This window comes from Chitinispirillales bacterium ANBcel5, from assembly GCA_029688955.1.
Classification (GTDB): Bacteria; Fibrobacterota; Chitinivibrionia; order Chitinivibrionales; family Chitinispirillaceae; genus Cellulosispirillum; species Cellulosispirillum alkaliphilum.
The window spans coordinates 1-57,671 of record JARUKZ010000011.1 but is presented as its reverse complement, the minus strand read 5'-3'; the positions used below and the strand labels follow the sequence as shown (position 1 = coordinate 57,671).

At 41.6% G+C, this 57,671-nt stretch carries 45 protein-coding genes (1 of these 45 running past the window's edge); 21 read left to right on the top strand and 24 right to left on the bottom strand.

The window, feature by feature from the left end:
• The 4 genes in view from QA601_07985 to QA601_07970 are tightly spaced (at most 32 nt apart) and all read left to right on the top strand, a layout consistent with a single transcriptional unit that may run on beyond the window.
• Positions 1-841: the 3' portion of an oligosaccharide flippase family protein gene (locus QA601_07985; GenBank protein MDG5815012.1), read on the top strand. The gene continues 662 nt to the left of window position 1, outside the view; the window shows 841 of its 1,503 coding nt (coding positions 663-1,503); its start codon lies beyond the left edge, outside the window; the stop codon is at positions 839-841.
• Positions 838-1,926 (top strand): glycosyltransferase family 4 protein, encoded by a 1,089-nt coding sequence (locus tag QA601_07980; protein MDG5815011.1) that lies wholly within the window; start codon positions 838-840, stop codon positions 1,924-1,926. The genes QA601_07985 and QA601_07980 overlap by 4 nt, the downstream gene beginning before the upstream one ends.
• Before the next feature lie 20 nt (positions 1,927-1,946).
• On the top strand, positions 1,947-2,816 hold the full coding sequence (locus QA601_07975) for a glycosyltransferase family 2 protein (GenBank protein MDG5815010.1): 870 nt from the start codon (positions 1,947-1,949) through the stop codon (positions 2,814-2,816).
• 32 nt (positions 2,817-2,848) lie between these two features.
• Positions 2,849-3,847 carry a glycosyltransferase family 2 protein gene (locus tag QA601_07970; protein MDG5815009.1) on the top strand — a complete coding sequence of 333 codons (999 nt, stop codon included), beginning with the start codon at positions 2,849-2,851 and terminating at the stop codon, positions 3,845-3,847.
• Positions 3,848-3,855: 8 nt separating this feature from the next.
• Here QA601_07970 and QA601_07965 read toward each other — a convergent pair whose 3' ends face one another.
• From QA601_07965 to QA601_07950, 4 genes are all read right to left on the bottom strand, one after another.
• Positions 3,856-4,947 (bottom strand): glycosyltransferase family 1 protein, encoded by a 1,092-nt coding sequence (locus QA601_07965; protein ID MDG5815008.1) that lies wholly within the window; start codon positions 4,945-4,947, stop codon positions 3,856-3,858.
• A 3-nt stretch (positions 4,948-4,950) separates the two neighbouring features.
• The gene (locus QA601_07960; GenBank protein ID MDG5815007.1) at positions 4,951-6,057 is read right to left on the bottom strand and encodes a glycosyltransferase family 1 protein; all 1,107 of its coding nucleotides are present in this window, start codon (positions 6,055-6,057) and stop codon (positions 4,951-4,953) included.
• A 146-nt stretch (positions 6,058-6,203) separates the two neighbouring features.
• Positions 6,204-6,920 carry an orotidine-5'-phosphate decarboxylase gene (gene pyrF, locus QA601_07955; GenBank protein MDG5815006.1) on the bottom strand — a complete coding sequence of 239 codons (717 nt, stop codon included), beginning with the start codon at positions 6,918-6,920 and terminating at the stop codon, positions 6,204-6,206.
• 263 nt (positions 6,921-7,183) lie between these two features.
• Entirely contained in the window at positions 7,184-10,924 is a 3,741-nt protein-coding gene (locus tag QA601_07950; protein ID MDG5815005.1) for a CotH kinase family protein, read from the bottom strand.
• 294 nt (positions 10,925-11,218) lie between these two features.
• Here QA601_07950 and QA601_07945 point away from each other — a divergent pair, with 294 nt between their 5' ends.
• On the top strand, positions 11,219-11,983 hold the full coding sequence (locus tag QA601_07945) for a dihydroorotate dehydrogenase electron transfer subunit (protein ID MDG5815004.1): 765 nt from the start codon (positions 11,219-11,221) through the stop codon (positions 11,981-11,983).
• Positions 11,974-12,891: a dihydroorotate dehydrogenase gene (locus tag QA601_07940; protein ID MDG5815003.1), complete on the top strand. Its 918-nt coding sequence runs from the start codon at positions 11,974-11,976 to the stop codon at positions 12,889-12,891. Before QA601_07945 ends, QA601_07940 begins: the two co-directional genes overlap by 10 nt.
• 161 nt (positions 12,892-13,052) lie before the next feature.
• Here the strand turns inward: QA601_07940 and QA601_07935 are convergent, their stop codons facing one another.
• Complete coding sequence (locus QA601_07935; protein ID MDG5815002.1) at positions 13,053-13,196, bottom strand: hypothetical protein; 144 nt, start codon at positions 13,194-13,196, stop codon at positions 13,053-13,055.
• A 66-nt stretch (positions 13,197-13,262) separates the two neighbouring features.
• Between QA601_07935 and QA601_07930 the strand changes: the two genes are divergently transcribed.
• A complete protein-coding gene (locus tag QA601_07930; GenBank protein MDG5815001.1) occupies positions 13,263-13,469 on the top strand; it encodes a hypothetical protein in 207 nt (68 codons plus the stop codon).
• 327 nt (positions 13,470-13,796) lie between these two features.
• On the opposite strand, the gene QA601_07925 is transcribed toward QA601_07930, so the two are convergent.
• From QA601_07925 to QA601_07915, 3 genes are all read right to left on the bottom strand, one after another.
• On the bottom strand, positions 13,797-16,112 hold the full coding sequence (locus QA601_07925) for a Tex family protein (protein MDG5815000.1): 2,316 nt from the start codon (positions 16,110-16,112) through the stop codon (positions 13,797-13,799).
• A gap of 61 nt (positions 16,113-16,173) precedes the next feature.
• The gene (locus QA601_07920; GenBank protein MDG5814999.1) at positions 16,174-17,796 is read right to left on the bottom strand and encodes a glycosyltransferase; all 1,623 of its coding nucleotides are present in this window, start codon (positions 17,794-17,796) and stop codon (positions 16,174-16,176) included.
• The gene (locus tag QA601_07915) at positions 17,783-18,523 is read right to left on the bottom strand and encodes a polyprenol monophosphomannose synthase (GenBank protein MDG5814998.1); all 741 of its coding nucleotides are present in this window, start codon (positions 18,521-18,523) and stop codon (positions 17,783-17,785) included. Before QA601_07915 ends, QA601_07920 begins: the two co-directional genes overlap by 14 nt.
• 251 nt (positions 18,524-18,774) lie before the next feature.
• Here QA601_07915 and QA601_07910 point away from each other — a divergent pair, with 251 nt between their 5' ends.
• The 7 genes from QA601_07910 (at position 18,775) to QA601_07880 (ending at position 31,182) form a co-directional block, all read left to right on the top strand.
• The gene (locus QA601_07910; GenBank protein ID MDG5814997.1) at positions 18,775-21,078 is read left to right on the top strand and encodes a PAS domain-containing protein; all 2,304 of its coding nucleotides are present in this window, start codon (positions 18,775-18,777) and stop codon (positions 21,076-21,078) included.
• Between the two features lie 337 nt (positions 21,079-21,415).
• A complete protein-coding gene (locus QA601_07905) occupies positions 21,416-22,000 on the top strand; it encodes a hypothetical protein (protein MDG5814996.1) in 585 nt (194 codons plus the stop codon).
• A 178-nt stretch (positions 22,001-22,178) separates the two neighbouring features.
• On the top strand, positions 22,179-23,597 hold the full coding sequence (locus QA601_07900) for an MBL fold metallo-hydrolase (protein MDG5814995.1): 1,419 nt from the start codon (positions 22,179-22,181) through the stop codon (positions 23,595-23,597).
• Positions 23,598-23,599: 2 nt separating this feature from the next.
• Positions 23,600-24,010 (top strand): (deoxy)nucleoside triphosphate pyrophosphohydrolase, encoded by a 411-nt coding sequence (locus tag QA601_07895; GenBank protein ID MDG5814994.1) that lies wholly within the window; start codon positions 23,600-23,602, stop codon positions 24,008-24,010.
• Positions 24,011-24,115: 105 nt separating this feature from the next.
• On the top strand, positions 24,116-25,606 hold the full coding sequence (gene rmuC / locus QA601_07890) for a DNA recombination protein RmuC (protein MDG5814993.1): 1,491 nt from the start codon (positions 24,116-24,118) through the stop codon (positions 25,604-25,606).
• Positions 25,607-25,752: 146 nt separating this feature from the next.
• Complete coding sequence (gene lpdA, locus QA601_07885) at positions 25,753-27,144, top strand: dihydrolipoyl dehydrogenase (GenBank protein ID MDG5814992.1); 1,392 nt, start codon at positions 25,753-25,755, stop codon at positions 27,142-27,144.
• A gap of 249 nt (positions 27,145-27,393) precedes the next feature.
• Positions 27,394-31,182 (top strand): PAS domain S-box protein, encoded by a 3,789-nt coding sequence (locus tag QA601_07880; protein ID MDG5814991.1) that lies wholly within the window; start codon positions 27,394-27,396, stop codon positions 31,180-31,182.
• 20 nt (positions 31,183-31,202) lie between these two features.
• Here the strand turns inward: QA601_07880 and QA601_07875 are convergent, their stop codons facing one another.
• The 5 genes from QA601_07875 to QA601_07855 form a co-directional block, all read right to left on the bottom strand.
• Positions 31,203-32,483 (bottom strand): ABC transporter permease, encoded by a 1,281-nt coding sequence (locus QA601_07875; protein MDG5814990.1) that lies wholly within the window; start codon positions 32,481-32,483, stop codon positions 31,203-31,205.
• Between the two features lie 4 nt (positions 32,484-32,487).
• Positions 32,488-33,708: an ABC transporter permease gene (locus tag QA601_07870; protein MDG5814989.1), complete on the bottom strand. Its 1,221-nt coding sequence runs from the start codon at positions 33,706-33,708 to the stop codon at positions 32,488-32,490.
• A complete protein-coding gene (locus QA601_07865; protein ID MDG5814988.1) occupies positions 33,705-34,376 on the bottom strand; it encodes an ABC transporter ATP-binding protein in 672 nt (223 codons plus the stop codon). The genes QA601_07870 and QA601_07865 overlap by 4 nt, the downstream gene beginning before the upstream one ends.
• 80 nt (positions 34,377-34,456) lie before the next feature.
• Complete coding sequence (locus QA601_07860; GenBank protein MDG5814987.1) at positions 34,457-35,539, bottom strand: efflux RND transporter periplasmic adaptor subunit; 1,083 nt, start codon at positions 35,537-35,539, stop codon at positions 34,457-34,459.
• On the bottom strand, positions 35,529-36,917 hold the full coding sequence (locus tag QA601_07855; GenBank protein MDG5814986.1) for a TolC family protein: 1,389 nt from the start codon (positions 36,915-36,917) through the stop codon (positions 35,529-35,531). Before QA601_07855 ends, QA601_07860 begins: the two co-directional genes overlap by 11 nt.
• A 295-nt stretch (positions 36,918-37,212) precedes the next feature.
• Here QA601_07855 and QA601_07850 point away from each other — a divergent pair, with 295 nt between their 5' ends.
• Entirely contained in the window at positions 37,213-37,653 is a 441-nt protein-coding gene (locus QA601_07850; protein MDG5814985.1) for a hypothetical protein, read from the top strand.
• A 632-nt stretch (positions 37,654-38,285) separates the two neighbouring features.
• Positions 38,286-38,918, top strand: a complete 633-nt coding sequence (pncA, locus tag QA601_07845; protein MDG5814984.1) for a bifunctional nicotinamidase/pyrazinamidase — start codon at positions 38,286-38,288, stop codon at positions 38,916-38,918.
• 166 nt (positions 38,919-39,084) lie between these two features.
• Here pncA and QA601_07840 read toward each other — a convergent pair whose 3' ends face one another.
• The 3 genes from QA601_07840 to QA601_07830 form a co-directional block, all read right to left on the bottom strand.
• On the bottom strand, positions 39,085-40,182 hold the full coding sequence (locus QA601_07840) for a hypothetical protein (protein MDG5814983.1): 1,098 nt from the start codon (positions 40,180-40,182) through the stop codon (positions 39,085-39,087).
• A gap of 159 nt (positions 40,183-40,341) precedes the next feature.
• On the bottom strand, positions 40,342-40,689 hold the full coding sequence (locus QA601_07835) for a hypothetical protein (protein MDG5814982.1): 348 nt from the start codon (positions 40,687-40,689) through the stop codon (positions 40,342-40,344).
• Between the two features lie 94 nt (positions 40,690-40,783).
• Entirely contained in the window at positions 40,784-40,951 is a 168-nt protein-coding gene (locus tag QA601_07830) for a hypothetical protein (protein ID MDG5814981.1), read from the bottom strand.
• 970 nt (positions 40,952-41,921) lie between these two features.
• On the opposite strand from QA601_07830, the gene QA601_07825 reads away from it, so the two are divergent.
• A complete protein-coding gene (locus QA601_07825; protein MDG5814980.1) occupies positions 41,922-42,329 on the top strand; it encodes a hypothetical protein in 408 nt (135 codons plus the stop codon).
• 195 nt (positions 42,330-42,524) lie between these two features.
• Complete coding sequence (locus tag QA601_07820) at positions 42,525-42,995, top strand: hypothetical protein (GenBank protein MDG5814979.1); 471 nt, start codon at positions 42,525-42,527, stop codon at positions 42,993-42,995.
• A 156-nt stretch (positions 42,996-43,151) separates the two neighbouring features.
• Here the strand turns inward: QA601_07820 and QA601_07815 are convergent, their stop codons facing one another.
• The 6 genes from QA601_07815 to QA601_07790 form a co-directional block, all read right to left on the bottom strand.
• Positions 43,152-43,376: an SHOCT domain-containing protein gene (locus QA601_07815; protein MDG5814978.1), complete on the bottom strand. Its 225-nt coding sequence runs from the start codon at positions 43,374-43,376 to the stop codon at positions 43,152-43,154.
• Positions 43,377-43,541: 165 nt separating this feature from the next.
• On the bottom strand, positions 43,542-45,359 hold the full coding sequence (locus QA601_07810; GenBank protein MDG5814977.1) for a right-handed parallel beta-helix repeat-containing protein: 1,818 nt from the start codon (positions 45,357-45,359) through the stop codon (positions 43,542-43,544).
• 174 nt (positions 45,360-45,533) lie between these two features.
• The gene (locus tag QA601_07805) at positions 45,534-45,746 is read right to left on the bottom strand and encodes a hypothetical protein (GenBank protein ID MDG5814976.1); all 213 of its coding nucleotides are present in this window, start codon (positions 45,744-45,746) and stop codon (positions 45,534-45,536) included.
• A gap of 149 nt (positions 45,747-45,895) precedes the next feature.
• Entirely contained in the window at positions 45,896-46,186 is a 291-nt protein-coding gene (locus QA601_07800) for a hypothetical protein (GenBank protein MDG5814975.1), read from the bottom strand.
• A gap of 38 nt (positions 46,187-46,224) precedes the next feature.
• Positions 46,225-47,667, bottom strand: a complete 1,443-nt coding sequence (locus QA601_07795; GenBank protein MDG5814974.1) for a FecR family protein — start codon at positions 47,665-47,667, stop codon at positions 46,225-46,227.
• Positions 47,661-48,209 carry a sigma-70 family RNA polymerase sigma factor gene (locus QA601_07790; protein MDG5814973.1) on the bottom strand — a complete coding sequence of 183 codons (549 nt, stop codon included), beginning with the start codon at positions 48,207-48,209 and terminating at the stop codon, positions 47,661-47,663. Before QA601_07790 ends, QA601_07795 begins: the two co-directional genes overlap by 7 nt.
• 118 nt (positions 48,210-48,327) lie before the next feature.
• On the opposite strand from QA601_07790, the gene QA601_07785 reads away from it, so the two are divergent.
• Positions 48,328-48,903, top strand: a complete 576-nt coding sequence (locus tag QA601_07785) for a hypothetical protein (GenBank protein ID MDG5814972.1) — start codon at positions 48,328-48,330, stop codon at positions 48,901-48,903.
• A gap of 154 nt (positions 48,904-49,057) precedes the next feature.
• On the opposite strand, the gene QA601_07780 is transcribed toward QA601_07785, so the two are convergent.
• Complete coding sequence (locus QA601_07780) at positions 49,058-50,293, bottom strand: hypothetical protein (protein ID MDG5814971.1); 1,236 nt, start codon at positions 50,291-50,293, stop codon at positions 49,058-49,060.
• 257 nt (positions 50,294-50,550) lie between these two features.
• Here QA601_07780 and QA601_07775 point away from each other — a divergent pair, with 257 nt between their 5' ends.
• Together QA601_07775 and QA601_07770 are read left to right on the top strand one after the other, a co-directional pair.
• On the top strand, positions 50,551-53,526 hold the full coding sequence (locus tag QA601_07775) for a hypothetical protein (GenBank protein MDG5814970.1): 2,976 nt from the start codon (positions 50,551-50,553) through the stop codon (positions 53,524-53,526).
• Positions 53,527-53,583: 57 nt separating this feature from the next.
• Entirely contained in the window at positions 53,584-56,565 is a 2,982-nt protein-coding gene (locus QA601_07770; GenBank protein MDG5814969.1) for a right-handed parallel beta-helix repeat-containing protein, read from the top strand.
• A gap of 265 nt (positions 56,566-56,830) precedes the next feature.
• On the opposite strand, the gene QA601_07765 is transcribed toward QA601_07770, so the two are convergent.
• Positions 56,831-57,671: reverse transcriptase domain-containing protein (locus tag QA601_07765; protein ID MDG5814968.1), on the bottom strand; the 841-nt coding region annotated here is incomplete at its 5' end.

The following is a 57,671-nucleotide window of genomic DNA, read 5'->3' as shown; positions in this document are numbered from 1 at the left end:
AAAACACCTGAAATTTGGCCTGCCATACCAGTTAGCTGTTTTTGTTAATATGTTAAAAGATTCTTTCTCACCGGTTATAATCGGCCTTATCCTGGGGATAAACAAAACTGGCATTGTCAATATGGCCTCAACTGTAGCTGGCATTCCCATAATGTTGCTCTTTATTCTTAACCGACTCTTTTTTCCTGCTTTTTCAAGAGCGATTAACAATAAACGTTTATTACATCAATTAATTAAGTTGTCAATTCGAAGCAGCAATATTATTGTAGCTGTGTTATCTATTTTTATATTAATTAATGTAAATGATTTTATTGTATTGGTTTTCGGAGATAAATGGCTGGTTAGTAAAGAACTGTTTTACTTCTTATGGTCTGCAAATTTGTTTTTACCAACATCTTCAGTTTGTATGTGTATTAATAATGCAGCAGGTCAACCAAAAATTAATCTCAAAATCAGTATCCTTTGGATGATAATCACTATAGGATTAGGTGTACCATTACTGCTAAAATATGGCATATTTGGCTTTGGTATTGCCAATATAGTTGCCAACATTTCAAGTGTAGTGCTATTTTATACATCTATTAAAATTACCTCTTACAATTTTGTATCCGATATATTCATTGGATGGCTTCCTGCGATTATTCTTTCCCCTGCTGTTATATTTATTTCCAGGCACACGTATGAAATGAACATTTTAACCTTTGCAGCTATTTTCGCAGGGTATCTCGTAGGCAGTATTTTTCTCTTTAGCCTTCTGTCGATAAACGAAATCACTGAGTTTTGGAAAAATGGAAATAAATTTTTCTTTAACCCTAAAAGTTATGAGCACTGTGAACCATGAGAAAGAAACTGAATATTGCTTTTGTACTCCCTTTCATTGATAATTGTGGAGGAGTTGCTGTAGTATTAGAATATTGCCGCGGACTCCAAAAACTTGGATACACTGTTGAAGTATATTATCCACTGATACCCTACAAAGAACTATCAAATATAAAGGGGCTGAGTAGTACATTGTGGCAAATAAAAGTATTTATAAAAAATATCATCCGATATAAAACTCAAATTAACTGGTTCACCTCTCCATTTAAGGTCAAACCAGTAATTCTTATCAGAAAATTGTTCCTGAGCAAATGTGATATTCTAGTAGCAACAGCATGGCCAACATCTTACGATGTTGCCCGCATAAATAGTAACAGCAATATGATTAAAGCGTACTTTATTCAGGGCTATGAAACCTGGTATGGTTTCGTAGACAAAATTAAAGAGAGTTATTCACTCCCTCTTAATTTGATTACTATATCTCCCTGGCTCACAAAAAAAGTCGAATCTATCTCAAAAAGGAATGTTAGTCTGGAAATACACAACGGAGTAGATTTAAAATTCTTTAAACCTCCTGCTGCAAAAAGATATGATCCTCCATCTATTCTTTTAATGTATCAAGATCTTGACGTTAAAGGATGTGCTGAAGCACTTCAAGCCCTGAGCAAAATTAAAGCATCATTCCCACACGTAGTTATTACGCTTTTTGGTTTTTGTGATCCTCCAAAGAGTACTTTTTCTTTTAATTACTATAAAAATCCCCCCAAAAAAACAGTGCTTAAATTGTATCAGGATGCCAATATATTCCTCTTCCCCAGCAGAGGAGAAGGATGGGGTTTAACCGCACCTGAAGCTATGGCTTGTCAGTGTGCTTTGGTAGCTACCAATGTGGGGTGTATGGAAATAATTGGTAATGGAAAAAATGTAGTCCACGCAGAAATTAACTCAGCTGAAAGCATCTATAGATCTCTTGAGATTTTAGTTACGAATAAAGAAAAAAGAGTCCTCTACTCAAAAGAAGCTTACAGAAGCATACAAAACTTCAGTTGGGAACTATCAATAAAAAAATTTGATGCCTATCTGCAAAACCTTACTGATCACCATTAAAAAAAGATTCTTTGGACATAATGATTGAAGACCCTGTAGACATTTTGCTTTCAACTTATAATGGACAGCTTTACCTGTCCGATTTGCTATGTTCAATTGAACGGCAATCGTATAAAAACTGGAGGCTTTTTATACGAGACGACCAATCATCTGATAAAACAGTTAGGATAATCAAAGAATTTAAATCGAAGCACAATAAAAAAGTTATTATTATACCAACCAACAATCAGCGTTTGGGTGTCATATCCAGTTTTTCACGTTTGCTTGAAAACAGTACTTCTGATTTAATTATGCTTTGTGATCAGGATGATATTTGGAATGAAAACAAAATACTGTCAATGGTTGAATCACTTCATTTTCACATCAGGGCTCATAACCTTAAAAGAACTACACCCATACTACTTTTTTCTGACCTGCAAATAATAGATTCAAATGAAAAGGTCATTTATAATTCTTTCTGGGAAAAAGAAAACATAAAAATTACCTGCATTTCAGATCTCTATATAAATTTTTTCAGAAACTTTTCTCCTGGGTGTAACATGTTATTTAACCGTGCCCTTTTAACTAAAACATTACCCTTTCCACCTGAAGCAGTAGTACATGACTGGTGGATATCGCTGAATGCAGCTTACAGCGGTAAAATTTTTGGGATTAATAAAAAACTTATGAAATACAGAGTACATTCTCACAATGTAATTGGAATATCTACTGAGTCAGAATCACCATCATGGTTTTTATTCAGGGTAAGAAATATCCCCAGATTTCTTTCTACTCATCAAAAACTTATAAAACAAGCCAAACGTTTTTGCTCTCTTAATAATCTTAGGTTCAGCTATTTTTTTTACTTTTTTAAACTATTGTTATGGTTCAAATTTCATCGTAATAAATAAATGTTTCTGCTGCTTTGTAGAGGGGTAAATTAATGACCTCATATCCAAAAAATTCTACCAATAACCTTCCGCTTGTTTCTTTGCTTATCCTAAACTGGAATGGCGAAGATCTGTTGGAAGAGTGTATTGACTCTTTACGGAAAACAGAATATTGTGCTATCGAAATTATTATCGTTGATAATGCCTCAACAGATAAATCCGTAGAGATCATTTCTCAATATAAAGACATACGCCTTGTGGTTAACTCAACCAATCTTGGCTATTCGGCTGGAAACAATGTAGGTTTTCAGCATGCCAGAGGCAAGTATGTAGTAACCTTAAATAATGACATGATAGTAGAACCAAACTGGCTCAATTCCCCTATAAAATTTTTAGAGAAAAATCCAGGTATTGGAGTTATCAGTTGCCGTCAAATGAATTATTATTGCCGGGAAAAAATCGATGGATTGTACCATACAATTAAAGCCGATCTAAGCTTAATGCCGTACGGTTTTAAAACCACCTTTAATAGCAATATGACTTTAACATCCAAGCCGGGTTACGTTATCAGTGCTAATGGCGGATCCGCAATAATCAGAAAGAGCCTTATAGATCAACTTGGTGGTTTTGATCCTGATTTTTTCGCTTACATGGAAGAAACTGACTTTTGCCTTCGAGCTTTTTTACATGGCTGGAAGTGCCTTTATGATCCTGAAGCTGTTGTTTACCACCGTGAGGGCTACAGTTTCAAAAAAATCAATGCTTTGAGATATTATTACAGAGAAAGAAACAGAATATGGTTATTGTACAAAAATTATCCAACCCAATTACTGTTAAAACGTTCATTGTTTATTCTTCTAATGGAGCTAAGGGTCATTAGAGTGTTTCTTCTAAAGCTGGGTAAACCCGGATTATATCTTAAGGCACGCATTGATGCCTTTAGAGGTTTAAAACGTTACAAAGAGATCAGAAATGAAAATGTTTCTTTATTTAAAATACACAAAAAAGAGTTCTTGAACTTTCAACAGAGAAAAAAAATCGAGATCTCTTAAGATCGAATTCACCTACTTAAACAAGACTTGAATAGTAGTAAAAGCTTTTCAGCAGAATTATCCCACGAATATTCTTTCAGCAATTTATTGGACCTTTTTAGGTACTTTGTCCGATCAAAGCGATCTTCATAGATTTTCCAAATGGCATTTGCTATGTCAAGGGGATCTTTAGGATCAAAATAGAGAGCATGCTCTTTTGCTACTTCTTGCATAACAGTGTCTTTTGATGTTAATACCAAGCAATCCAGACTAATGGCTTCAAGAACAGGAAGTCCAAAGCCTTCGTAAATACTTGGAAAAATGAAAGCCTTACAGTTGAGATACTCTGCTTTCAACTGTGATTCAGTCAGATATCCTTTTAAAATAAGTGTATCCCTGCAGCTACTATGCATTATTTTTTCTTTAACACTTGAATTTTTCCACCCCCTGAGGCCAATAATATGCAATGGTACAATCAGCCCCCTGGATTTCAAATTCTCCATCGCTTCTATAAGCTTAACTATATTCTTTCTTGGTTCAATGCTACCCACAAAAAGCAAGTGATTGGATCTTTTTTCAGGTCTGTAATCTCCCGGTTTACTCCAGTATGGAGAGCCGCACGGAACAGTCCTAACAGGGGGAAGTATCACTTGGTTGTATAAAGAAAAGAGCTCTCTTTTGGTGAAATTGGAGTTGGTAGTGATCATATCGGAAATAGAAAACGTTCTTCTGGAGAATAATTTTAACATTAAAAAAGACCACTTACGCATTGTATGTGGATAGTGAATAAAGGTAAAATCATGAATACTTGTAATTATTTTACATCCCTTAATTTTTCTTAAAGGAGAAATCCCTTCAGGACACCATAAAACATCCACATTATCCTTTTTTACCCTGCGTGGAAGCCTAAATTGCATCCACAGAGTTCCAGGTAAACGTGATCGAATCAGAACCCGCTTCCATTTTCTGTTTTTTATTGTATAATCTGTTTTACTGGGTTCGTATAAGATGTAATTATTCTGTGTATCTATACTCTGAAGTTTATCTAGCAGCTCAATTACATAGTTCTGAATCCCTGCCCTTTTGTTGCGCAGTGTCTTAATGTCTATTCCAATTTGCATATTTTACCTATTCTTCAGTACTTCAAAATAATGATTCAAAAGAACACTGGCACTATGCTCCCATGAAAACCGTTTTACATTAAGATAACCTTTTTTCTTTAAATCTTTTCTAACTACAGGATCCAAAACGGTTTTCATCTTTTCGTTTATATCCGAAGGTTTCAATGGATCGAAATACAAAGCAGCATTTCCAGCTGTTTCTGGTAAGCATGAAGTGTCTGAACAGCATACCGGGCACCCCCGGGACATTGCTTCTATAACAGGAAGTCCAAAACCCTCATAAATTGAGGGAAATACTAACGCTTTAGCATTATCATAAAGCCATGTAAGATTGGAATCAGAGATATACCCGGTGAAAATAATGGCGTCCTTCACTGAGACTTCATTGGCTGCAGTTATAATAACCTCATACTTCCAACCAAATTTCCCCGCAATAATCAACTGATATTGCGATTGAAACGATTTAAATGCTTTAATCAGGTTGACCAGGTTTTTCCCTGGTTCTATAGTACCAACAAAAAGGAAAAATGGTTTTGAGATGATCGAATTGTTAAAAACCGGCTTTATAGCAGTCGATGTAGTTGATCCAACAGAGTATCCCTGAGCAATAACCGTTATCTTACTTTGATCCACTTTGTAGTATTTCAGAATTTCTAAATAAGTATATCTGGATACACAGATAACAGAACGACAGAACCGAACTGTTAAGGGAGTGAACAGATACAGATAGACCTTTTTAAATAATGTAAACCGATTTTTGTCGTGACGAAAATAGATATCGTGTATAGTGACAATATTTTTCTTGAATAACAGTATTGGCGAAATATTACCGGGTGAATGAAGTAGGTCTAATTTAAAACGATAAAAAAGGATAGGAAGAAACAACTGCTCCAGTAAGATTCTGAAAAGAATGTTTTTGGCAGGAAGAAAAACCATCTTGCAATTGTCAAATTTTACATAATCTTTTTTTGCAGATTGGGGAAGAAAAACTGTAAATTGAACATTGTGTGACTGCTTCGATAGTTGCTGTAACAAATTGTAGATATAATTACTTATACCTGCACGGTTTGTTGAATAACAAAGAGCATTGATTCCTACCTTATAATCCATGATAATGATTTTACTCTTAACGCCTCAAAACAAAGTGAATACAAACAATCATCGTTTATTAAAAATAATACCCTTGCTACCATTTGCTGTTTAACTATACCTTATTGGTATACAGCCGGAAAGTGCACCACTTAGTTGGTCGCCTGTTATTTAAGAGCCTCCCCAATTTCCAGATTTATTTTCGCTGCTGCATCGGCTCTGTTTTCAGCCCCGGTTATAGGTCTTCCTACAACAAGAAGAGTCGAACCATTTTTTATAGCCCAGGCTGGGGTAGCAACTCTTTTCTGATCATCTTTTGCTGCACCTGTTGGTCGTATTCCGGGGGTAACAACTTCAAATCCTTCTTTCAAAACCGGTTTAATGGTCTCCAGGTCATTTGCAGAGCAGACCAGGCCATCCAGACCGGAGTTTACTGCATTTGAGGCAAGATGAAGGACATATTTTTCTGTAGTAGAAGCTACACCAAGATCATTATTGAGTGCGTTCTGATTAATACTCGTTAAAAGAGTAACCCCAAGAATTTTCGGCCTGTGGTCTGCTTGTTTTGCAACATCCATCGCTGCTCTCATCATCTCAATCCCACCCTGTGTGTGAATGGTAAGATAATCAATTTTAAGATCACAAGCCGATGCAACAGCCTTAGCTACCGTATTTGGTATATCATGGAACTTCAGATCGAGAAATATTTTTCGATCAGCTTCTCTGACCAAATCCAAAACACCTGGTCCAAACCTGGTAAACTGTTCAAGGCCAAGTTTATAAACACCTACATGCTTTGAAGTTTCAGCAATAAGAGCTCTAAGCTCTTCGAAACCCGAGATGTTATCCAAAGCTAAAGCTAGATATTGTGCGGGAGTTTTCATAGTTCCAATCCTTGTAGTTGTACCCTTATTAAACAGAGATAGTAAAAATAATTAAAGAAAAGATCTAAATCTTGTTTTACCTTGCCGGTGTACTTTTTTTTGCCTGTTTATAAGAGCGGGATCAAAAACACGGACAATTGTTACCGCTTAAGTGATAAGCTCACTCAGAGCAAAAAGAGATAACTACAAAACAGGAAAAAGCGGTTATACAAGCAATATAAACCATGAAATCTGTTTGGATCACCGGCCCCAATATGGTACTTCTATCTGCTCAGGATCATCTTTTTTACAGCCGATTTACCATTATAGACAAGTCGATATATGTAAACTCCTGAAGCACTATTTCTACTATTCCAAACGACCTCATGAGTGCCCTCGTCAAGTGATTCGTTTAGTAATCTTGCAACAACTCTGCCTCTAAGATCATATATTATAAGACGAGCAGTTGAAGGCTCCGGCAGAAAAAATCGAATTGTGGTTGAATTGGAAAATGGGTTGGGGTAGTTTTGATACAATGTAAGACCAGTTGGTTCGTCTGGCAAAACAGGCTCACTTACCGAGACCCCTTCAAGTGTGATATTGTCAAATCGATTATTTCCTGATGAACCCATAGATTGTTCATCAAAGGTAATCTTTAACCGGAAATAAGGATTATCACTAACTCCTTCTACTGAACTAAAATCAAAACTATTCACGGTAAACTCTTCAGATATCTCGATATTAGACTCAAACAGTATCCATGAAGAAGTATCCTTTTGAGTAGAGTAGTAAAGAGATTGCTTTGTTGCACCATTGGTGGTTCTTCGTACAGCATAACTAAAAAGAATGTCGTCGTATCCGGTTGTTGGCATATTAAACACCAGTGATCGACCAGCTGATGGATTTCTCACCCGCAGGGCGCTTCCGGAACTATCATTTCTTCGACTATTAACATATGTACCCTCAACTTCATCCATATATCCAATACCTTCACCTGCATAGGTAATTGATGATTCTCCATTCAGACTGAAATCTGAAGAAACCACACGAACTCTTCCGTTTGGATCAAGGTTTTCTGAAAGAGTGTTAAAGTTATAATAGTGTAGTAACTCTTCTCTTCTACGCCGTCCCTTAACTGCTACATTGTCGAAACGATTGTTTCCCGAGCTACCCATCGATTGATCATTAAACAGCAGCTTTACTTTGAAGTGAGGATTATCATTTATTGAAGCTATCGAACTAAAGTCAAAATATTTGGTTTCATATTCTTCATTTATCTCTATACCTGATTTATAGGGTACCCATTCAGGTGCCCCTTTTGCCGTGGAATAATAAAGGGACTGTTGTGTAGGGCCATTTGTAGTTCGGGTTACTGCATAGCTGAAGTTTATATGCTCAAAGCCCTCTGTGGGGATACAAAAAACAAGGGCTCGGTTATAGGAAGGATTTCTTACCCTGAGTGCATGCCCGGCACCTATATCCAATTGTATGTTTTCTTTAGTTCCCTCCACCAGATCCATATAGCCTTCACCACTACCCTCATACGATATTAGCGCGTTAGTATTTATGCTGTAATCTGATAGTACAGTAGTTAGTTCCCCAACAGAATCGATTTGATCGTTTATAGAATTGAAATGAAAAAAATGTATGAGTGATTCATTTCCTCTGGCTATTTTCTCTTTCGTTGTAAATACAGCCTCCACCGATATGTCGGCCTTTGGATTTATACTCAAAACCGGAGCCTGCTCTCTTTGCCCGTTTATAAGCCAGTGGCTAAATACAAATCCTTCTTTGTTTACAGGCTCTAAACGAATCGGATTATCTTTAAAATAAACACCGTTCCATGGATAGGGAGCGCCTTCAAGACCCGGTGTCTGCTCATCTATGAGCAATGTATTGATTCGTACTTTTCCCTTATCTAAATCGGTAGAGACTGTAACCTGTGAGGTTTCAGACAGTCCAAAAAACCGCATTAAGTGTTGTCGAACATAGTGATAGCGTCTGCGTGCGAATTCACGCATCGTTTCAATCTCATTGAACCATGAATTTAAATCCTGTGGTTGATTCCAGCGCCGGATATGCTCTTCTATCTCGGGTTCAATTAAACCAGAAACACTATCTATAATACCGGTTACTCTGTGCGGTTTGAAAGTAGTGTTAAGCAAATCAGCATTTCTGTTTATGAAATCAGTCCTGAAATTTTCATTTTCAATTAAGTTTACAAACATTCTTCTGGACCACTCTGGTTTATGATGCATCATCCAATAGATTACATCCGTGCTTGGTTCAGTGTAGAGCCCATACCCGTAATCTAAATCATAAGCCATCCAACGATACCTGCCATCATGCCCTTTTGGCGCATTTGTCCGATAGGGAACTCTCAGACGCCAAAAGTCAATATTATTATCTGGCCAGTCCCGGTTACCGGTAATTATCTGAGCGGCATAATAATCGATAAAATTGTCCACATCAATATTTTCCCTAACCTTAGAATAATTGTCGCTTTCAGCCATGTTGTTGTGGTTTATGAAATTGTATACTTGTAAGTAATGTTCATCAGAACCCTCTTTTGCGTAGTGGGAATGTGTGAGCAGATCAATATTCTCGGGGTCAACTCCATATACACGCTCAAGATAATGCCTGTCATACCGTTCCCGTATATTTTTTATCCCCCAGTACTCTCCATTGATAAACACTACTGTTGGCCTGTACCCTTGAGTAACAAAGTTAAGATCTCTAACGACAAGCTGAGCTACCGCATCCCGCATCATCCCAAGTTGCTGATCGTTGCCTCCGGATCTCAGTATAAGCCTTCGGAAATGATCATGTGGTGATTCGGAGAAGAATGGATAGTTGAGTGTATTTGTACCGTAATCATTTCTTGCATACACTCTTAAACTCTTACTCTGAAACCGCCTCGAATAACCACCATGAATACGGTACCCCACATTTTGTGACAATGCCAAACCCGTAGATGGGTCAAAATATTCTATGCTTCCTTCCCGCTCCCATTCCCTCCCTCTCAAAGTGTAATTGCCGGTAGGATTGTGCACAGATGAATCGCCTGGAACATAGCTGTTTCCAGGCACATAGATTCCTATAGAATCACAGAAAAAATTCTCCTGTTCAGTAATAACCGATATCACAGGAAGCGAATATCGACTTGCTCCTTCAGGGAACACAAAGTAGGTAGCGGAAACGGGTTGATCTGATAAATACCCTGGTTTAAATGCTTTAGCACGAATAACAGTGCCCTTTGCCACGTTTTCTAAAGGTGGAGTCCATTGAAAGTGATCCACTTTCACATCATTGGTAGGAATCATTGAAATTCCATTTTCCTCTTCACTGCGGTCACGTATGTGTATTGGCTCAGAATACACAGACGACTCTGTAGTGGGAACCGAGCCATCGAGAGTATAATGGATAGAGACCTGTGGGTCTGGATGCGACAGCTCCAGGAAAAAATCACTCGCATAAAATCCCGGAGTATGTGAAAACCGTGGTGATTCCAAAATCTCCTGATACGCCTCTGTGGTGTTTGGTTTTCCCGGAGTAGGTTGTTTGAAAAAAAACCACCTCTCAGTATCACCCTCGATACGTCCCACAGACCAATCAGTAGGAATTTCCACCGGTTTAAGCTCATCAATTCGCTCTCCTGCCGGTTCGGTAAGAATTACTTCTTCCCCGCTTCGGGCAATCCTGAAATTAGTATGCAACTGACCTTGAGGATTTCGCCGGTCTTTACCCGAAGCCCATAGAACAATAATCTGATTGGGCTCAAGCTCTATTGCAGGAAAAACCCACTTAAACGGTTCACTATAAGAATCTGATAAGCCAAAACCCGCTAAGTTTATAGTAGTATGACCAGTATTTAAAATCTCAATCCAATCTTCATAATCTCCATCACTATCTGAAAGAGTAAATGAGTTAGAGCTCATAATTTCATTTAGGATTACATGACCATAAGATTTACTAACCATTAGAAACGATTGGAAAATTATCAGAAGTCCTATTTTAAAAAACATATGTGGAAACATCTGCCTTTCACCTCTGTTTAAGCGAATAAGCACAGGTTGTGTAAATAAGGACTATACTCGTTGAAAGTATTTGGCAAAGTATAATAAGGTAAATTATGCCAAAATATAAAGGTGAAAAAATGTATATTTATAACCGTCCTGAGTGGTTCAAAATAATCACTGATCAATCTCTATAGTATTGATTTCAAACAGAAGAGGTCACAGATTCAATTACACAACTTTATACCAGTCACAAAAGAGTATATTCTAAGCGACCATAAAAATTAGTAGCCAAAACAAACTATGAAACAAATCAATTCAAAAGTTATAAGAAACCAAAAAATCACTTCCGATTTCTACGAATTGGAATTTAGCTGGGACCATGAAGCCGGCATTCCTGTACCTGGCCAGTTTTTAACAATCAGGGTTTCACATGACACTGTTCCGCTTCTAAGACGCCCCTTTGCTTTCTCCGCTTTTAATGGAGAAACAATGAGCGCCTCAATTATTTATCAGAAACGCGGACGCGCTACAGAACTTCTTTGTTCTAAGGAAAAAGGTGAAACGCTTGATCTGATTGGTCCCCTGGGCAATCCCTTCCCAAAACTACCTCCTCAAAAAGCCGTTTTGGTAGCCGGAGGTATTGGACTTGGGCCTGTGATGTTTATGGTTTCTGATCTATTGCAAAAAAACCAATCAGTAGAGTTTGTGTTTGGATGCAGAAATACGCACTCCGTTCCGGATGCTCAAAGCTTCAAAAGGCTCCAACCTGTAGTATGTACCGATGATGGAACTGCGGGATTCAAAGGAACAGTGATCGATTACCTGGAAGAAAAAGGTAGTGTCGATTCAAAAAGCACAATCTATTGCTGCGGACCACACCCAATGCTTAAAGCGCTAAACGACCTTGCAGATACGAAAAAAGCACAATGCTTTGTGTCAGTTGAACAGGTAATGGCTTGTGGAGTGGGGGCGTGCATGGGGTGTGTGGTCAAGACAACAACAGGTTATCAAAGAGCGTGTAAAGAGGGACCGGTTTTTAACAGCAGAGACATACTATGGGAATAACTACAGATCTTTCGATACAAATAGGTGATAAAATACTCCCCAACCCGGTAGGAGTTGCCTCAGGCACATTTGGCTATGGTAGTGAATATGAAGAGCTTCTGGACCTTAACTGGGTGGGCGCTATTTATACTAAAGCAGTCACACTTGCCCCCAGAGAAGGAAATGAGATACCAAGAATTATTGAAACCCCATCAGGATTAATCAACTCTATCGGGCTGGCCAATGTTGGGGTAGATAGATTCATCTCAGAAAAGATGCCTTTTTTAAGACGGTTACCCTGTGCGATTGTGGTCAATGTGGCAGGCTCAACAGAGCAGGAATACACCACCGTCCTTGAGCGACTCGAAGCTGTTGATGGAATTTGGGGTTATGAAATAAATGTATCATGTCCCAATGTAAAACACGGCGGACTTGCGTTTGGCACCGATCCGGTACAAATTGAGCGTCTTACTTCGCAGCTGCGTAAACGTACATCAAAGCCAATAATTATAAAGCTTACTCCCAATGTTACCGATATTACCGTGATTGCTCGGGCTGCAGAGAATGCCGGAGCAGATGCTCTCTCCTGTATTAATACACTTTTGGGAATGGTTATCAACACTGCCACAAAAAAACCTGTTCTTCAGATGAAAACCGGTGGTCTCTCAGGTCCGGCAATCAGACCCGTGGGAGTAGCCATGACCTATAAGGTAAGCAACGCTGTAACGATCCCGGTTATCGGTATGGGTGGTATAATGAATAGCGATGATGCGATTCAGTATCTGCTTGCCGGAGCTTCTGCAATACAGATTGGTACCGCAAATTTTATCGACCCGCAGGCACCGCAAAATGTTCTCGATGGAATAAAGGAGTACTGTGACAGAGAGAATGTAAACGCAGTGACCCAAATGAAAGACTTGCTTATTTAGAACTGGACCTTCCTCAATCATAACTCTTCTTCGTTTTCGCAGTTCTCGGTCAAATCGTACCCCAGTACTGTTAAATAATGCTACCTCTAATTTAATACATGACTTTGTCTCATTAATATAGTCAGAGAGGGCTGGACAGTCCAAAATTTGAGAAACATGGGTCATTTTGTGAGAAACACTACAGTAACAGTGAGAAACACCCCCTGTGCACTGAGAAACACGGCATAAACTTTGAGAAACATGCCTGTATCTTTGAGAAACATGGTATGTACAGTGAGAAACCTACCACTTTCAGTGAGAAACATGCTCAAAATCGAGTTAAATGAGGTATGTTTCTCACTGTTTGAGGTATGTTTCTCACTGTTTGAGGCATGTTTCTCACTGTTTGGGGCATGTTTCTCACTGTTTGGGGCATGTTTCTCACTGTTTGGGGCATGTTTCTCACTGTTTGGGGCATGTTTCTCACTGTTTGGGGCATGTTTCTCACTGTTTGGGGTATGTTTCTCACTGTTTGGGGTATGTTTCTCACTGTTTGGGGTATGTTTCTCACTGTTTGGGGTATGTTTCTCATGGCTTAGCGCTTAGCCATTTGCAGCGTTTTTTAGGGGAGGGGTGAAAGAATGCCTGGAGTTTCGATAATAGAGGTCGCCCATTCAGGGCTCTTTGGTCTACCGTGATGTTTTTCCAGGGCCATTGCCCTGGGCTTCTAATGGAAATCTCCCTGTTCAGGGCTTGCTTAGGTGGTAGAGTGGGAAGTTTGGGTTTTAATAGTTTTGAGCGTTGAGCAAGAAAAGGGAAGAACGCGGTGTTCCCGTGTGAAAATCCGTTATAAGTTCAAAAATCCTGGTAACAAGAAAACGGAGCAGAGCTTCGCGCCTACTTTAATTCTGCGAAGCTCTTATTCATTAAGGCAACAATCTTTTTATATTGATTTTAGGCTTAACTGTCCTGAGCTGCTGTTTGTCCCCTTTTTTTTCTTTGCCAAAGCGTTGTGCAAGCGATTTGGCAGAGGGCTGCGCCTTCTTTTGTGGGCCATCTTTTCTCTCATTTCTGGCCGGTGCTGCCCTGGTATCTCCATCCAGTTTCATTGACAGGGATATCCTTTTAAGTTCTGCATCCACCTTTGCAACGCGTACTTTAACCACCTGACCCACCTTCACTACATCTTTGGGATCAGAAACGAAAGAATTCGACATCTCTGATATATGCACAAGTCCATCCTGATGCACTCCAATATCCACAAATGCCCCGAAGTTAGTCACATTTGTTACCGTCCCTTCAAGAAGCATCCCTTCCTCAAGATCCTTAATTTCATTCACTTCATCCTTAAAGCGTGCATACTGAAACTCCTGACGAGGATCACGACCCGGCTTTTCCAGCTCAGAAAGAATATCATCGATGGTAGGTAATCCTACTTCTTCGGTAACGAACTCTTTTTTGTTTATTGATTTTAGAAGAGTGCTGTTTCCAATGAGCTCATTGATGGTTGTATTAAGTTGAGATGCCATCTGTTTCACCAGTTCATAGCGCTCTGGATGCACAGCAGAATTATCGAGTGGATTTTTGGAACCGGCGATTCTTAAAAACCCTGCAGAAAGTTGAAACTTCTTTTCACCCAGCCCCGGAACCTTGAGGAGTTCTTTTCGTGAAGAAAAGGCGCCCTTTTCATTTCGGTATTTTACGATGTTGGATGCGATCAGTCTGTTGAGACCGGAAACGTATTTCAACAGTTCATCGGAAGCAAGGTTTACATCTACTCCTACCCTGTTCACACAACTCTCAACAACCTCATCAAGAGACTCTTTAAGCTTACTCTGATTTACATCGTGTTGGTACTGCCCAACTCCTATTGATTTAGGGTCGATTTTGACCAGCTCCGAAAGAGGGTCCTGAAGCCGGCGTGCGATGGAAATCGCTCCTCTGACAGTAAGATCGAGTTCCGGGAACTCCTTTATGGCCACATCTGAGGCGCTGTACACACTTGCTCCAGCTTCGTTTACTATCACACTGGCAGGTTTGGTTGGCATATCTTTAATCACCGACCGAACAAACTGATCAGTTTCTCTGCTTGCTGTACCGTTACCAATGGCTATAAGCTCTATATTATACGTCTGAATAAGTTTGGCAATAACTGCTGCTGATTTTTCAGTTTCCTTTTGAGGTTCATTGGGATAGATTGTATGATTTTCGATAAACTTGCCCGTATCATCTACAACCGCCACTTTACACCCTGTTCTAAACCCGGGATCGATACCTATTACCGGTTTTCTTCCGGCCGGTGGCGATAAAAGCAGTGCTTCAAGATTATCACCAAACACTTTAAACGCTTCTGCTTCTGCCCTATCCCTGATCTCTTTTCGTATTTCAGTTTCTGTAGCAGGGAGAAGAAGTCGGTCGTAGCTATCGAGTACCACTTTCTGAAGCAAATCAACCGTTGCGCTTTCGGGGTTTTCAATGAGTTTACTGTTAAGGTATTGAACGGCGGTTTCCTGTGGTATTTCAAGGGACAAACGTAAAACCTTTTCCCGTTCTCCCCGTAGCATAGCAAGTATTCTGTGTGAAGGAAGAGAGCTTACTTTCTCCTTAAAATCGTAATACATTTCAAACTTGGTCTTTTGCTCCTCAAACTCCTTTTTTACCTTACTTATTATAACACCCTGATCAGCAGCCAGCTCACGCATCCATTTTCGTACATCAGCATTATCGGAGAGTACTTCAGCCAGGATATCACAGGCACCCTTTACCGCTTTTTGCGCAGTATCAATTCCTTTTTCCTCATTTATGAACTCCTCAGCCTTAACCATGGCATCACAGTGAGGGCAAGTAAGTTCAAGTATCCACTCTGCAAGTGGTTCAAGCCCCGCATCCCTGGCTTTGGTGGCGCGTGTGGTTCGTTTAGGTTTATAGGGAAGATAGAGATCTTCAAGCTCTGTTTTACTCAGAGTCTTTTGTATTTTTGCTTCCAGTTCTGGAGTAAGCTTTTCCTGACTTTTAATACTTTCGAGTATAACTTCTCTGCGCTCATCCAGTTCTTTATAATAGTTGTACCGGTGTTGAAGATCACGTATCTGTATTTCATCAAGTGAACCAGTACGTTCCTTACGGTAACGGGCAATAAATGGTACAGTTGCGCCTTCATTAAAAAGCTCAAGAGTATTCTGCACCTGAAAGGGTTTGAGGGTAAATTCATTGATAAGTTGTTCGGCAATGTTCATAGTCATACGCTACTGAATCCTGATTAGAATTGATATACCAATTGTCTAAAACCTCTAAGCGTTCGTTTCAAGAGACGATGTGAAGTGGAACCGTTTCGGGAAGATCTTTTGATTTTTCCTCCACAAACTTCTGAGGAACCCACCGTACCTCCGGAGCCCTTTTGCCAAGCCGGGACATAGCCTCTATTATGTTTGAGTACCAGGGTTTTTCTGTGGCAACAATGAGAATATCAATTTGGTTTTTGGTTAATATGTTTTTAAGGTCGCTAATTTCACCTAACACCGGATAGCCTTCAACTGCTACTGGAGAATTCTCATCAGGGCAGCGAACGATTCCTTTTATTGAGTGTGCCCTCTGATCTTCAATTTCCTTTATTAGTTTTGAAACAAGGGGACAGTTACCAACGATCAAAACCTTTGAAGGAGCAAAAATAAAGGGCCTGAGATGTGTTAATTTGGGCAGCATTTCCCTCCAGCCCAGAAGCAAAAGTGTCACTGCAGCCAAAGAGAGACTGTAGCCAATTCTGGTAAACGCCGCGACCCTAACACTTAAAACAGCAGCAATAGACACAGTGGATGAAAGGACACCGGAGAGCAATGCATTTAGCCTGGAATATTGGCGCTGAGAATAGACTCCATTATAGATAAACATAAATAGAAACACAGCGCTTATTAGAACATGCGTTACAAGCATTATAAGTAACTGATCATTGTAGGGAGTGGTTTCGTTTGTAAGATGAAAGCGCAGTGAAATCCCCGCCCACAAGGTGCCATTGATTATCAATAAATCGATAAGTCCGGCCAGAGCTGTACGTATCAGAATCGAGCCAATATTTATCGATGCCTGTATAATAATCCCCAAAAATATCAGCCATCCGGGAAAAAAACCTCCCCGATGTGCTTTATATTTTCTGCTGAAGATAATCATAGCCTCGTAAAATGCGATACGAGACCTTAACTGCCGTTTAGAGGAACTTTTACCCTTCAGGTGAATAATCTGGATTTGTGGATTATACCATACCGCTTTACCCGTTTTTCGGATTCGCCAACATAGATCTATGTCCTCTCCATACATGAAAAAACGCTCATCGAATCCTCCCACCTCCTGGAAAACAGAAAGAGGCATAAACATAAATGAACCGGATATAGCATCAACTTCAGCCGTTTTGTTTTCATCCATATAGGTCAGATTGTACTTTCCAAACCTTTTACTCTTAGGGAAAAAACGGCTAAGCCCTGAAAAATAAAAGAGCGCAGCCGATGGAGTGGGGAAAGAGCGCCGGCAGCTTGCCTGCATAGTCCCATCAGGGTTTAATATCTTGGGACCAAGCATCCCTGCATCCGGATTATTATTCATAAAATCGACACAGGCAGTAAGTGTGGTTTCAGAAATTACCGTATCGGGGTTAAGGAGTAACAGGTATTTCCCTCTGGCTCTTCGTGCCCCTAAATTACAAGCTTTTCCAAACCCGATGTTACTCTTTAGCTGTATCCATTGGACTTCAGGGAATTCAGAAGTGATAATTGATTTTGAATTATCTTCTGAAGCATTATCTATTACTATAATTTCACATTTATTGTATAATTTGGCTTCTTTAACTGAGTTCAGAGCTTCACGCAAACAATAGGGAACCTTGTAATTAACTATAACTACAGATAATAACACTTGAGAATTATTAGCTTCTACCATTTACTGCTTTCTTTTTAAAAAAGGAGGATATTCTCAGCCTCCAGATTAGAACGAGTGCTTCCCGGATAATTTTCGTAGACATCTTAGATACCCCTCTCTGTCGATCGGAAAATACGATAGGTATCTCTTTAAGCCTAAAGCCACCTTTCCACGCAAAATAGTTTAACTCAATCTGAAAAGAGTATCCTGAAGAAGCTATTGAGTCGAGTTTTAGTGACTGTAACAATGAGCGCCTGAAACATTTAAACCCACCGGTGCAGTCCTTTACGGGGATACCGGTAATGAACCGTGCAAAGCGATTAGCAAAATAGCTAAGTAAAAGCCGGGACATCGGCCAGTTAACGACATTTACCCCACAAATATATCTGGATCCCAAAACAAGATCATTTTCCCTGGCGGCTTCAAGAAATGCAGGCAAGTACTCGGGGCTGTGTGAAAAATCAGCATCCATTTCAAATATAAACTCATACTCCCGCTCAAGCGCCCATTTGAAACCACTTATATATGCTTTGCCCAGGCCATCCTTTGTGGGTCGCACAAAAAGATGAACACCATCAATCCCTCGTGCCATCTGCTCTACACATTGTGCTGTTCCGTCCGGCGAAGAATCATCCACCACCAGTATGTGTACCTGCGGCAGGATTTTTTTTATTTCGGGTATAATGAGCACAATGTTCTCGCGCTCATTATATGTAGGTATGATAATAAGTACTTTTGAAAGATCCATTGAAATCCCAGTCAATTAATAATCCAATTTCCCCCCACAAAAAAACCGGGTATTCCCAAAAATATAACTCAGGGCCAGAAAGGATAAAAGAGCTTAACTATCCCATTTTCCCTTTATTACAACTATGGTATAAAAATTTATTGATTTCCTGCTTTATGAATGTTACCATTAGAGCAAAAGTATCAATCACAAACAGTTTATTTAATTTATACCCATCATCCTTTAATGAGGTTATCAGAAGAATTTCGACTATGCTAACATTTTATGCACTCCTTTCACTCTTTTCAGCACTTATCTGTGTTAGCGTAGCTGTTTTTATATTTTTTAAGAACAGTTCGAGTACTCAAAACAAGGTATTTTCAGCGCTTTGCATCTCATTTTCGTATTGGGCATTTTTGGAATTTTTAGTACGACAGGCAGAAACTGCCGAACGAGCGCGGATGTGGTTATCATTAAAAAGCCTATGGCCCTTCTCTTTAGCTCTTCTTCTCCATTTCGTAGTAGTTTTCACCCGTAGCAGACTTTCAAAAAACCGTTTTTTCCTTTTTGCTTTCATCTACCTGCCCACTATCTTTTTATCGGTGCTTAGTTATAACACCTATAACACCATTCCAACCAAAGAGTTTTGGGGATGGAGCAGTAACCCAGAGCGGTTAGGGTACAACTTTTTATTCTACATATCTGCTACAGTCGCCACTGTGTGCCTTATTCTTCTGCTTCGGTTTTACAAACACTGTCAGGATACCTGTGAAAACAAAAATACCAAACTAATCTTCTGGGCAATATCTTTTCCCGTCATTACAGGGATACTAAGTGAATTTATGTTTTTGGGATTTTCAGTCAAAATTCCGGAATTAGTGAATATATCCTTTGCCTTCATCGCTTTGGTGATAGGATTTGCCGTTAACAGGCGTGACCTTTTTAATGTAAGCACAGGGCTAGCGGCATCCACTATCGTAGAAACCATGTCTGAAGGAATATTGGTAGTTAATTCAAAACTTGAGATTGAAGTTATTAACCCCATGCTGCTTCAAACGCTAAAACGGGATAGATCAGATTTAATCAACAAACACTGCGGCTGTGTTCTTGATTTTCTAAGCGATTATTCGTCCGTCTCTGAAATACCTAATAAAAAATGTTCTGATAAAAAATTACACCTGTTGCGAAATGATGGGGAAAAATTTCCTGCTCTGCTCTCCTGGTCCACTATTTATGCTAAAGATGGCAACATTGTTGGTACAGTATTTATAATCCGTGATATCACTGAAATCGAAATCGTACGTCGCTCACTTCTCAAAGCACAGGAGGAGCTTGAAGAGAAAGTTGAAGAACGCACCACAGAACTCACCGAGTCAAACAAAATGCTCATTTGCGAAATAGAGGATAAACAGAGAGCCGAACGACATCTCAAAGCAGAACAGGAGCGACTTTCGGTGACCTTAAGCTCTATTCACGATGGTGTCATTGCGACCAACAAAGAGGGCAAGGTAATGCTGCTTAATGATGCAGCCATAAAGATGACCGGGGTTGAGCTCGAAAATGCATGGGGACAGAATTTGGAAGATGTCTATGAAGTGTATGACATAACTAATGACCAATTGAAACGCCATTTTCCAAAGCCCCAAAAGAGCAAAGATGAAGAGCCACAACCCAATTGCTATCAGATTTATTCAAAAGATGGAACCAAACGGCTCATATCTGAAATGTGTGCTCCGATTTCCGATACTTCTGGCCATTTCAATGGAAACGTTATTGTGTTCAGTGATGTCACAAAGCGCAAGAAAATTGAAGAGGAGCTTTTCAGAGCCAGAAAACTTGAATCTATGAGCATTCTGGCAAGTGGGATTGCAAACGAATTCAGCACTATTTTTTCAAACATTGTAACCAATTTGTTTTTATCGAAGGTAGGTATCGACCCTTCATCTGAGACCTGTCGTCTGATCACAACCGCGGAAAAGGCCGCTTTCAAGGCATCGGGGCTCATAAAGCAATTGCAGGTTTTTGCAAGTAACAACACGCCGCTAAAGGAACAGGGTTGTATAAGAGATTTAATTGAAACCTCTGTTGGCTTCTATATGAACGGCCTAAACTCAGACTACATGCTCGATTTTGCTGAAGACCTCTATGAGGTAGAAATGGATAAGGGTCAAATTGATCAGGTGCTTAATAACTTAATCATTAATGCCGACCAGGCCATGGCCGAAGGGGGAACCGTGCGTATCTCTGCACAAAACCATGACACCGCAGAGAACCCCGTACTTGGACTTTCTGAAGGACATTTTGTTAAAATTTCAATTAAAGATAGCGGCAAAGGGATTCCCGGCGATACCCTTACAAGAGTGTTTGACCCCTATTTTACTACCAGAGAAAACGGTATAGGTCTTGGACTGACTATGGCCTATGCCACTATAAGAAATCATGGGGGACAGATAAACATTGAATCCGAACCCGGCAAAGGAAGCGTATTTCACATCTTCTTACCTGCAATAAAACCCCAGCCACAGCAAGAGGATATTCACAACGAAGATAATGACTATCAAACTAAAAGTGCCTGAGTAGTAAGAAGGGCAGACTTTCTGCTTTTCTAACCTCTATGTTTGAGTAACAGATCGGTGGCCGCAAGCTTATTAAGTACGTAGTCTGAACAGAAAATTTCACAAAATGGGCGTTTACCGAAAAACATGGTATCCATATAACTGAAGGGGATCTTGGGTGTAACTTCCTGGTCCGTATGATCAATTTTCACTTTTTTTCAACACCTGCATACTAACTCTTTGTATATTTTTTTGTACAAACTATATATTTTAGGTAACCAAGGCACTAATTTAGGTATCAATAAAAACGCTTAAATTACGTTAAAGTGGCTGTAGTAACCATTATAAGGAGGTAAGAGTGAGTCGTAACAAATGTCTTATAGCTGTATTTGCGTTACTGTTTATTGGAGCAACAGCAAGTTTTTCCCGTTCAATAATCGAAAAAAGGATGTGGTATCTGACTACTGATAACCAGATTGAAGAAGCCAGATTCTGGGCTCTTTACCTTGGGAATCATGAAATTCAGCTAACCCGCCGCTTTCCCGGAGAAGGAGAAGTGGAAGTTGAAGCAAACATGAATTTTCAGATCCTCTCAAGTGGATACGCTGAAGGTAACGGTGCTTCAACCCGAGGCAGAGTTGATTGCCATCCCACGATCATGATTTCCACCGAAGAAGGTAAAGAGAGGATTCAAATCGACAGCATCGACTACATCTATGACTTCGGTGATAAGGTTGTGCTCAATGATGGTACAAGGGGAGACTTCGTACTGGATGCCGAAAACAACATAGTCTCTCCCAACCGCTTTTTGCTGAGAAAATATGCTCTGATGGAAGTTCATGGAGAACAGGTACTCAGTAACTCTGCTGATGAGGTTATAATCATGGCTGTAGCATTCAGCAGAGAGGGTATTTTAAAGGCTCAGAAAGAGGAAATCGAGTAGATCCTTCTCCACAAATAACTGGTCACTATTAAGAAAAAGCTTCGGACCAGTTCCGAAGCTTTTTCTTGTTGTTAGCCCTATCAGAATTGTACAATAAAAGTAGGTGCATGGTTTTTTGCAGGTATTTTTCTCTTACATGGCCTCTCAAAGGCTAAGTTTGGCAACGAAAGGCAAAGTTATGCAAATCCAATTCTGCGGTGCAGCTCAAACGGTAACCGGTTCTCAGATCCTTATCACTGTGAATGGCAAAAAAATCCTTCTTGAATGCGGCCTCTTTCAGGGTAGAAGACAGGAAACTTACGAAAAAAATCATAACTTTATATTTGATCCCTCTGAAGTCGATCTTTTGATTTTAAGCCATGCACACATTGATCATAGTGGCAACATTCCAAACCTTGTGAGACAGGGATTTAAAGGCTCAATTTACGCTACCCCGGCAACTATAGACCTATGCAAGATAATGCTCAGAGACTCAGCTTTTTTGCAGGAAAAAGACCTGGAGTGGGTAAATAAGATACGAAGACGACAGCACCTTCCTGAAATGGAGCCCCTCTATTCCATGAGACATGTGGAAGCTGCAATGGATCAGTTTGTTGGAATCGATTTTGACCGCGGTTTTACCATTGCGCCGGGCGTTGAAGCGATGTTTAGGGATGCCGGTCATATACTTGGGTCTGCCGGCATACACCTGGAGATAAACGAAGATGGGGAATACTATCGTCTCGGTTTTACCGGTGATATAGGCAGACCGGATATGCCCCTTACCCACGACCCTAATGTCCTCAGAGATCTGGACATCTTAATCATGGAATGCACCTATGGAAACAGGCATCATGGTGAAACCATCGATATAGAGGAAGAGCTTGCAAGCTCAATACGTGATACCGCCGCAATTGGTGGTAAGATCATTATCCCCTCTTTTGCTGTAGGCCGTACCCAACAACTTGTATACTTTCTCCATAAACTCTTCAATCAAAACAGAATTCCTGATATGCCCGTTTATGTGGACAGCCCCCTGGCATGTAATGCGACTGAAGTGTTCAGAAGTTACCCCAACTACCTGGACCGGGAAACAAAAAGGGTATTTTTGAATGATCATGAAGATCCTTTTGGTTTTAGAAGACTTACGTACATACATGATGTCAATGACTCAAAGAAGCTAAACGGTCAATCATTTCCCCATATAATCATTAGCGGTTCGGGGATGGCAGAGGGAGGAAGGATTCTTCATCACCTGAGAAACAACATTCATAATCAAAGAAATCTGCTTCTGTTTGTAGGTTTTGCTGCCAAAGACACCCTTGCCAGAAAGATTATGGATGGAAACAAACAGATAAAAATTTTCGGTGAAGAGCATACGGTTAGATGTAAGGTAAAAGTGATGGATGCTTTCAGTGCGCATGCGGACCGAAGAGAGCTGCTGGATTATGTGTCGCTAAATACACCTGAGCGGCTAAAACATATATACCTCATTCACGGTGAACCTGATCAGGCGCTGTCATTTAAAGACGGTTTGCGCAGCAAAGGCTTTCAAAACGTACATTACCCCACACTGGGTGAATGTGTGGAGATTTCAAAGCCGGTTCCCGCTTCATAAGCATGGCCGAAGAAAGGAAGCTGATCAGGGTTGTTTGCGCCATAATCAAGGGAGATAACGGCAGAATACTGGCTGCCCAAAGAGGCGAAAGCCAAAATCAGGCAGGGTTGTGGGAGTTCCCCGGGGGCAAAGTAGACCCCGGGGAAACTACCTGCGCCGCTCTTTTACGGGAACTTGATGAGGAACTATCTATTGAAGTAAAATGCATTACTCCCCTAAAGGAAGTAATCCACCATTACCCCGGTTGCAGCATCAAATTAATTCCCTACATCTGCGAAATTGTCCGGGGGAAACCTACTGCACACGAACACTCTGAAGTCCGCTGGGTAACTTTAAAGGAAGCATACACTCTTAGGTGGGCACCAGCAGATATCCCTGTACTCGAAGAATTCTGCCACATAGAACCTAAGTAGCTCTCCAATTCCCGATAAATTAATCACAAAAGTTCTGTCCGCTACATAAGTATATTATACCGCATACTTTCAATTCTGTATTACTTTCTCCTCCGGGGTTTTCTCATGAGCAGTGAACTTATAACGTTTTTAACAGGAGTCATTGCAGGCTCGATCCTTACTGCTATTCCTTTTATAATCAGCGGCCGGGTACGTATCAGGGCAATAATCGATTCTGCAACCGCACAAACCAGAAGCCAAATAACCACTCTTCAGGAACGCCTAAACTCCTCTCAAGCCCAAAAAGAGGAGCTAAACACCACGCATGTCAGGGTGCAGCAGGATTTGTCACTAACCAAAGACAGAGCAGCGGTATTTGAGAGCAAATGTTCTATGCTCACCGAGCAACTTCAAAGCCTTAAAGAAACCCAGCGCCAACGGGAACTACAGATAAGTGAGCTTAATGAAACGATCACAAACAGCTACTCAAAAATCGCGCACCTGGAGACTACCATAGAGTCTGAGCGAAGACGCTTTGAAGAAAAGTTCAAGCTACTCAATGAAGCCAGAGATCAGTTGAAATCAGAGTTTGGTAATTTGGCTAATTCAATATTTGATGAAAAGGTGAAGCGTTTTTCGGAACAAAACCAATCCAACCTGGATCTGGTCCTTACCCCCTTACGGGACCAGCTCGGTGAATTCAGAAAACGGGTCGATGATGTATACACCAGTGAAACGCGCGAAAGGCAATCTCTTTTCGAACAGATAAAAAGTCTTACAGCACTGAATCAGCAGGTTAGTAAGGATGCTGAAAATCTCACACGGGCACTTAAGGGAGATAATAAGGCGCAGGGAAACTGGGGTGAAATGATCCTGGAGCGGGCTCTAGAGATCTCGGGGTTAAAAAAAGGGGTGGAATTTGATACACAATTTTCCTCTACAAACGATGAGGGGCAAAAAATGTTGCCCGATGTTGTGGTGCATCTGCCTGAAGGTCGTGATGTGGTGATAGATTCAAAGGTCAGTCTCATCGATTACCAACGCGCGGTGGAGGCAGCAGATGAAACAGAAAGAGACAATGCGTTAAAAAATCACCTACGTTCTGTTCGAAACCACATTGATGGGCTTAGCTCCAAATCATACGACTCACTATTTAAGATAAACTCTCTTGATTATGTACTGATGTTTATGCCGGTTGAGGCTGCCTTTGTGTGGGCGGTACGCAAGGATCCTGCTTTGTTTGAGTATGCTTACAGAAAGAGGATTATTCTGGTTTCCCCCGCTACTCTTCTTGTAACCCTTCGCACGATCCAAAACATGTGGCAAAGCGAATACCAGAATCGCAATGCGCAGAACATTGCCAAAAAAGCTGCGGATCTCTATGACAAAATTGCCGGATTTATAGATACATTCACCGAAATTCAAAAAGCCATCGATGGTGCATCCGGCAAGTGCAACAAAGCGTTAAAACAACTATCTACAGGAAAGGGAAATATCTTAAAGCGGGTAGAAGAATTTAAAGTTATGGGTGTAAAACCCAAAAAAAATCTACCACCAGAAATACTTGAGACTGATTTCTCCGACACCTCTTCCCTAACTACCAGTGACTCAGGATAAATAATTGAATGTTACGGAAAGTGATGTAGTTAATTATCTTTTAAAGTTCAGGGTATGTGTGATTCGCCCAATAAATCATAACTATGTATAAACAGGTATTTTTTTGATTAAAACACCTTTTGCCCCAAAAGAACGGAGTTTTGTATATGTCTCAGTTTGATTATGATGTAGTGATAATAGGTTCGGGACCCGGTGGGTATGTGGCTGCAATCCGCGCATCACAGTTAAAGCTGAAAACGGCCATTGTGGAACAGGGGAAACTTGGAGGGGTATGCCTCAATATTGGCTGCATCCCATCCAAAGCACTGATTCATCAGGCAGAAATTTTCAGAAGCCGTTTGAAATTAAAAACCATGGGTATAACAATAGATGAGAGCGGATTTGATTACGAATCTGTTTATAAGGCTTCAAGAAAAGCTGCAGATTCTCTGTCCAGAGGAGTGGCTTTTCTGCTTAAAAAAAACGGTGTGGAAGTTATCAGCGGCAAGGCGACCCTTTCGGGTGAACAGGAGATCACTGTTAATGGCGACAGGAAGGTAAGTGCAAAATCGATCATTCTTGCAACTGGTTCAAGTCCTAAACAGATAAAAGGGTTTGAGATTGACAAAGAAACAATTATCTCTTCAGATGAAGCCTTGATGCTTAAAAAAGTACCTGAAAGTGTGCTCATTTTAGGTGGCGGGGCGATTGGGTGTGAATTTGCTCACATACTCAATGCCTTTGGATCAAAGGTGCAAATGGTTGAAGTAATGGAGAACATTTTACCTTACGAAGATTCAGAAGTGACAAATGTACTCAAGCGCTCCTTTAAAAAACGTGGGATTGAAATCGCGACTTCAACCAAAGCGGTTTCTATGGAGAAAAATGAAAACGGTGCCACCGTGATTTTAGAAGATAGCTCTGCCCGGCAGAGCAGTATTACTGTAGAGAAGGTACTGGTGGTAACCGGCCGAGCCCCCAATACCGCCGGGCTTGGCATTGAGCAGCTTGGTATTTCTACTACCAGGGGTTTTATAGAAGTCGGTGATTATGGCCAGACAAATGTTAAATCGATCTATGCTATTGGTGATATAGTAAGTACGCCTCTGCTTGCGCACGTTGCATCAAAGGAGGGTGAAATAGCAGTTGAGCATATAGCCGGTCGTTCACCACAAGCAAAAATTGATACCGCTGCTGTGCCGGGAGCGGTATACTGTGAACCACAAATCGCCAGTTTTGGCCTTACAGAGGAAAAAGCAAAAGCGGCAGCAATTGATTACCGGAAAGCGACATTTCCTTACCGTGGCTCAGGTAAAGCAGTTGCTATTGAAGATGCCGATGGGTTAGTTAAGATCCTTTACAAGCCTGAAACAAAGGAAATTATCGGCGCTCACATCGGTGGCGCACAGGCAACAGAGCTGATTCATGAATTATTGTTGGCCAGACATTCTGAACTACTGCCTCAGGATATTGCAGATATGGTCCATGCTCACCCTACCTTATCAGAGACGGTCATGGAAGCGGCAAGAGCCGTTGAGGGTTGGGCCATACATATATAACTTTATCGGGAAACCGGGTTTAACACCCGGTTTCCCTTTTCTTACTAACAGCTCTCTTCTTTTTCATTTCCGTAACTATTTCTCACCGGTGTCTCAATGTGAGAATTTCCCTTCCGTTACAAACAAAAAAAAGCTTCCCTTATTAGCACCATCGGGCTCACACCGTGGCAATGAATTTGCTACTATACTTAAGGACAAATAAACGCTTCCCTCATTTACTCCAAACCAGACACTCAAACAGGTGTATTCATGGCAGACAAAAACCGTATTTTAATTATAGAGAAGATTCCTGCTGAATCCAGCGATACTATTAATGAACTGCAAAAATCTTATCTCCAATGTGATTACATCACAACTTCTACCAGTAAGGATATACGCGAAATCATACTAAATTTTGCCCCCCACCTGATTATAACTTTTTTCCCATTAGGGGATAGGATCGGTGATGATATTTTAAGGGTTATAAAAGAAACCAAACCGACTGTTCCGGTACTTATGGTAACCGAACCAATGGATCAAAACAGAGTTCCTAACGTGATGAGCCCGATCAGTGGAGTGATCAGTAAAAACAATATCGATCATCTCAGCTCCATTCTACAGAACATCTTAGATGATCCCACTACCGACAAAGGTGAAAATCGCGCAATTGATTCATCTGTTTTAGAAAAAGAACTGGAGTCACTTGTCTCTGAGCGAACAAAAGAGCTTCAAAAAACAAACAATGCGCTCAAAACCGAGATAGCACATTTACGACGTAATGAACTTGAACTCAGAAAAAGCGAACAGCTTCACCGGGAACTGCTTGAAAGTGCAAACAGTATAATCTACAGATGGAACACAAAGGGTGAAATCATCTATATCAATGAATATGCTCTGAATTTTTTTGGGTACCAAAAAAAGGATATTGTAGGAAAGCCTGTCTCAGTTTTTTTTCCCGAAAACTACATTACTAAAAAAGACCTTCCGTTTTTCATAGAGCAGATGCAAAAAAATCCACAGGACTATATAAACATGGAGCACGAAAATGTTTTGGCTGATGGTCAAAGTGTTTTTGTAGCCTACACAAACAAGATCTTATCAGAACCGTTGGATGATACTATAGAAATCCTTTCCATAGGAAACAATATTACCCAACTAAAACTAACTGAAGATCAATTAAGTAGCAAAGAATATGAATTCAGAACTTTAGTAGAAAACCTGCCGGATCTGGTGATCAGATTTTCTGCTGACCTTAAACCTGTTTATGTTAACCCTGCGTTTGAAAAGTGTGTTGGTATCACTCTTAAAAGCATAAAGACACTTGATGACCTTTTTTCATTAAAAGATAGAGATTATGTTCGCGAAAATATTAGCGCTGTAATTACCAACGCGTCAGAAAAAGAATTTAACTTCTCTATGTTTTGTCATAATGGGGAGCGTTTATTTGAATCCAGTGCCATACCCGAAACCGAAAACGGTTCAGACGTTAAAAATGTTTTGATCATAGCCCGTGATGTTACAGAAAAGAGAGCGGCACAAAAGAAACTTGCTCACAAAGCACGGTTTATAAAGTTACTCAACACCCTTGCTAATAATTTCATAAATATAAGCCGTGAAAGATTTGATCACAAAGTAGGTAGAGCTTTGCAATTGATCGGCTCCTTCGCACAGGTAGATAGAGTTGAAATAGCACTTTTTAGTCATAATATGACGAGGTTAAAGAGGCATTACTGCTGGGATATTGCACAAAGCGAAAGTTTAATCCCAAATACGCAGTTAGAAATAAGTGAATTCCCCTGGTATATTTCTAAAATTTTGAAAATGGAGAATGTAGTGATTCCGCTACGGGATGATATGTCTTTAGATTTAAAAGTCAAACCTCAGGAACTTCTCTGTGCTAAATCCGCGTTTCTGTTTCCAATGGTTTCGCGTGGCAAGGTCCGGGGTGTTATCTCTTTTATGTGTATCAGAGAGGAGAAAAAATGGGGTAGAGATTTGCCCAAACTGCTTAGGATTGCCACCACTATGTTAACCAATGCATTGGATAGAAGAGATATAGAAAATACACTGATAGCAGAACATGCCAAAGCTAAAACCTACTTTGAAACAGCAGGTGTGATGCTGTTTGTATTGGACAGAGAAGGAAGGATCGGTTCCATCAATCAGGCAGGCTGCAGGATCCTCGATTCGAAAAAGGAAAATTTAGTTGGAAAAAATTGGTTTGAGAATTTTATTCCCGATGAAGACAAAGCCAGGTTCACGTTAATGTTCAATGATCTTATTTCCGGGAAAAACCACAACTCCTCCTACCACGAAAACTGGATTCAATCTACCAAAGGCGAAAGAAAACTAATTGGGTGGCGCTGTGTACGGCTCAACACCAAACAAGGCCACCCGGATAGTTTACTCTGTTCAGGAAGCGATATTACAACGCTTAGGGAAGCAGAGCAAGATGTAAAAAAATCCGAAGAACGGTATAAGGTATTCTTCGAATCTAATCCTCAGCCAATGTGGGTCTATGATCTTGAAACACTCGCATTCTTGGCTGTTAACGATTCGGCTATAAAACACTATGGTTACAGCAGAGAAGAGTTTCTGTCCATGACGATAAAGGATATCAGACCGGTAGAAGAGATTCCAGACCTGCTTGAAAACGTTAGAAATATTAAAGGAGGTGAAGACAATGCGGGGGTCTGGCACCACATAAAAAAAGATGGTTCTGTTATCGATGTAGAAATCGTATCCCATACCCTTACATTTGACTCCAGAGATGCTGAAATAGTTCTGGCCATTGATGTTACCGAAAAAAAAAGAGCCCAAAATCAGCTCTCTATCGAGCGAGAGCGGGCAGAGAAACGAGCCCGTGAAGCTGAAGAGGGACGAAGTATCCTTGAAGCTCTTATGGAGTATTTTCCGGAAGGAATAATGATTGCAGATGAAACCGCTAAAATAAAACTTATCAGCCGTTTTGGATGCAAACTTCTGGGAAGAAACCTTGAGGAACTCAAAGAAATCCCCTACGACGCAAGGCCTCAAAAATGGGGGTTCTTTCATATAGATGGCATTACACTCCCTAAACCTGAAGAGTTACCCCTGCACAGAGCGATAGCAAACAGAGAGGTGATTAACAACGAAGAGTGGGTCATAACCAGACCCGACAACTCCTCTGTTATAATTTCCGTAAGTGGTGGACCTGTTACGGAGCCTTCAGGTGAGATTACCGGTGGTATTATTTCCTGGAGAGATGTTACCGCCAGAAAGAAGGCTCGTGACCTGATAAAAAAACACACCGTTGAGTTAGCCAGGGCCAATGAGAAACTACGATTGAAAAACAAAGAGCTTGATCTGGCTAACGATCGTCTTAAGCAACTGGATTCACTGAAAAGCGAATTTGTGTCAATCGCTTCACACGAACTCAGAACCCCTCTTGCTGGAATCATTGGCTTAACTCAAACTCTTCGCTCTGAAGACATAGAAATAAGCACGCAGGAGCAAAATAAATTTTTAGGTATAATTGAATCTGAAGGAAAGCGTCTTGCCTCTCTTTTAAATGAGCTTCTTGATCTCACTAAAATAGAAACAGGTGTTACAGATATTAAACCAGAACCAAAGGACATCTCCTCTCTTATCCAGGAAACATTAGAAGTTTTAAAAATACCTGAAGGTGTAAAATTAAACCTCGATATACCCGAACCCGGTACTGTGTGGACCAAAGCAGATCTTGATAGAGTGAAACAGGTTCTGGTCAACCTTGTAGGAAACGCTTTACAGTATACAGGAGAACAAGGAATTGTTACGGTTCACGCATTGTCTGTTGATGGAGTGGTGGAAGTTGATGTTATCGATAATGGTCCGGGTATCAGCAGTGAAGATCAAAAGAAAATTTTTGAAAAGTTTTACAGAACAAAAATGCCTCAGTCAAAAAAAACCAAAGGAAGCGGCCTTGGACTTACCATTGCCAAGCGAATCATTGAAGCACACGGGGGAAAAATCTGGGTTGAATCTGAACCGGGTAAAGGATCTAAATTCAGTTTTACTTTACCTAAGTCAACAAAATGAAATACTAAATATTATCCCTTTTATTCATAGCGAAGCGCATCAACTGGATCCATTCTCGAAGCCTTAAGTGCAGGATAAAGGCCAAACAATATACCAACTGAAGTTATTATCAGGCCGGTATAAAACAGGTGCAGGGGAAGCAAAACCGGCTCTATGGCGCCCTGGGTATAGGTCATTATCTCATCCTTTATCAAAAGCGGCGTGGTTCCCAGAACCATACCAACAGCTCCGCCAAAGAAACTCAATGTGGTTGTTTCCGCTACAAACTGGATAAATATTTGAAAATTATTGGCCCCAAGTGCTTTTCTGACTCCAATCTCCCTTATGCGCTCCGAAATACTTGAGAGCATTACATTCATAATACTCAACCCACCCACCAAAAGAGACATCACCGAGATTATAGACATAAGAACACTTATATTGCCCAACATACTCTGTACATCTTCAACCCATTCGGGTATTCTGTAGGCAAAATCTTCAACCCCTCTGTGACGGGAGGCAAGAACACGGGCCGCACTTTGTGCCTGTTCACGCACCAGTTCAGGGTCGCTCACCTGCACCTGGAGGCGTCCGGGATCGGGATCAAGTCCTGTTATATATTTCTGCATGGCTTTTAAGGGAATAAACACTCCCCGTCTGAGATGCCCCGGATTATTTGCCGGGTGCACTGGACCAAACACACCTACAACCCTGAAGCGTTGAGATCCCGCAGTAATTGTTTCACCAATGATCGATCCGGATAATCCCGCGCTTAGGGTCTTCATAAACTCCTGGGAAATTATACAGTTTCTGATTCCATCACGGTAATCCCTTTCATTAAGCCACCTACCCTCAAGCAGTGTAATCTGATCTTCATAATACTCCATCGCATCACTATCAAGACCTCTTAACAGGGCACGTCTGTTTATCCCGGCTCTTTGGATTGGTAACCATCTGGAGATTTCTGAATGAACATCTACTACATGGGGCGAATTATCAACCAAATACTGACCATCGGAAAACCTCATCCCCGGTGAGCGGGAAAGTGCGATCCTTTGATCCTCTTCCACATTCATATCACTTTGCCAAAACCGAACAGTTCCGATCCACCTGCCCATTGTTTCATTGAGGTATACATCAATTCCACCTATGAGGGTGAGCATAGTAACCAGTGAAGTAACTCCCAGCATAACCCCAAGAACCGAGAGCGCGGAACGAAGTTTATGAGACGCCATCTCTAAGACAGCCATCTTTGACCCAACAGCAATGGAGCGCAGAGCAGTAAGTAAGGACCTAAAAAAACTTATCACAAAAGGATTCATCACTCTAATACCTCAGTGCGTCTACAGGCTGCATCTTTGCCGCACGAAGAGCCGGGAAAAGCCCGCTGACAAGCCCTGTAATAATGGTAAAAAGAATCGCTAATATATAGTCACCTATCGCTAATTGTGGTCTGATGGGAAACAGATCCGGTGAGAGATTAGTTAAAACTACACCGATTATCAAACCAAACAACCCTCCAACAAAACACAACGAAACAGCCTCGATAAGAAATTGAGTAAACAGATCAGACTGCCTTGCACCCAATGCTTTTCTGATACCAATTTCTCTTATTCTATCACCAATGGTTGCAAACATGATATTCATTATGCTTATTCCACCCACAATCAAAGAGATCGCGGCGATACTTCCAAGAAGAATCATTAAACCCTGTGAAGCGACCCGCATCTCCTCGATTTGTGCATAATTTGCAACAATCTCGAAATCTTCAACACCCCTGTGCATCGCTTTCAGTTCATTGCGCATCTGTTCCATAGCAAGGGGAACTACTTCACTGCTACTTAGCTCTACTGCGATTTCATCAATCGTTGCAGATGGTCTGGAAAACTGCGACATATATGATGAAAAGGGGATGAGAACCTGACGAGCCCTGTAAGAGAGATTATCTTCTGTATCAATGGTACCAATAATTCTAAAGGGCCTGTTATTTATAATTATTTCAGAGCCGATATACTCCTGATTCCCAAAGAGCCTTCTTGCAACTATAGAACCTATCAGGCAAACATTACTTGCTCTTTGATGATCATCGCGGGTAAATTCTCTGCCCTTTCCCACTGCGTAATTATACACCCTTAAATGGTCATAAGTAACAGCCTGCGCCCGTACCCAAACGCTTCTTCCCTGAGATGAAACCGGTGACCTGAATTCTATCTGAGGTAAAACAGAAGTAATGTAATCATATCGTTTGGCAAGTTTCTCTGCGTCTTCAACCCGCAGCCCCGGTGACCTGCTAAACTGTACGGCTTCCTGTGAGGATTGGGGCTCAACACTTGAAATAGTAAGCATTCTAAGCCCACCAATCGCTTCAAGGTTAAGACGAACTTCCTCTTCCATTGCCCGTATAAATGCAAGATTCACAAGCAGACTGGTAACCCCAAGAAATATCCCAAGACTTGTAATAACGGAGCGTACCTTGTTTGACCACAGTTCAAGAACACACATCCTTATGTTTACAAAAACTAAATCTCGCAAACGGGAGAGAATCATGCGCTGATCCTGCCATCCTCAAGGTGAATCAGCTTCTTTGCCCTTTCACCCACTTCATGTTCGTGGGTTATTACAACAATCGTATTCCCTTCATTATTCAGTTCAGAGAAAATCGCAAGTATCTCCTCGGTGGTATGGGAATCAAGATTTCCGGTAGGTTCATCAGCAAATATTATCGACGGTCTTTTTACCAAAGCCCTTGCGATCGCCACGCGCTGCTTTTGACCTCCCGATATTTCATTTGGCCTGTGGTGACGGCGCTCCCATATTCCAAGCCGTCGCATAACTTTTTCCACCATCTCCCTGCGTTCAGACAGGGCAGTATTTGCATAGATAAGAGGAAGTTCTACATTCTTCCTTATATCAAGCTTAGGAAGAAGATTAAAATTCTGAAAAACAAATCCAATTCTTGAACTGCGAATCTCTGCCAGTTTATTCTGTTTTAACGAACTGACAGATTCTCCGTTTATCAGATACTGTCCACTGCTTGGCACATCAAGGCAACCAAGGATATTCAGCAAAGTTGACTTTCCTGCTCCGCTCTGCCCCATTATAGCTGTATAATCACCCTGCTGCACAGTTAAATTTATATCCTTTAAAACCGCGACACTGGTTTTGCCAAGCATATAGCTTTTGCATAAATCTATTGTTTGTATAACAGGTGACACTGGTATGCGATCTCCTAATTCCAAGTCTTTTATTTCACTGAAGCAGTATTAATAGTGAGGGCACTTGCCCTGCTCATAGCTTATCTACCGGGCCGAGGGGGCATGTAAACAACTTTGTCGCCTTCATTCAAACCCGAAAGTATCTGGTAGTATTTATAATCAGTAGCACCAATCTCCACACTTACCTTTTCGACTGTTTCATCACCATCAGGGCCAGCCTTTGCGATATGAACGAAATTTTTTCCATCTTCAACGCTTACATAATGGTAAGGGACAGCAACCTGAGCACTTTTTTGCAAAACCACAAACTCTACATTTACATTTATCCCCGGAGCTATACCAGGTATAAGCGAATCAACTGATGCCCTTATCTCAAAGCTCCCAAGCTCACTACTGTTATCTCTCTTTGCACTCAAAGAGATAAACTGCACCGTTCCATTAGTACTTGTTCCTTCAATGGCTTCGGGCCTGATTATTACATTTTGCCCTTTTTCTATGTGGATATAATCTACTTCCCCTACAGAAGTAATAACTTCCAATTTGCTGATATCTGAAATTGTGGCGATAGGGGTACCACTTTGCAGCCCGGATGTGGCAGACACAGCAATCTCCCCCTCCTTAACAAACAAGCTTGTAATAACCCCATCCATCGGAGATCTAACCACCGTTTCTTTAAGTTGATCCTCAATATCCCTAAGCTCCAGTTGCTGCTGCTGGAAACTGATGCTCGCCAGATCACGTGCAATTTCAAGATCATCCAATCTGCGTCTTGAAACCGAACCAGTCTCCAGAAGCCGCTTTCCGTTTTCGAAATCACGGTCCGCGATCTGTTTTTCAAGCCGGGAGCGTCTTAAGCCAAGTTGCAGCTTTTCTCTCTGTGTGTGCAGACGTGACGGATCAATAACTAAAATGGTATCCCCGGCAGAAACTTTCTGTCCCTCCTGAACCAGTACCCTTTCAATTCTCCCACTCGCTTCACTCTTGAGATCAACCTGTACAACCGGTTGAACAAGACCGGTCTGTGAGATTCTATCCTCCAGATCAACTGCTCCTGCGGTATAGTACTCTCTTAATCTTCTCCTGCCGGAAGATTCGTTATCACCTCCGCAGGAAACTATGAAAATCAGGGACAAAACAGTAACTACAATACACTTACGATTCATTTATATATACTCCAAATCTGTCAAACAGAGTTCCTGTTATCTCTTCTATAACTATCTGAAGCCTTTTTAGATCAATTATCGCCTGAATAGCTGTGACCTCTGCAGCAACCAGATCGTTCTGTGCTTTTATCAATGACAAACGATCCTCTGTCCCAAGCTCATAACCTCTTTTAGTGGCTTCATACTGCTTGTAAGCAAGGTCAACCGAAAGGTTACTGTAGTGAAGCATCTCTTTATCCTGCTGCCATTTATCCCGCAACTCCTTTAAAAAATATCGCTGCTCCAAACGGTGTTGCTCAAAGCTCAACTCCTCTGATTTTAAAGAGAGCTCCTGCTGCTCTATTTGGGATCTGGTTGAAACTGAAGGGAGTGAATAGTTAAGAACAAAACCAATGCTTGCACCAGAACCTGAAGGTTGAAGTGGAGGTATCTGTGATGGTTGCGGGTTATAGTCATAAGATGCCCTCAGATTAAGCTCCGGAAGTAAATCGTTTCTACGCTGCTTTATCCGCAGAGAAGTTAACTCCTGCATTCGCTCAAATATCTTCACCTGAGGATCATACTTTAAAGCCTTATCAATAAGTTCGTCAGGGTCACCAATATCGGGAATCAAAACATCCTGCTGCTGCGATATCGTTACTTCCGAAGCATCAACCCCAAGCGCGGCAGCAAGCCGGTACAGTGAACTTTGACTCTCGTTTTCGATCCGAAGCATATTTCGCTTTGCATTTGCATACTGAAGAGCCGCGCTTAAGGTATCCAGTGCTGAAGCTTCTCCTATTACAAATCGCTCCCGTTCACTTTTCATAAACTCTTCAGTCAGGGTAACCTGGTTTTCCTGAATTCTCTGCAGTTCCTTACGCTCAAACGCATTCCAGTATAGATTTCTTACATCTGATAAGGTTGAAAGTATCCTCTGTCTTCTGCCGATAGAAAGCAGTTCGTTATTGATTGTTGTGATCTGTATTCCAAGTTCTACCGGGGAATTGGACCAGGCATTTCTAAGTAGAGGTTGCTCTACCCCAGCCACATATCTCCGGTCGCTTGTACTCCTGGAAGTGCTTCTTTGTATGCCTCCCGACTGCTCCACCGTTCCAAAAACCGTCCCCCCACCAGGGATAGTTTGAGAAACTGTGGCGGAAGCGTTCGCCGAAGAGATAGAATCGTCCAAAGACCCGCTCCCCCGCAAGGACACCTGTGGCAAACGTTTTGATGAAACCTCACGTAGTTTCAGTGAATCTGTTTGTGATTCTAAGTTATGAATCCGTATATCAGTATTGTTCGACAGTGCTTTTAAGAGCACATCATTTTCACTCAGCCCTTCAGCATAAATAGTAAATGTGAAGAAGGCAATTACTACAGGCACAAATAGCAACATAGTGGTTTTTTCTGGGTAAAGTTTTGTGTATAAAAAAGAAAATAATAAAAAGGGCTCAGCGTACAATCGATTTGCAACCAAAATGCTGAGTTTTTTTCTTCTCATTAGAGTACATAGTTGTACACAGTTTTATTTACCCAGTTACTGCATTGGCATCAAAGTAACACATTTCAAGCACAAAACCTGCCTTTTTACCCCTTCCCCAAAACCCCTTTGATTTCCTTGTCCACCCATGCTATTTTATGGACTTCAAGGAGGTGCATTTAAACGTTTTAACCATATGGAGTACTTTCAAATGATAGAAAAAATCATACCTGAACCCGTTCAGGATCTTAAAAATATCTTCAAAGATGAACTCTCAGAGGTCTCGTTTCCCGACGTAAGCAGTGATGTTCTTGATGAACTGACACAAGAGGTTGAGAACAAGGCACATGAGCTGGAAAAGATCAAAGAACTCCTGGCAGCTGCTCACGAAGCACTGGAAATGGCTAATCAGGATCTGATCACAAAAGCCTCACGTGGCCTTGCCTATGCCAAAGTTTATGCTGAGGGCAATGATGAGTTGATGGAAAAATTAAACTCCATTAAGCTTACCAGAGCCCAGAAGGCTGTAAAAAAAAGCAGCTCTGATAGTGATGGTAAGAGAAAGAGAAAAAGAAAAACAACCAGCACCCAGGAAACGCCTTCGGAAAATGATGTGGAAAATAAGGAGCCCCAAACACCTGAGAATGCATAGGAACAGAAAAAAAGCTAAGCCGGTTTCAGGCGTCCACCGGGCATCTCTAGACCTGTGAAACGGAGTAGGAAAATGGTTCAGGATGCGATTTGCCGCAGCAAGTTCATCACTTAGCTACAAAGATCCTGTTCCGTTTTCCTCAATTCAGTCAAATCTGCCACAGAAAGGTATACCAGGCGTTCTCCGGCCGAAGTTTCCACAACTGCTACGGTGCAGGATACGAACGTACTGTTTGAAGCAACTGTTTCAGCTTAAGCATTTTACACTCTCCGCCACTCAAATGAAAAAGATTTGCTCCCCTAACATCACCATTATATAGTTAAAGAGTTCAAAAAAAGGATAATTGGCACAAATTCTCTGCAGATATCCATCGAATAGAATTACTGGCTCACTGCAAAACCGCAACAGTTCTTAAAAGCAAAACTGTCTTCATTGGTATCCTCAAACAGAGAAGACAGGTCCATAGAAACCCCTGCAACTAACGTTTATAGAAAGATGTTTCTGATAAATTCCTACAAAAATTGCAAGCGGCCAAACCATGTTAGACCAGGCTTGGTCTATAGCGGTTACAGTGAAATTGGAGATGTTTTTGCTTCTGATATCCATCAGATTAAATCTTATAGGAGGCAGCTTTGAAAAGAATACTGGTAATCGCTGACATTCAAAACGATTTTTGCCCCGGAGGCGCACTTGCCACCAAAGACGGAGATAAGATAATTCCTAATGTTAACAAACTGCTCAACTGCGACACCATAGAACGTGCTATAGCCGCTCAGGATTGGCACCCCCAAGATCACATCTCCTTTGCCTCAGTCCATGGGTTACAACCCTTTCAGAAAAAGACTGTAGAGTATGGGGAGCAGATGCTTTGGCCTGATCACTGCGTACGGGGAACACAGGGCGCACAGTTCCATCCACAACTTGATGAACGCAATATCCATTTTGTAGTGCGTAAGGCCTACCATAAAAACATTGACGATTACAGTGTGTTTTTTGAAAACGACAAAAAAACCGCAACAGGAGCACATGCTCTGGTGGATTACATCGCCGGTGGGGAGGAGTTTTTCCTGATCGTCTGCGGTATTGCCACCGACTACTGCGTGCTCTACACTGCTTTAGATGCTAAACAGACGCTTGGCTATGGGCGGGTAGCGGTGGCGGTGGATGCATGCGCAGGCATTACCCCCGATACAACCGAGGATGCATTAAAAGAGATGACTGAAGCAGGTGTAGAGCTCCTGAGTACCCAACAGGTTCTACAATAGTGGGGGTTAACAGGGTACTTGCTAAGAATAGATTTATTGTCAATTAGATATTTTTATTTTAAATAATAACTACTATTTCTTAGAAACAGTGTAGCACCAATTTCTATAACTATGAGCCTTAAGACAGCAACATAAATATTCTATTACCAGTCAGATAGAAGTTAAGTCACTGTAGTTTAGTAGGTAAATCTTTGGCATGGCTAAGCATTTGTTTAAAAACAATATCAGATCCTAATCCAGCTAAGAATGCAGTTACTATAGCGGACAAAAATTTGTAGGCCTCGTAAAATAAATTTTCCGGTACCCTTACCCCCTGTCCCCCAAGCAAAAGTGGGATCAGGTAAACCAATCCAACAATGAGCCCTGCAACACCACCAACAATAATCGAAGATATCGGTACCATATCCGTTGAATCATCCACAACGATTCGAACACCGGCACCGGTTGCTCCTGCTACACCCAACCCAACTACAGATATCAGCAGATTAAAGATACCACCCCATGAATCAAAGAAGATGAAAAAAAGGGCAATCATTAGAAAAAGCGTGAACAAACTTACACCCAAATACTTTGTCTTATGTGTTTGAGAAAAAAATTTTAGGCATGCATCTTCATTTTTATTTCGTTGTTCGGTTTCCTTTGTTCGTTTAACACACTCTTCTTTTAACCAACTGATACCTTCTTTTACATTCTTATTCTTACTGTTCGAAGGATAATCAAAGCCAACAGCATTTAATGCTAGTTGATTGCGGACCTTTTGAGATGTTCCATCAAATCCATCTATTGCAAGTATAGGTAAACCAAGTGCAATTGCTATTTGCGCAGCTGTGAGAGTTGTATTACCACCTGCCATTATCAATACACCATCAATATCTTTTGCTTTAACCAATGTATTGTAGAATGGGACTTCCCAATCTTCAATCGGAATGGGTTGGTCTGTGTTAAAAGCTTTAGGCATATTTTTCTCTTCACAAAACCCAACTTTACCTTGCTGTTTGGTGATATACCTTACCTGAATCGGTCTTTCTGTTTTTTTTTGAATTTTTTTTAATTTTTCCTCACCTTTTATCTTTTTTAGTTTGTCTATATAACCGCAGACTATACATCTTTCAAATTCTTTGGCTAAAAAAACCATTATGCCTAAATCCGCCTCTGCTAATTGAGCACCTAAGTTTTCTGCAAATTTTTTAGCATTCTCCTTAGAATCTTTTAAACGATCAAAACTTCCAATTATTGCTATAAAATGCTTACTTTTAAGTGTCATAGGGACATATCCCGGCAAAAATTTGGAATTTACCACAATACTATACTGATAAGGGTGGTTCTTATCTTAAAAAATGCATCTAAAACCATGCCATGCTAATGTTAAAGTGTTTTGTTGTTATTACTATTAATTAGACAAAACAGAGAGTTTTATTCACCCCTAAGGGGCAAACATAAATTGCCCCATAATATGCGTGTTTCTGTTGTAGATTCTGGCAATATACAATCTACCGGGAGATTGACTGTAATTGTTTCTGGATAAGATTCCATCAAAAAACTCATTGTTTTTAGTGCTAAACTGCACAATAAGCCTACCGCTTATATCATAATTTTCAGCTACCAGCACTTCACCTGAATAACTGTTAATAAAATCATTTATTTCATTGAGGTTCTTCAGCAGCCTGCCTCCGTTATCTTCCTGTAGAAATTGAGGTGGACTTCGCATGACTGAAACTGGTTTAGTGTACTCAAAAGCCCCTATGTCCCAGCCCCCGCCAAAGAGCAGCAATGGGCAAATCCATCTGTCTTCTAGCCAAATATCCCGGTCTTAGAGCTCGATCTCATCAAGCTCTAAGAATCTAAAATGGTGCCTCTCCCAAGGCTCATCCATAAAGGTTCGAAGCACGATTCTCTTTGGATACTGAATAGGGTGCCCACGGTTTCTTAACCAGGCTCATCTCTTTTTCCTCATCGGTTGTGCTTTTCGTCACCATTCTTTTATTGAGTCGATCGTGAACTGAACGAACGAATTCAGAGCTCCCACCAGCCACGCTAAAAGCTCCGTATCAACAAGGCAATACCGTTGCCTAATCCCCTGAATTTCACAATATCCTCCCCATGCCCATTCCCTGGGGTGACTCCCTGCACCGGCCTCACCATATTAAAATCGATGTGACACAAGCATTTCAACAGGTAATCTCCTGTTCCAACTGCTGTTGCATGATACCTGTCCGACCGAAAAGCCCCCGTCCTTTTGTTAACTAAATTGTAGCACTGAGCAGTCTGGCCCTCGGTAAGCTGCATGCTTGGAGCAATTACAGACTCTTTCTGCGCCATCATACGCCAGCAGATGGATATGATTGTCGGTTAAACCGTTTCAACTTATACCTGTGGTTCGACTCCATAAGCCATTTCTTCCATGTCTGTTTTTGGGGAGTATGCTGCAACAAATATCGCCGATCATGGCAACGGTGAGTTATATGCCAAATTAAGCCGGGAAAATATGTTCGATTTGCTCTTGGCATAAGCAGATGCTTTCCTCATGAGGTGGGATGGTTTGAGTGCCCGAATAATCTTGAACCTGTAATGTATGCGGAAAAGAAGAAAATAATAGAAATGCTTCCGGATGTGAGCTGAAATTGTCGAAACTTTCATTCTTAGAGCGCGATACAAAGGGTACTCATCGAGCTCTAAGGAGGTAAAAACAGGTAAAATGACACCTAAAATGCCGATTGGAGCCTGCAAAAGGCATTTCGATTGGTCCGACCCCAAAAAACGGTCTGCAAAAGTTTTTCGGCAGGTAGGAGTAGAGTATCGGGATTCTATCGTTAGTAGCATAAAGTGGAAGAAAGTGCGAGTAAAGGAATTGAGACGCAGGTTGCGTATTCACCCCTCATTTTCTTCTCTGAGTAAAAAGAAGTGAAATGCACTTTTTTTTCAATATACCATAAGCTATACTCGTAGTACATGAAAGCTGAACAAAAAAAATACCAAAGCAGGTACACTTAACAGAGAGCTTAAATGTTTGTCTTTAAAATGAATACAGTAAAAGTCTTTTCGCTACTCTGCACCATTGCATTACTTTTTCAAGTGAATGCGCTTGCATCCTCTTTCTGTGATGATGCACCTGTGAGCAAAAGTGTTACTCCTCACCATACCTGCTGTATATCATCTCAAAATACCGTATACCATGAGACTGCAGAGCAGTGTGAAAGTTGCAGCAGTTGCCTGGCTTGTGAACAGGAACAGAAGATATCCGAAAACAATTCAGTGCCCACCAGAATGATCGAACAGATCGGCACGCTTACCACGGCTTTTATGCTCCCTTTTGAACGGATAGATATCTCTGTAGTGAATGACAAAAATTTAGATCTGAATCTTTTTTCCAAGTTTCAACTTCCTCCATCTTCTCCGGTCCTCTTACTTTGATAACCCTCTCTTTGGCTGTAAAAAGCCTTGCAGGGAAGTAAATCCCTAAGCAAGCTCTTTTGAGCTATTTTGACCTATAAGGCACTACTATTACACTATTAGAAATCACGATCGTTTTAGCTGACAAACAACTATTTACAAAAAAATTCGGCCTAAACGGGGACGTGAAAATAAATAAAAGAGAGGAAAAATCTTATGTTACTCATTAAATCTGCAATTCTTGGCACATTGATTCTGGCTCTGAGTATCTCAGCCAACCATCATTCTGATGATCACAGTGGACATCACCATATGACTACCGAAAACAACAGCAGTGAACAGAAAACCTGTCCGGTAATGGGTGGTGAAATAAATGAGGATCTTTATGTCGACCAGGACGGTAAACGCATTTATTTATGCTGTCAGGGGTGTTCAGAAGAAGTGAAAGAAAACTTTCATAAACACTCAGCTAAACTCAAAGAGTCGGGACAGGGGCCGCATAACCTGAGCAAAGAAGTAGAACAGAAAAACTGCCCGGTAATGAATGGTGAAATAAATACCGAGTTGTACACTGAAATCGAAGGACAGAAAATTTATGTCTGTTGCCCGGGTTGCATTGATAAGGTAGAGGCTAACCCAGAAAAGTTCCTATCGATGGTACTATCTGACGATGCTTCCAAAGAGTAAGGTGAGCAATCCCTGTTGCAAAACCCTTTCATAAACCCCTTAGCACACAGCAGGTCATTATACCTGCTGTTGTGTGTAGCGGGTTATACCAGTGATACCGGAGGTAAGTTTCGAAAGGTACTATTCTTAGCATAGAGACAGGACATCAAATAAGTTTCACTCTGATAAGTCTCTTTTTCGCTCCTCAAACTCCTGTTTTGATATCTCCCCACGAGCGTAGCGTTTTTTTAAAATATCCATAGCTGATTCTTGCCCTGCGTAGGGGGTATTATTTCTTTGAACAGCTCTTATGATCCAGTAGATTATTGCTGCAAGCAACACAATCCAAAGAATCATCATAACAACACCTCCCCATCCCCACCACATATGGTCGTGCCACATTTATGCCTCCATTTGTTTTACAGATCACTGGTTAATGCTTAAAGGGCTGCAAAGAATGTGCCGTGGTTTGTAAGTGAAGCGTCCCTAAGGGCAAAAACTCAGCTATTGTCAGATTTACCAACAATAGGTGTTTTAGTCTAAAAAAAAATTAACTCTTATTCACCCCTAAGGGGCAAACATAAATTGCCCCATAATATGCGTGTTTCTGTTGTAGATTCTGGCAATATACAATCTACCGGGAGATTGACTGTAATTGTTTCTGGATAAGATTCCATCAAAAAACTCATTGTTTTTAGTGCTAAACTGCACAATAAGCCTACCGCTTATATCATAAATTTCAACTACCAGTACTTCACCTGAATAACTGTTAATAAAATCATTTATTTCATTGAGGTTCTTCAGCAGCCTGCCTCCGTTATCTTCCTGTAGAAATTGAGGTGGACTTCGCATGACTGAGACTGGTTTAGCGTACTCAAAAGCCCCTATGTCCCAGCCCTCGCCAAATGGCCGTTCCGCAGAATTTATACTACTGCTATATGTTCTCTCCAGTGCGACCCCATTGTCTCTTGCAGGTGATTGGTAGGTAATATTAAATCCCTCTCCCTTTGGTCGCAGATCTGCTTGGTATTCTCCTGTAAATCCCTGAGGAGGATCTGAAAGATCTTTAAACTGTGGGTCTGCGGTTACAGCAGAAGCCTCCCACTCACGAATGTCTGAAGCGGTATAGTTTACCCCTCCTGCCATAACAAGAGTCCCCTCCGGTACTTTGTAGTAGAGATTGTTGGAGTGGGAGGTAAGGAGGTTGTGCTCATCCAGAAGAGCACGGGTAATCGATGAAGAGAACACGATATTGTTTGAGAATTCGAGTTTGGAAATAGTCGCTTCCCTGCAGAGAAATCGTACCTGTTCGCCCCACTGCTGCTGAGGGTAGTTATCGATAAACGTGTTATTGTAAATTTCTACCGATAGAGCGCCAGTCAGATTTTGAGCCAGAATCAATCCATGGTAGGCATTATTATGAACAATATTACCGTAAATGCTTATACTCTTATCTCCGCCATCCTGAATATAGATACCCGCATGTTTGCTGTGTGCAATGATATTGTGGCGCACGATAAGATTCTGAGGTCCTGTAAATCCCGGTTCGGGATGGTTGCTTATCCCCAGACCAATTCCCCGTACCGGATTGTGTATATAATTATACTCAACCACCGCGTTGACCACATGGTTTTTGACTCCAATCACACTACCTCTGTAGTTTTCATCCAAACCCGTTGCCCATGCCTCATTCCCTCTTACCAAGACATTTTCCAAGCGGTTTTGGGGAACATCATTGCCCGGATAGAGGTTAATTGCACCACGAGAGATATTGTAAACTTTGCAATCTAAAATCTCCACATTTTTAACATGATACTGCGCAGCATAGTTACTGGCCACGATGCCATATTTGTAGGTCCCCTGCGCAGCGTTTGATAGTACATTGCGAACAATGCAGTTTTCAATTCTCTTTACAGCTCCTGTAAGAGGATTTTCCATCTGCGGATGATTGATTCCTATGCCAGTGGTTACCGTCTCATTGGCATCTACATCAAAGCCACTCATTGTAGTGGGTATATCCGGATCATCTTTTAATACAGCAATAACAGAGCGGTTTAGATCGGCTGTTGCACGGAAGGTAGCACGTTCTCCGTCTCCCCAGTGTGAACCGTTATAATACACACCTCCGGTCACCTGTAGAACAGCCGGCTGCAGTGCGCTCTCCCAGGTATCGCCACTATTAAAATACACTGTGTCCCCGGGCCGCAAAGTCCCACTACCGCTCCACTCAGGCATTCCTGGGCAGTAACGCCAGGGCTCTGATGGAGAGGTGCCGGCATTCAGATCATCACCTGAAGCAGCAACATAGTATACCTCAGCATTAAGAGAATGTGTAAACCAAAAGATAACAAGGAGTGTAACAGTAATTATAGTCGATTTTTCCATAGTGATAAGTTCCTAAAAAAGTCCGATCTTCTCCGTTCGTTGCAATCCTTACCCGATGCACCCTATTAGTGGTAACCTTAAGATTAAGGTTTATCCTTCTCTTAGGATAGCCTGTTAGCAAACATCGCTATAATAACATGTTAGGAACATTTACCTATTCACTTTGTTTGGGATCTAAGGCAGTTCATACCCTGCAATATGGGTTTCAACTAAACCTTTAGTAGATTGAAAGGCTCTCAAGCCTACTACCGCGGGCCGTTTAAAGCCATAGGGGGTATATTTCTTTGAACAGCTCTTATGATCCAGTAGATTATTGCTGCAAGCAACACAATCCAAAGAATCATCATGACACCACCTCCCCATCCCCACCACATATGGTCGTGCCACATTTATGCCCCTGTTTGTTTTATAGTTGAATAATTTAGTACCTTAACAGGGACGCAAGGAGTGTACGTTGTTTATCCTCCCTCCTGGAAACGTTATAACTGGGAGGCGAGAAACAGTAGCCCTTTTTCTTGCCTCCCCCCACTGCCATATTAATAAACTGCGCGCTCCAGCATTTCACGATCCACATTGGTTTTCAGTGCATCTTTAAAAGAACGGTTAAGTGAAATCTCACCATTCTCAAGATCTGCCATACCGGAGATATGAATGGGTGATAGATCATTACCATACCCGCTAACCTCTGCATCACCAAAGGTCATGGTACGGCTGGGCAAAACGATACAATCTGATTTACTGCTCATTGCACCGGACTTATAACCCTCTCCTGAAAAAGCGACCAAAGAGAGGCCAAGAACTGCAGCTGTTGCGATTACCTTTTTCATAATCTGCCTCCAGATTAAAAGTGTAAGGTGTTATTATATTACCAATTAAAACGCCCGTCCGGACTGAGCGGCTTTCTTTTTCCAACACTTTTGGCACTTTTGTCTATTCTGATCTGCACAAGGCACCACCCAGCCCAGTAGATCGCCTCATCAATCAAGTTGCTCTGCGAATAATTTGCCGCCATGTATTCATACCACCCGATCGCCTTTTTATAATCCTTTTTTATCTTCCTAAGACGATCTGCGTGACTTAAAATAACCTGATCAGCGCGGGAAGATTCTGCGAACATAGATAAATAGGTTTTAAGCAGTGAATCTGCATCGATACTGTAACTGTATGGATTTTTGAGCATTAGGATTCTAAACAGTGCCTGCTCCCGTTTCTTGTTGTCGGTTTCTGAACTTACGACATTAAGAAGACGCTTCAGTGCCAGTGTTGTATCTCCATTGTTTTCAAGCAGATATATTCCATTTTGAAGTAACTTTGATTCTTCACTGGCGATGTTTTGTTCATGCTTACCATAGTTTTGAACAAGGCCCGTTTTTGCATTCAAATCCAGAACCGATCTGCTAAGGAAATCTTGCAGTAGTTTTCTTGCCGAAATTTCGCTATAAGAGAGATTCACGCTCTCCAGATCAATAGATTCTTCCGTGGCGAGTATTGCTTCATTTGCTTTAAGTACAAGCTGTTTTCCAACATCTGAATGTATCACCTCAACTGAGCCGGATAGTACTTTTACCCGTGTCCCAAACTCATCGATTGAGACTCTGAAAACGGTTCCTGTAACATTGACAGTAACCAGCGGGGTAACTACCCTAAATTGTGTGCTGTCGTTTCTATCTACATTAAAAAGTACGCTTCCCTCTGTTAGCACTACCTCCTCTATTTCAGGAGTCACTTTAGTAGCTTCCACTTTCACTTTTTTATTCACCAGAGCAACCGATGAGCTCCCCAATGTGACCACCGTATCCTCTGAAATCGTCGTATCTGATCTACTTGCAGCAGGTTGATTGTCACTGTAGGAGGGTGTTCGGCTCTTCTTTTGAGCCTCTGCAAAAGTTGGTTGATCATGCTTGAAATACCGGCTGAGAGTCAAAGCTGATAAAAATGCCGCTGTGAGACAGGCAGCCATCAGAAATCTATTTTTTCTGTAAAACGGAACCGTTTTTTTCTGTTGCTCTACAGCTTTAATTATAAGCTCTTGCCATTCCTGGTCATTGAAAAGTTCTTTTCCATCCTCCTCTTGATCTCTCTGCTGCAGGTGTGAGAGGATTTCTCCAAGCTCAAATTCAACGATTTTGTCCCCCTCAAACTGTTCTAAATTGCCTGCAGCCAAAACGTTGGCTTCAAAGGATATCTGCCGTTGCACTTCGGTTCTGAACAGAGGGTCTTTTTCGACCAGCTCATAGAACTGCTCAACCTGAACATCATCTAGTTCAGCCCGCAGGAATCTCTCTATCAGTTTATCGTATTCTAACATACGACAGCTCCCTGTTTGAGTTTTTTGCGGATAAAGTCACGAGCAGCCTTAAGTTTCATAAAAAAGTTTTGTTCAGTGATATTCATTGCCAGAGCAGCATCTTTGCCCTTGTAGTATTCATAATAGAAGAGAATGAATGCTGTTTTCTGATCGACCGGCAGTTCCTGAATCAACTCGTTTAGTTTTTCACGTGTTTCTTTGCAGCTCATCTTTTCGAGTGCATCAGTGGAACAGCTTTCAATGTTTTCATCAAGCAGAGAGACAAGGTATCTACCGGAAACCGCATTTTTACGCCTGAAATCAGTGACTTCATTAATAACTATTTTAAAAAGCCAGGTAGTGAACCTAGAGTTTCCGTTAAATTTGCCAATACTGTTAACAACCTTCAGAAACACATTCTGGATGATATCTTTTCTCTGCTCGGTGTCTTCAACAAACCTTGAGACCAGTGCTGCAATATACCCCCGGTACTCATAGAGCAGTGAAGAGAGCGCGAATCTGTCTCCTCTGCAGGCATCGTTTATAAGTTTTACGTTTTCCATACACTAAATTAGACGTTTAAGGGAGAGGATATATAAATGTTTTTTTTATTTTTTTTTTGAATTAAAATATCGCGATGCAAGCACTGGCGATCAGCTTATACAACCTGTTCAAAGTGGTTTGTACAGAATACATTTAGAGTACAGAGGCAGATCAACAACTGATTTGTTTCTGGTCCGTCCGGACGAGGTGGTCAGTAAAAATTACAATGCGGCAAGAACATTATATTTTGTCCTAAAGCCATCATTTTCTACTGCATGGATTAGAGGAAACAGAAGTTATGGACCGGCACTGGATTTGGGTTTCAGTCATAAATATCATTATTATGGCGTTAATTTCAATTGGAGCCTTCTTTCAGATGATGAGTATTCCGAGTTTTTGGGTGGTGCCGCTTTTCAGTATTATCGTGGTTTTGTATTCGATTATTCATCTGTCATAATAAGCGTAAGCCCAGGATTAAGCATCGGTTTCTGGAATGCCTGGGGTGAAAAGCATCATAAAGAAAACCCTCATGAACGATATGATTATTATAGTAGCACCGGGTATTACAGTACTTATGACGAATTTCTATTCGCGGGGCTTTCCGTAAAAGCCAAATTAGGCTATGATAGAATGTTCGGAACATTTACCTATTCAGTTTATTTGGGAACTAAGGCAGTTCATACCCTGCAATATGGGTTTCAAATAAACCTTTAATAGATTGAAAGGTTCTCAAGTCTACTTCCGCCAGCTGTTTGAAATAATAAGCGCTCCCCGGTACATAGAGCGTCCCCTCTGTAGCTCCTAACAGAGGACACGAAAGGACCATCCTGCTCATAGCTCAAAACACAACGTCCAAGCTATCACATCTTCATCGCAGCAGCAAAAGCCTGATTACCTGCTTCCGTTCTCCTGTTAGCCCAATTATGTACACACCGTTCGATAAGTTGCCTACGTGAATCCCTGAGCCCCTTTTTACCATCCTGTTTACTACACTTCGTCCCCTTGAATCAGTTACCACCAAATCGGCCCGGCGATCATTAAGTTTCCACACATCGTTAAGTAAAAGCGTATTACCCCGCATTTCAACGGTTTCTTTAGACTTCACAGTTCGCCCAAGAGCAGTTGAAGGCAGGGAATCTTCACCGCTTAGTATCCAGTACTGAGTTTCAGCCTCGATGTGTGCCCTGTCCTGAATTACACTATCATCATTGGCGCGCAGGTAGTGTCCGCTGTGAAGCATCCGGAGGCGAAACAGATCGCCTTCCGACTCCTGGTGCTCAAACACTACTCTTTGATGATCTCCGCCATTCCAGCTCCACACCCCTACCCCCAAACCAGCCTCTGCCGACTCGCCGGGTATGTCAAGAACCCCTGAGCCAAATTCGATTCTATATACAGAATCCCCCAGTGAAACCAGCCTGAAGAGAGAGGCACTATCGCTGCAGCTCCCGATTACGATTCTGCTCTCTGATGGAACCATACACCCCATAGCAACAGTAGAATAGAGCCGGTAATTCCCACGAAACTCCTCATTGAAGAGGTCTTTATATAGCGCATTAACAATTCTGCAGTGGTTTATCAGATCCTGTTCAGTTTGAGCCTCATGGGCGTAGTTTAATCCATATGGCCAGAAGTGTTGATTGTCTGCATTCAGCACAGCGTCCGGATCTCCTGTAATATCCCTAAGCTCAGCAGTTGCATAACTTCCGGTGAAAACACCATCCCTCACCAGTTCACGATACTCCCTTGTTGTTCCAACACCTACAGTATGGGCAATTTCATGCATGGCAGTCGCAACTACCATATACGATCTGTTTGCTCCAAAACGGATTGTACTATTGAAGTTTGCGTCGGCTGTGGCTACATCCGGATTATAGTAAACAGTGAGGGTTTTAGTGATTGTGGTGTAAGTATTGTAAAAGTGTAATGCAGAATCCATTGCTTCCTGGATCCTTTCGTAAGCATCAAGCTGATCTTCAGTAGGGTTTTGTTCCCTATGGAGCGTATAGGTGATAGCCGCGCCACTGTTAAAGCCCTGTGAATAGCTGATCTGTACTGCTAACACCAAAGCAAAGAACAAAAGGTAAGTAGTATAATCTTTCATTTTTGAATCCAATTTCATAATCGGTTTAGGGTTAAATTGGTTTTCATAAATTATATAAAGAATCAAAACAGTGACAATTGCAGTGTGAAAAAGTGTTGAATCCCCTCACTACCCCACCCCAAACTGTACTCATAAAGAGGACAGTTTTGTACTCAAAACAGTTCCCTTTGAAGAAAAAACTTTTATATTAAATAGTAGCTTACAGCCATTTCTTCTACAGTTCTATCCTTCTCTAATAGATGAAAGGAGCAGGTTAAATGACACTCATAAAAGCTTTTATCCTTACTATACTACTAACAGGTTACTGCGCGTACGCTCAAACAAGATTAACGGTAGCTCAGGGTGGCGAAGGAATGTTTACTACTATCTCTTCTGCTTTGGAAGCTGCCGGACCAGGCTACGTTATAGAAATCTTAGACAATGCAGTCTACGAAGAACAGGTAACGATAGATAGTACCCTTAACGGACTGACCCTTACCTCTTCCAACCCCACATCCTCAAGCAGGCCGGTAATTATGTGGCAGGATACCGAAAACGTTCATCCCAAAAATGCAACAGAAGCACAGGATACCGCTATAATAAACTATGATCGAAACGGTGCGCTTCGTGTGCTCAGGGCCAGAAATGTAACCATAGACGGAATAATTGTGGATGGTGGTGGTGCTATGCCCTTTGGCTACGATAATGTTTGGCAGGATATCGAAAGCACTCATCCACTGTTTCACGGAAATGCAGCTATTTGTCTTTGGAGATCAGGAAATGTGGTAATAAGAAATTCTGATGTCAGAAACGCTTTCTATGGCATTGCCGTTAATGACAGAAATGCAGGTGGGATCTTTGGCAATCCAAATCCATCCTCACCTCCCCTCATTATACCAGGACAAAATTTTGGTCAAACCGGTAACCACCTCATTGAGCACAACCACATCCATGGCAACTCCTGGGGTATATATATGGAATCGGTATGGGATTTGGGCTCCACCATAAGGTTTAATTTTATATACGACAATTATCATCAGTCGCCAGACATTGTTTCAGAAGTTCTTAGTCTCGATGATGGTGAACATAACCCGGGTGGTGCCATAAATACAAAAGACCATAACATCTCACCACTTGCGATATACAATAACACATTCCATAACAACTATCTTACCTTTGGGGGGCATTGGCGAGCAGGTGCACAGCATCTGGTCTTCAATAATATCTACAGCAGCCCCAAATACCTGTGGGCTGATGGGTATAATGGAGAATTCACTAACCCCTGGCATACAATGGACCCACTTTATCCCCACAGGATGAAACATAGTATTTATGCCGCTCAGGCCAGTGATCCTGTGCTCGATGAACGCTCTATCAGTGTCCCCTCAGTATGCCGTATGTCTGGTGAGCAACAAATAGAAGGATATACCCAGGTTCATTTGATGGCAGGAATAGATAGCGGAGCTGTTCAAAGAGGTGCCGTTGTTACGATAGAGTGCGATGATGGATCCGAAGTCGAAGTTGTTACCAACGATTTCATAGCACCAGGAGCCTTAATTGATGCCCCGGAAGGGGAAGCGTTCCCTGCATCAGCTACTATCCGTTGGTTTGAAATTCAGAACCAATTTCTCAATACCGATGATCCCACTCACCCGAATTTTCTCATGCCTGACTGGGATCACCCGTTGGTAGACTCAATTGTTAAAAATGCAGGATGGTCGGAAGCTGGAATGGTTAAAGGGAATGGAAGTATTGTTGATATCGGAGCAGCACAATCAGCGCCTGTACCCACTGTTTTCGGAAGAATCACTCCTGTAAGTTCAGTATTTATTAATAACAACAATATTGCAAATCTTGTTTTTGATCTTGCTATTCCGCCTGACTTTTCTAACCCGAGAATAAGATATCTCAGATTTCTCAGGGATGTTGAGTACGGTGTGGACTCCTTCGGAAATAGTGCACCGGTAATAGCAGCTACAAGCATTGAAGATATAACCCCGCCTTCGACAACATTAAGAAACGGCGCGAATTCAATAGATGTTTCTGTAGAGGGTTTTATGGGTTTTTACGGTTTTTTTGAAATGGTTATCGAGGGTGAAGGTCCTGATGGTCAGACCGTGACCACTGATGTAGGATTTCTGCCCTACATACAAAATGATTATCTGTTTAATGTCAAAATAGTTGATATGGATGGAGATGTACTGGATACAGTCATAGCAGGTGAGCGGGTCGGCTTAAGGCTTGCGCCCATGAGACCAGGTGAGGTAGGATTTACCGAAACTCTTACTGATGTCAATGTCCAGCTTAATTCCGGCAATACCCTTTACAGTTGGCCTGATGAAGGAGAAGAACCAACTGATCCACTTGAAATCACACAAATTACTGACAGTATTCAAACAGAGGTGGTGTTTACCAGAGTTCCGCGTGGTGGTTCAGAATACATCTCGGCAATGGCCGTCTGGATGGATGAGGGCAGGTTAATACCTTTTTTCGGCTCTACCAATGTGGTGGTTGTACCGGGAGCTGCTGAAAATGTGGTGTTTGAAGACCCACCATCAACCAACATCTCTGATGAGGCACCAATTATCGACCCCGGGTCTGCACGGCAGGTACAACTCAGAGTCTTTGATAGATTCGGGAATGCAGTGAATGTCGAAGTACCGGTTACAATCGAGAGCCTTGACCCCGAAATCGGGGATATAAGTGGCCCTGTAACGACTACTACTGACCCCACCGGTGCGGCATTTTTCAACGCTGAAGTTACCAATGGCACTATGAATGATATTTTCACACTGAGGGCAACATTGGAAGCTAACGGAGCCACCGATGAAGGACGATTAAGAATTGGCAGATACACCAGTGTCACCAGAAAACCCGGATCGTTTCCCCCAGCCGAAAATTTCATCGCATCACCTCTTAATCCCCAAACGCCAGCTGTTACCAAACCAGAGTTTGCGGTTGCCCCAAACCCCGTTAACCGCAACGAAAGCATCTCTTTTTACACCCGCAGGCTTAACTACACAAGCGCCGCGTTTTCTATCTACGATGCATCCGGTAATCTGGTTAAAGAGACCAAAGCCCGGCGCTACAACAACGAACTTCCCCTTGCGGAGTGGACAAGCTCACTTACCTACGATCTTGTGGGCAGAAACGGAAGACCATTAGCCCCCGGATCATACATGGTAATAGCCGTTTTCACTACCGAACAGGGAGAAAGCGTGCGGTTCAGAGAGACGTTTGGAGTGGTACGGTAAAATAAGTTGAAAATATAAAAGTGCACTTTTACCCCATCATATAAAGGAGCAGGTTAAATGACACTCATAAAGGCTTTTATCCTGATGCTACTACTAACAGTGTGCTTCGCCTATGCTCAAACAAGGTTAACTGTGGCTCAGGGTGGCGAGGGAATGTTTACTACTATCTCTGCTGCCTTAGAGGCTGCAGGACCAGGCCACGTTATAGAAATCTTAGATAATGAGGTATATGAAGAACAGGTAACAATAGACAGTACCCATCACGGGCTGACCCTTACCTCTTCCAACCCCACCTCCTCAAACAGACCGGTTATACTGTGGCAGGATACCGAAAACGTTCATCCAATGAACAGCACAGAAGCACAGGATACCGCTATGATAAACTATGATCGAAACGGGGCTCTTCGTGTGCTCAGGGCCAGAAATGTCACCATTGATGGAATAATTGTGGACGGTGGCGGTGCTATGCCTTTTGCATACTCAGATGTCTGGGAATCAGATACACCCCTGTTTCATGGGAATGCAGCGCTTTGCCTTTGGAAGTCAGGTAACACGGTGGTTCGTAATTCAGAATTCAAAAACGCCTACTTTGGAATTTACATAAATGATGGTAACAAGTATGGAGCATTTGTAAAATATTATCCCAGAATACCTCCAGTCGAACCAGAAACAATTATACCAAGACAGACTTTTGGAATATGCGGAAATCATCTGATTGAACAAAACCGCATACATGGTAATTCCTGGGGTATATTTACCGAATCGATGTGGGATTTTGGATCAACGATACGGTTTAATCTCATTTATAACAACTATCATCAAAGTATAGATTTTGCCACTCACGTGGTAACACTTCCCGGTGGCGAAAACCAAACCGGAGGGGCTATTGTAACCAGAGATCACAACCGTTCTCCTCTTGCAGTTTACAACAATACTTTTCATAATAACTATACGATTTTTGCAGGACTGCGGCGCTCAGGCACACAGCATCTGATCTTTAACAATATATACAGCAGACCCAAGCACCTGTGGGACCAGGGATATAACGGAGCCTTTAGAAACCCTCAGGTAATCATGAACCCTCTCTTTCCAAGCCGAATGAAACACAGCATCTATGCCTCACAGTGGCAGGAACCAGACAGGGATCAGCGTTTTATCGATCCTCCATCTGGTTGCGTTACAACCGGGAAGAATGTAGAGGTATATACTTCCGTGAATGTACTATCTGGAATGGATACTCCACAAAGAGGAGCTCAGTTTATATTTCAATGTGATGACAGCTCTAAAGTCACGGTAGACACAGACCAATTTATCTCACCGGGAGCTTTAATTGATGCACCTGAAGGGCAAGCTTTCCCTGCATCAGCAAACATCCGTTGGCTTGAAATCCAAAACTACTTTCTTAATACCGATGATCCCACTCACCCTGATTTTCTCGTACCGGACTGGGAACATCCTGTGGTAGACTCAATCATTAAAGAAGGTGGGTGGCCGGAAGCCGGGATTGTTAATGATAATGGAAGTATCGTTGATATAGGAGCAGTACAATCGGGGCCTTTACACACTGTTTTCGGAAAAATCACTCCTTTGTCTTCTGTTGGAATAGATCACAACAGTATGGCAACACTTCAATTTGACCTTAATATTCCACCTGAATTTAGTAACCCCAGAATCAGACATCTTAGATTGTTAAAAGATGTGAATCTTGATGAAGATTCATTTGGAAGTAATGCACCGGTAATAGAGACAGCAGATATTATAGATATAAACCCTCCTTCAACACCGCTAGAAAGTGGTATTAATTCCCTAACATTCCCTGTTTTAACTATCCCTGTACAGAGTGAAGGTGCATATACTTTCTTAGAAATGATTATCGAGGGTGAAGGTCCTGATGGTCAGATTGTGACCACTGATGTAACAACATTTCCCTATAGAGAAGTGTATAGTTTTGATGTTCAAATATTAAATGATTTTGATGGTGATGCAGTAGATACAGCCTTTGCTGGTGAGCGGTATGTGTTGAAGCTTGCGCCAATAGGACCAGGTGGGATAGAATTTTCAAAAACTCTTACCGATATTGCTGTCTCTCTTAATTCCGGCCATAACCTTTACCGATGGCCTGATGATGGGGAAGAACCAAAGGATATGCTTATAATTTCAGACATTGAAATTGAGACTCAACAAGAGGTGGTGTTTACCACAGTCCCACCTGGTGGTTCAGAATATATTTCGGCTACAGCCGCCTGGATGGACGAGTACAGACTGATACCCATTTTCGGTACTAACAAGGTGGTGGTAGAACCCGGAGATCCCGATAATGTGGTGTTTGAAAATCCACCATCAACCAGCGTTTCCGATGATACTACATTAATCTGCGCTGTTTACCCCTATGAGCTACGTCTCAGAGTATTTGATAAATTTTCAAACCCTGTTAACGTTGAAGCACCGGTTACAATCGAGAGCCTTAATCCCGAAATCGGTGATATAAGCGGCCCTGCGAATACTGTTACTGATCACACCGGAGCGGCACACTTCACTGCTGAAGTTACCAATGGTACTATAAATGAATTCCTCACCCTCAGAGCAACATTGGAGACCACCGGAGCCACCGATGGAGCAAGGCTAAGAATTGCCAGATACACCAGTGTCACCAGAAAACCAGGATCGTTTCCTGCCAATGAAAATTTCATCGCATCAACACTTAATCCCCAAACGCCAGCTGTTACCAAACCAGAGTTTGCGGTTGCTCCCAACCCCGTAAACCGTAGCGAAAGCATCTCTTTTTACACCCGCAGACTTAACTACACAAGCGCCGCGTTTTCTATCTACGATGCATCCGGTAATCTGGTTAAAGAGACCAAAGCCCGGCGCTACAACAGCGAACTACCCCTTGCGGAGTGGACAAGCTCACTTACCTACAACCTTGTGGGCAGAAACGGAAAGCCATTAGCCCCCGGATCATACATGGTAATAGCCGTTTTCACTACCCAACAGGGAGAAAGCGTGCGGTTCAGAGAGAGGTTTGGAGTGGTACGGTAAAAATAAGTTTACTATGAAAGTGCACTTTTACAAAAACATTTAATCACTCTTATCCAAAATAGGATAAAATGAACTAGGGTTAAGGGTAATCGCTCCGCAATTACCCTGGATAATGTCTTGATCACAACTGAATGAATTGCGGAATTTCTAAACGCGAAGCGTTTACCTCTGCGCCCTTTGGTCGAGTAGGAAAGGCAGTTACCTGCCTAACCCCTCTCAGAACCGTACAAGCGGATTTCCCACACACGGCTCCTCGTATCGTCATTCAAAAAGTCGCCGCTATTGTACCAAACGGATCTAAATTAACTCGGATTTTCACTTTCGGCCAGCGAACATGTTTCAATACATCTTTATACCCTTGCCACACATATGCTTTTCTTTGGCTCTTGCGGTTAAGCCATTTCAGCAGTTTGCGTTCAACTTGGGATACATATACACTGCAACTATGTGAATTGTCTGTTATACCATAATAGTTTATATGCCCCTGTACTATGCGTTTTGCCTCTTTGATAAGTTTTATCTTAGGCTTGCGCCAGTATTCGTCCTCAACCCATTCAGTGAACTTTTTCAATGAGAGTATAAGTTTCTTTCGTGCGGTTTTCCGTTTTACTTTGAATTTGCCATGTCTGGTTTTTCCGCAGTAAAAGGTAAACCCAAGAAAAGTAAACTCTTCGGGTTTCTTTCCTTTCCCGTTAGCATTGTCTCGTGCAAACCTGCCAAATTCGATACATCGTGTTTTGTCTTCGGCTATTTGAAGACCGAATTTCTCCAGTCTTCTTTCCAGTTCCTGACGAAACTTTTCCGCATCGCTTTTGTATTGGAAACATGCAATAAAGTCATCCGCAAACCTAAAGTAGTATGCTTCACCTCTGCATGTTTTCCGTACTTGAAGTCTGAACCACAGATCCAGAACATAATGCAGGTATATATTACTCAACAGCGGAGAAAGAATCGAACCCTGCGGTGTACCTTCTTTAGTAACTTTAGTCAGCCCCTCTTCCATGATACCGGACTTTAACATCCGTTGGACCATACGCAATATTCGCATATCGCCTACCCGCTGTCGCATAAATGTAATCAGCCAGTCGTGGTTTACCTTATCAAAA

Excerpts from the sequence above, each read along its gene's own strand:
- QA601_07880 (MDG5814991.1), top strand. The coding sequence starts at position 27,394 with ATGGCAGACAAAAACCGTATTTTAATTATAGAGAAGATTCCTGCTGAA.
- QA601_07800 (MDG5814975.1), bottom strand. The coding sequence starts at position 46,186 with ATGAAAAAGGTAATCGCAACAGCTGCAGTTCTTGGCCTCTCTTTGGTC.
- QA601_07970 (MDG5815009.1), top strand. The coding sequence starts at position 2,849 with ATGACCTCATATCCAAAAAATTCTACCAATAACCTTCCGCTTGTTTCT.
- QA601_07790 (MDG5814973.1), bottom strand. The coding sequence starts at position 48,209 with ATGGAAAACGTAAAACTTATAAACGATGCCTGCAGAGGAGACAGATTC.
- QA601_07860 (MDG5814987.1), bottom strand. The coding sequence starts at position 35,539 with ATGAATCGTAAGTGTATTGTAGTTACTGTTTTGTCCCTGATTTTCATA.
- QA601_07915 (MDG5814998.1), bottom strand. The coding sequence starts at position 18,523 with ATGGATCTTTCAAAAGTACTTATTATCATACCTACATATAATGAGCGC.
- lpdA (MDG5814992.1), top strand. The coding sequence starts at position 25,753 with ATGTCTCAGTTTGATTATGATGTAGTGATAATAGGTTCGGGACCCGGT.
- QA601_07980 (MDG5815011.1), top strand. The coding sequence starts at position 838 with ATGAGAAAGAAACTGAATATTGCTTTTGTACTCCCTTTCATTGATAAT.
- QA601_07850 (MDG5814985.1), top strand. The coding sequence starts at position 37,213 with ATGATAGAAAAAATCATACCTGAACCCGTTCAGGATCTTAAAAATATC.
- QA601_07780 (MDG5814971.1), bottom strand. The coding sequence starts at position 50,293 with ATGAAAGATTATACTACTTACCTTTTGTTCTTTGCTTTGGTGTTAGCA.
- QA601_07900 (MDG5814995.1), top strand. The coding sequence starts at position 22,179 with ATGCAAATCCAATTCTGCGGTGCAGCTCAAACGGTAACCGGTTCTCAG.
- QA601_07840 (MDG5814983.1), bottom strand. The coding sequence starts at position 40,182 with ATGACACTTAAAAGTAAGCATTTTATAGCAATAATTGGAAGTTTTGAT.
- QA601_07960 (MDG5815007.1), bottom strand. The coding sequence starts at position 6,057 with ATGGATTATAAGGTAGGAATCAATGCTCTTTGTTATTCAACAAACCGT.
- QA601_07795 (MDG5814974.1), bottom strand. The coding sequence starts at position 47,667 with ATGTTAGAATACGATAAACTGATAGAGAGATTCCTGCGGGCTGAACTA.
- QA601_07935 (MDG5815002.1), bottom strand. The coding sequence starts at position 13,196 with ATGTTTCTCACTGAAAGTGGTAGGTTTCTCACTGTACATACCATGTTT.
- QA601_07775 (MDG5814970.1), top strand. The coding sequence starts at position 50,551 with ATGACACTCATAAAAGCTTTTATCCTTACTATACTACTAACAGGTTAC.
- QA601_07770 (MDG5814969.1), top strand. The coding sequence starts at position 53,584 with ATGACACTCATAAAGGCTTTTATCCTGATGCTACTACTAACAGTGTGC.
- QA601_07810 (MDG5814977.1), bottom strand. The coding sequence starts at position 45,359 with ATGGAAAAATCGACTATAATTACTGTTACACTCCTTGTTATCTTTTGG.
- QA601_07855 (MDG5814986.1), bottom strand. The coding sequence starts at position 36,917 with ATGTTGCTATTTGTGCCTGTAGTAATTGCCTTCTTCACATTTACTATT.
- QA601_07940 (MDG5815003.1), top strand. The coding sequence starts at position 11,974 with ATGGGAATAACTACAGATCTTTCGATACAAATAGGTGATAAAATACTC.
- QA601_07895 (MDG5814994.1), top strand. The coding sequence starts at position 23,600 with ATGGCCGAAGAAAGGAAGCTGATCAGGGTTGTTTGCGCCATAATCAAG.
- QA601_07910 (MDG5814997.1), top strand. The coding sequence starts at position 18,775 with ATGCTAACATTTTATGCACTCCTTTCACTCTTTTCAGCACTTATCTGT.
- QA601_07930 (MDG5815001.1), top strand. The coding sequence starts at position 13,263 with ATGTTTCTCACTGTTTGGGGCATGTTTCTCACTGTTTGGGGCATGTTT.
- QA601_07870 (MDG5814989.1), bottom strand. The coding sequence starts at position 33,708 with ATGATTCTCTCCCGTTTGCGAGATTTAGTTTTTGTAAACATAAGGATG.
- rmuC (MDG5814993.1), top strand. The coding sequence starts at position 24,116 with ATGAGCAGTGAACTTATAACGTTTTTAACAGGAGTCATTGCAGGCTCG.
- QA601_07965 (MDG5815008.1), bottom strand. The coding sequence starts at position 4,947 with ATGCAAATTGGAATAGACATTAAGACACTGCGCAACAAAAGGGCAGGG.
- QA601_07820 (MDG5814979.1), top strand. The coding sequence starts at position 42,525 with ATGTTACTCATTAAATCTGCAATTCTTGGCACATTGATTCTGGCTCTG.
- QA601_07945 (MDG5815004.1), top strand. The coding sequence starts at position 11,219 with ATGAAACAAATCAATTCAAAAGTTATAAGAAACCAAAAAATCACTTCC.
- pyrF (MDG5815006.1), bottom strand. The coding sequence starts at position 6,920 with ATGAAAACTCCCGCACAATATCTAGCTTTAGCTTTGGATAACATCTCG.
- QA601_07950 (MDG5815005.1), bottom strand. The coding sequence starts at position 10,924 with ATGTTTTTTAAAATAGGACTTCTGATAATTTTCCAATCGTTTCTAATG.
- QA601_07920 (MDG5814999.1), bottom strand. The coding sequence starts at position 17,796 with ATGGTAGAAGCTAATAATTCTCAAGTGTTATTATCTGTAGTTATAGTT.
- QA601_07925 (MDG5815000.1), bottom strand. The coding sequence starts at position 16,112 with ATGACTATGAACATTGCCGAACAACTTATCAATGAATTTACCCTCAAA.
- QA601_07875 (MDG5814990.1), bottom strand. The coding sequence starts at position 32,483 with ATGAATCCTTTTGTGATAAGTTTTTTTAGGTCCTTACTTACTGCTCTG.
- QA601_07825 (MDG5814980.1), top strand. The coding sequence starts at position 41,922 with ATGTTTGTCTTTAAAATGAATACAGTAAAAGTCTTTTCGCTACTCTGC.
- QA601_07815 (MDG5814978.1), bottom strand. The coding sequence starts at position 43,376 with ATGTGGCACGACCATATGTGGTGGGGATGGGGAGGTGTTGTTATGATG.
- QA601_07975 (MDG5815010.1), top strand. The coding sequence starts at position 1,947 with ATGATTGAAGACCCTGTAGACATTTTGCTTTCAACTTATAATGGACAG.